The sequence below is a fragment of the Aurantiacibacter marinus genome, from assembly GCF_001021555.1.
Lineage (GTDB): Bacteria > Pseudomonadota > Alphaproteobacteria > Sphingomonadales > Sphingomonadaceae > Alteraurantiacibacter > Alteraurantiacibacter marinus.
The window spans coordinates 226,028-282,585 of the sequence record NZ_LDCP01000003.1 but is presented as its reverse complement, the minus strand read 5'-3'; the positions used below and the strand labels follow the sequence as shown (position 1 = coordinate 282,585).

The window sequence follows — 56,558 nt, the reverse complement described above, 5'->3', positions numbered from 1 at the left end:
GTTTCCATTGCCGCTATCGTCGAGATAAAGAACGGCCTGTTCTCCAGGGCAGACCTTGCCTTCGGCGGTCTGGCTCACAAACCCTGGCATGACCCGCGCATCGCCGACGTTCTGATCGGCCAGGTACCATCCGAGAAACTCTTTGACGAAGCGGCTGATATTCTTCTGAGCGGAGCGCAGGGCTTTGGAGAGAACGATTTCAAAATCCCGCTCACGCGCCGGACCCTCCACGCCGTCCTGGCACAAGCAGTGGAGCAAGCGGCATGAGCGCACATCTCAAGCAGGACGAGCCTGATACCAGCAACCGGCTCGATAATATGAGGCAGGGCGTGCTCGGCAAGCCACTATCGCGCATCGACGGCTTGGCCAAGGTGACAGGCACTGCCACCTATTCCGCTGAATATTCTCCGGAAAACTGCGCGGAAGGCGTGCTTGTCACCGCCACGATTACGCGCGGGGTGGTGACCCGGATCGACAAGGACAGCGTGCTGTCCATGCCCGGCGTTATCTCAGTAATCGATGACGCGCGGCTAACGACGCGGGCCGCCCAAGGCACGGCAGACGAAGCTCCGCAGCAATCCCCCCGAACGGTGTGCTACTGGGGTCAGCCGATCGCATTGGTTGTGGCCGAGACTTTCGAACAGGCGCGCGACGCTGCAAAGCATTTGAAGGTCATATACCGCGAGAACGAAGCAGCACCGGTTTCGCCCGATTTAGTCGAACCCAAAGAGCATGAAGACGAGACCGTTCGGCAGGGCGACCTCGCAAGGGCGATGTCTGATGCTGCCCATAGCGTCGATATCGCTTACACGACAAAGGGCCATGCTTCTGCTGCAATGGAACCGCATGCTGCGGTTGCCGAATGGGATGGCAAGAAACTGACCGTGCATGCGTCGCTTCAGATGCTCAACTTCAATATTACGGAACTTGCCGATGCGCTTGATATGGATGAAGACAAGCTCCGGCTTGTCTCGCGGTTCGTAGGCGGCGGGTTCGGGTCAAAGCTTGGCGTAAGCGAAGAAACTGTGGCCGCATCGCTTGCGGCAATGGAGCTTGAACGGCCGGTCCGCGTAGTGATGTCACGGCAGCAGGTTTTTCAATGCGTCATGCGCCGCTCGGAAACGACCCAGCGCTTGCGCCTTGCTGCAGACAAGGACGGCAAGCTGACCGGTTTTGGCCACCAAGCACTGGTGTCCAACCTGCCTGGTGAAACCTTCGCCGAGCCAGTCTTGCAGTCGTCACATTTCTTGTATGCTGCAGAAAGCCGCGAGCTGAAACTTAACGTCGCCCGCATTCACCAGATGACAGCAGGTTCGGTTCGTGCGCCTGGAGAGGCAGTAGGTATGCCAGCGCTGGAAGGAGCGATGGATGTTCTTGCGGAAAAGATCGGGATTGACCCGGTGGAGCTGCGGCTCATCAACATTCCCGAGGAAGATCCAGAACAGGGACTGCCATTTTCTTCCCACAAGCTTGCGGAGTGCCTCAAACAAGGTGCTGAAGCATTTGGCTGGGATAGCGGCCACCGTGAGCCCCGCGTGAAGCGTGAGGGAGAATGGTGGGTAGGCACCGGCATGGCTAGCGCTGCACGGGTGCATAATGTCTCCGAAGCGAAAGCCCGCGTCACCTTGAAGCCCGACGGAACATGTCTGGTGGAAACCGACATGACCGATATCGGAACCGGGACCTACACGATCCTGGCGCAGATCGCCGGAGAAATGCTCGGACTCGAAATCGACAAAGTGCTGGTCGATTTGGGCGATTCGCAGCACCCCAGAGGCCCCGGTTCAGGGGGAAGCTGGGGCGCCGCTTCCATCGGCTCTGCAGTTTATGTGGGGTGCAAGGCTATACGAGAGGAGCTGGCCACCCGCGCCGGCACTTCCGAAGCCGAGCTTGAACTGGCCGAGGGCCGCGTAGTCGGAGGGCAAACCTTGACCGCATTGCTGGACGGAGACGAAATTTCGGAAGAAGGCCATTACGAACCCGGCGACATCAAAGACGACTACACCGCTTCCGGCTTCGGAGCCTTCTTTGCACAGGTCCGCGTGAATCATTTCACTGGTGAAACCCGGATCGACCGCATGCTTGGCGCGTTCGGCTTTGGCCGCGTTTTGAACCCCAAGACTGCACGTTCGCAATGTTTGGGCGGCATTACCTGGAGCATCGGGGTTGCCTTGACCGAGGCGCTGGAATTTGATCCTCGCGACGGACACCTAGTGAATTGTGACCTCGCCGAATATCACGTCCCTGTTCACCGGGACTTACCAGAACTGGAGGTTGTACTGGTGGACGAACGTGATCCTGCTGCAAGTCCGATTCAGGCCAAAGGTATTGGCGAACTGGGCATGTGCGGCGGTGCAGCCGCGATTGCCAATGCGATTTACAATGCATGCGGCGCGCGCCTGTTTGAATATCCCATGACACCGGACAGGGTGCTGGCGGCCATGCCTGAATGACACTGGTCGAAGGCCTGTTCCGAATTTGCGGGGATGAAGATCACGCGGCCCTGTATGCCGCGTGTGACGCTGGCGTGGGACTTTGCACGATCGTTGGTATCGATGGCAGTTTCTCACGGCGCCTGGGCGCACAGCTTGCCATATTGCCGGATGGCTCGGTGGTCGGAAGCCTTGCGGACGGCTGCCTGGAAGCACAGTTAGCTTCCGACATCCGCGAAGCTGCGGCGCCGAAAGTGGTTCGTTACGGACAGGGTTCAACAAATATCGATTTCCGCCTTCCGTGCGGCGGCGGCCTGGACATTCTTCTCGACCCGCAGCCGGATCGTGAAGCTTGCCGGCAGGTTTTCAATTCACTGGAGGATCGCCGTCCCGTATCGCTCGTGCTGCCCGCGCCATCGCTTCTTGCTGAACGAAAATATCTTCCGCAATTGAAAATAGCTGCGCTGGGCGAAGGGCCGGAGCTGGAAGCTTTCGAAAGGCTGGGTGAAGCCGCTGGCGCAAGCATCGAAATCCATTCCACAGATACAATGTCATTGAGCGAGTGCCCGAAAACGGGCGTGCTTGACCAATGGACAGCTGTGTTACTCCTGTTTCACGATCACGAGTGGGAGCGAGCCATACTTGAAGATGCCCTGAAAAGTGACGCATTTTACGTAGGGGCGCAGGGAGGCGAAAACGCGCGCATCGCCCGCTTCGCGTCGCTCACTTCAAGCGGTATTTCCGAGACGGATATTGCGCGAGTTCGAAGCCCCGTCGGACTGATCCCCGGCTGTAAGACGCCTTCGGCGCTGGCACTTTCGGCGCTGGCTGAAATTGTAGGCGAATATGAGCGTATGCGTGCCAGAAATTGATTCAAATACCGGTATCATCCTACTCGCGGCCGGCCGGGGAAGACGTTTTGGCCGTGATAAATTGCAGGAGGTCTATGGCGATCAACCGCTGTGGATCTGGGCCGCCAAAGCAGCCGAAGACGCAGGCTTTACCAGGAGATATATCGTACGCGCGGCTCATTCTCCGGCGCAATTGCGCGACGGATGGCAGGAAGTCATCAATCCCGACGCGCACCAAGGCATGGGCACCTCCATCGCTGCCGGGGTCAAAGCAGCACGAACGTGTTCGCGCCTTGTGCTGGCGCTTGCGGATATGCCGCTTGTAGAACCCTCACACCTCGCCAGGCTCGCGCTTGGAAGCGGAACGATATTCACCAGTTACGGCGACGCAAAAACGGGTAGCCCTGCCGCTTTCCCGGCGAGTGTCTTTAGCGAGCTACGCAGCCTTGCAGGAGAGGCCGGGGCCAAAACCCTGGCCCTTGCGAATGTCACTGTAATTGAACCCCGCTATCATGCATCCTTGGGTGACGTCGATACGGCAGAAGATCTGGCAAAACTCTGTCCCTGACGACTCGTATTCAATGCGGCACGAGGTTTCTGCCAGATTGAACGCGTCAACCCTCCAACGCCTGCCCTGGCGCGCCCGGGAACGCCATCCCGGCGCCCTTACGCCGGAGGGCCAAGGCCAAATGCCAGTAGAAAGCGATATGAGGCATTCCCTTGCGCCAGTATCTGAGCACCGCGATCTTCCGATTGCGAAGCTGGCGAGCGGTTTCGGGGATGTCCTGCCTTATCACGTGAGGACCGTGCCGATGGCGGCAGCGATAATACCGTTCGCTCCCTGGGATTTTCAGGGCATCTCGGGGAATGATGCGAGCAACGGCGGTGGTGGACAGGGCTGGATTCGAACCAGCGTACGCTTGCGCGGGCAGATTTACAGTCTGCTGCCTTTAACCACTCGGCCACCTGTCCACACCGGTGCCGCAATGTGGGCTTTTGGGCCCACGATACGAGGTGTCTAAAAAAGCCACCTTCCAGCCGAGAGGCGCCGCTTTGGCGAAGCACTGCTTGCCTGTCAATGGGGCTGCTGGCAGTAGCGCGCCAGAGAAAGGCACAAACTATGGCCAAGGTTGGCAAAAAGAACCTGCGCGGACGCGCCGGACGTATGCAGGGCGGACGCGGTTCAGGCCGTGCAACCAAGGGAACTGTACGCCTGTGGGGCCGTCACGCGGTGGAAGCTGCGCTGATGAATCCGCGCCGTCAGCACCGCAAATTGTGGGCAACTTTGGATGGAATCGATTCGCTTTCAGGTGAATTGCCACCAGGTTTCCCGTTGGAACGCGCTGAAGTGGCAGACCTTGCCCGGCTTGTGGCAAAGGATGCACCGCATCAGGGCCTGGTACTGGAATGTGAGGCCCTGCCTGATTTGCACCTGGCCGATGTGCTGGACGCCGAAGCAACGCGCCCGATCGTCGTACTGGATCAGGTGACCGATCCCCACAATGTTGGTGCCCTGCTGCGCTCTGCCGCTGCATTCAATGCTGCGGCGATTGTAACGCAGGATCGCCATGCCCCGCCCGAAAGCGGTGTGATTGCAAAATCTGCCTCTGGCGCATTGGAAATCGTGCCGTGGGTCCGCGTGGTCAATCTGGCGCGCGCGCTGGAGGAAATGGCGGAGGCTGGATATTGGCGAATCGGACTTGCCGGAGAAGCAGATGCAACCTTTGCAGAGGCCCTGCCTGCCGGACCGGTGGCGCTGGTGCTCGGCGCCGAAGGCGAAGGCATGCGCCACAATGTCGCGCAGCACTGCGATGCCCTTGCGAAACTGCCGATCAGTTCGGAAATGGAAAGCCTGAACGTCTCCAACGCCGGTGCGATCGCGCTCTACGCCATCGCGACACGGGCGTAACGCTGCAACAAGAAAGGGCCGCTCCAGTGGAACGGCCCTTCTCTATGTCCGAGGGCGATCCAGCCGCCGGACATCCCCCCGTACGCAAGTGAATTAGTTGACTGCGTCCTTCAGGCCTTTGCCCGCCTTGAACTTTGGCTGGGTCGAAGCCTTGATAGCCATCGGCTCACCGGTACGCGGATTGCGGCCAGTAGAAGCCTTGCGCTTGGCGCAGGAGAATGTGCCGAAACCGACCAGGCGCACTTCATCGCCCTTCGAAAGCGTGCCGGTAATTGTTTCGAACACAGCTTCCACAGCTTTTGTCGCGTCGTTGCGCGAAAGGCCGCTTGAGTCGGCGACCGCTCCGATCAGTTCGTTCTTATTCATATTAAGGAAGACCCCCTCACGTGAAGTGATTGGCCGCGAATTTGAATCACAGCGCGATTGGTGGGAATTGAGCGAGTTTTCCCGGCGCTGTCAAAGGCATTCCCGCACAGCACGACGTTTTTTCCGTTGAAGCGCCAAAAACATGCGTCCGTCATACCAGTTGCAGCCCCTGACGGGGGAATTTCCGAAAGATCGCTGCTGGACGGCGAATCACTCGCCAAGTCCGGCAACCCGATTCAATGTGCAGTCGTAGCAGCCGAAGCGCCTGACGCCTGATTGTGCGGCTGGCTGGCGAGATCATCCGCTTCGGTCCATTCGATAGGGGCAGGTATGGCGGTAAGCGCCTTTTCCAGCACCTGATCGACATGGCTGACAGGAATGATCGTCAGCCCTTCCTTCACATTGTCAGGAATTTCCGCGAGATCCTTCTCGTTCTCCTCCGGAATCAGCACCGTCTTGATGCCACCACGCAGAGCCGCGAGCAGTTTTTCTTTCAGGCCGCCGATAGGCAGCACGCGGCCACGCAATGTGACTTCGCCTGTCATCGCCACGTCGGGACGCACGGCAATTCCTGTCAGGGTGGACACGATCGACGTAACCATGCCGATGCCCGCACTCGGTCCGTCCTTGGGCACAGCGCCTTCGGGCAAGTGGATGTGGACATTCTTGCGCTGGAAGATGCTCGGCTTGATACCGTAGGCAGGAGCACGCGCCTTCACGAAGCTGAAGGCAGCGGCGATAGATTCGTTCATCACTTCGCCCAGCTTGCCTGTGGTTTTCACTTCACCCTTGCCCGGTGTCGTCACGCTTTCAATGGTGAGCAATTCGCCGCCAACAGATGTCCATGCGAGGCCGGTGACTGCGCCGACCTGCGGCTCTTCTTCGGACATGCCGTGCTTGAACTTGCGCACCCCGGCAAAGTCACCAAGGTTATCGGGAGTGATGGTGACGCTCGCGGTTTTCTTTTCGAGAATTTGGCGCAAGGATTTGCGCGCAAGATTGGCAATCTCACGTTCCAGCGTCCGCACGCCGGCCTCACGCGTGTAGTACCGGATAAGATCGCGCAGGCCATCTTCGGTCAGCTCGAACTCACCGTCCTTCAGGCCGTGGTCGCTCACAACCTTGGAGATCAAGTGACGCTTGGCGATCTCGACCTTTTCGTCCTCGGTATAGCCTTCCAGACGGATGATCTCCATCCGGTCCAGCAGCGGCTGAGGCAGGTTCAGGCTGTTGGCTGTGGTGACGAACATGATGTCCGACAGATCGATATCCAGCTCCAGATAATGGTCCTGGAACTTGCTGTTCTGTTCCGGGTCCAGCACTTCGAGCAGCGCCGACGCCGGATCACCGCGGAAATCCTGACCAAGCTTGTCGATCTCATCGAGCAGGAACAACGGATTGCTGGTGCCTGCCTTCTTCAGATTGGACACGATCTTGCCCGGCAGAGAGCCAATGTAGGTACGGCGGTGGCCGCGAATTTCGGCCTCATCCCGCACGCCGCCAAGGCTCTGGCGAATAAATTCCCGGCCGGTGGCGCGGGCGATAGATTTGCCAAGGCTGGTCTTGCCGACACCTGGAGGACCGACGAGGCACAGGATCGGCCCCTTCAGCTTGTTCGTGCGCGCCTGCACGGCAAGATATTCGATGATCCGGTCCTTGACCTTCTCGAGCGCATAATGATCCGCGTCGAGCACTTCCTGCGCCTTAGCGATATCTTTCTTGATCTTGCTTTTCTTGCCCCACGGCAGGCCCAGCAGCACATCAAGATAATTGCGCACAACTGTCGCCTCGGCGCTCATGGGCTGCATGCCCTTCAGTTTTTTCAGCTCGCTTTCAGCCTTGGCCCTGGCTTCCTTGGACAGCTTGGTTTCGGCGATCTGCTTGGCCAGTTCCACCAGCTCGTCAACATCGCCATCTTCGCCGCCCAGCTCGCTCTGGATCGCCTTCATCTGTTCGTTGAGGTAATATTCGCGCTGGGTCTTTTCCATCTGCCGCTTCACGCGGCCGCGGATCTTGCGTTCGACCTGCTGCACGGAAAGCTCGCTCTCCATAGCGGAAAATACCATTTCCAACCGCTTCATTGCATCAGTTTCAGCAAGCAAAAGCTGCTTTGAATCGACCTTTGCGGTCAAGCTGGCGGCGATTGCATCGGCCAGCTGGCCTGCATCCTCGATATCGGCCAGTTCGCTTTCGATATCCTCTGGCAGCTTCTTGTTCGTGCGCGCATAATCCGCAAACTGGTCAAGCGCGCTGCGCATCATGGCGGCAACTTCCGTGCCGCTGGCGGTCGTTTCAACAAGCGCGGCGGTCTGGGCGAGATAGAAATCACCATCAAGCCGCATTTCGCTCATCTTCGCACGCGACTTCCCCTCAACCAGCACGCGCACGGTGCCATCGGGCAATTTCAGCATTTGCTGCACCTGGGCAATCGTGCCGATGTCGTAAAGATCCTCGCGCTCAGGATCGTCCGTTGCCGGATCAGTCTGCGCGACGAGGAAGATATCGCGATCCGCCTCCATCGCGGCCTCCAGCGCCGCAACCGACTTGTCGCGCCCGACAAACAGCGGGACGACCATGCCGGGAAAGACGACAATGTCGCGAAGGGGGAGAAGGGGGTAGGCGTTCATATCAATTTCCGTTGCTGTGCGGCGCTCCAAACAGGGCCGCTATGGCTTTAACGGGAATATGGGGGCGCACCCGCAAAGCTGCAACGGGTGCGAACGGTTAGGTGTGGATTGGGAGCACCTGCCTGTCAGATGATCGACCTGACGAGACCTTGTGCAAGGAAATGTCCTTGAGCCTTCCTTCAGCCTTGCCAGTCTTCACGGACGGATCAGTTAAGAGCGTAAAGAATGCTGGTGGTCCAATAACTTTTGATTGGGTTTCCTTCGGCATCAAGCGCCGGATCGAACCGGGCGTTACGCGTCAAGCTACGGCATGCTGTTTCTACAAACACAGGATCGCCAACCTCTGACTGGGCGACGCATTCTTCAACCCTGCCCTCTAGGTTCACTATAAGTCGGACTTGCAAAGCAGCCTGCTCACTGCGCTGCAGCGCTGCGGAAGGATAATCTTCCACAATTCGCTGGACCCATCGCCGATAGCCGCGCGGCTGTACCGGACGGGACAGAGTGCGATGAGCTTCCAAATCGATTCCCCAAGACGCCACGAGATCGTCCAGACACCCCCTCATCACCTGCATAGGTGCACCAAGCGAGCCGCTTTGCAGGCTAACGGGCTGCTCAAATGCACCTGTGATACTGATCGCATTGATTAGCGCCTCGCGATCGGACATTTCTTCTGGGGTGAGAGGTGCCGGGGAATCATCACTGCCGAAGCCATCGTAATTACCCTCTCCCGAAGTGTTTGCTTCGGTCTGGTAAATACTCCCTCCGAAGGATGCACCCTGCCCGCCATCGGCTGTTGTCAAAGTGTAGGGGGACGTCGAATACAGGACATCCGTGTCCGGGTGGAGCGTGTAGCGCATTTCCTCGCTGCCGCTCCGCAGCTCATTGCTATAAACCGTGAAGCGGACGTAGCCGCCTGGAGCAAACTGGCGCATCTCAAGAAACACGCTTTGCTCTTCGGTGCCGAAAATACGGCGCAGGCCGCAGCTCTCTGCTGCCATATCCACATTCCAAGGGCTGGCAGCAGGCAAGACAAGCGCGTCTTCCTGCGCGGAGACTGGATTGGATAAAGCGAGCACGAGAAATATGTGAGAAGGAAGCACCGCCCAGAGACTATTCTTCATTACGAGGTTTCCGTGATGGTAGATACAAGGCCATCAAGTTACCGCGCCTTAAGTCTTTAATCCAGAGGGATTTTTCTCACCCCATGCCGGGCAGGTTGAACCCCGGTGGCAGGCCAAGGCCCTGCTGCATTTCCGCCATATGTTCACCCGCCTTGCGGTCGGCCTTGTCGCGCGCGTCGTTGAATGCGGCGGTCACCAGGTCTTCCAGGATCTGCTTTTCTTCGGTCTTGATCAGGCTTTCGTCAATATCCACGCGGATAATGCGGCCACGTGCGCTGGCCCGCACTTTCACCAATCCGCCGCCAGCGGTGCCTTCGACTTCAATGTTGTCGAGCTGGACCTGCGCATCCTGCATCTGCTGCTGGATCTTACTCGCCGCTTCCTGCGCGGCTTTCATCATTTCTTCCATGTTCTGCATAGTGGTGATCCTTTTGTGATTGTCCGCTCGTTCGATCTGAACTTGCCACCAAGCTCAGGACGAATGGCAAGATTTCAAGCCCTTCGGCTCCAGTCTTCGGTCCCGCGCGCGGGTTCGGTGCTTTCAACCATTTGCGCATCGGGAAATGCATCGAATGTTGCGGCAACCAGCGGGTGATTGCGGATACGCTCTGCCTCCGCCTTCTTTACTGCTTCTGCCGCCTCGTAGAATGTCGGCGCTCCTTCGCCATTGCTGCGCACGACTTCCCAGCGCCCACCGATGATTTCCTGCAATCCCTGGCGAACTTGCTTGGCGATATCATCGTCATAGCCATGCGGCTGCGTATATTCGAGCCGGCCGGGCACCAGCGAGATAACCCGAATTTGCGCTTTCAGCAGGCCGGCGAAAGACAGCGAGCCGGGCGCACCGGAATTTTCTATCCGGTCGACCAGATCGCCCCACGCCAGCGCTGCACTGGGCGCACCGCCGCCCGTTGCGCCGCCTGTAGTGCCAGTGGCAGCGGCGCCGCTCATCGCGGCATCTTTCAGCTGTTTTGCCAGCTTGCCAGGATCGGGCATGTCGGCCGCATGCAGCACGCGCAGCAGTGCCATTTGCGCCGAAACCAGCGGATCAGGCGCGGTCTTCACCTCGTCATGGCCCTTAAGCAGCAATTGCCACAGGCGGTGGACTTGCCCGGCGGACAAACGTTCTGCCCATTCACCAATCGCCGTTCGCTCTTCTTCCGACGGCGCATCGACTTCACCGATCTGCCCGACGGCTACCCGGTGCGTGAATTCCATCAGCGACCGAATCAACGCGAGTGGCTCCACCCCAAGCGCATATTGATCGGCAATCGCATCGAGCAGCTTTTGCGGTTCGCCTTCCAGCAAATATTGGAACAGTCGGCGCTGCGCCCCGCGATCAGCCAGGCCAAGCATGTCGCGCACCTTGGCGGCGCGGACCATGGTTTCGGCATCGTTGCCATCCATGTCGGCATGGGCAATCGCCTGATCGAGGATGGACAGACCATCACGTACAGAGCCTTCGGCCGCCGCCGCGATCATCGCCAGCGCTTCATCCTCTGCGCCAACGCCTTCTTCTGCGCAGATATAGGCGAAGTGCTTGTGCAGCAAATCAGCCGGAATACGCCGCAGATCAAATCGCTGTGTACGGCTGAGGACGGTGACGGGCAGCTTTTCGACTTCGGTGGTGGCGAACAGGAATTTCACATGCTCCGGCGGTTCTTCCAGCGTCTTCAGCAAGCCATTGAAAGCTGCCTTGGACAGCATGTGAACTTCATCAATGATGTAGATTTTAAAGCGCGCGCTGACTGTGGCGTAGCGGACCGCCTCGATAATTTCGCGGATGTCATCGATGCCGGTGTGGCTGGCGGCGTCCATTTCGATCACGTCGATATGGCGGCCCTCTGCGATGGCCGTACATGGCTCGCACTGGCCGCAGGGATCGATAGTCGGCCCACCCTGCCCATCTGGACCGATGCAATTGAGTGCCTTGGCGATCAACCGCGCGGTAGAGGTTTTGCCAACTCCGCGAACGCCGGTCATCAGGAAGGCATGGGCCAGCCGGTCGCGCTCGATCGCATTGCCGAGTGTGCGCACCATCGGTTCCTGCCCGATCAGCTGGCTGAAGGTTTGCGGGCGGTATTTGCGCGCGAGAACGCGGTATGGCTGCGCCGGATCAGCGGCTTTTGGCGCAGCCGTCGGCGGCGTGGTTGGCGCAGCTGGATTGGATTCTAAAACAGTTTCAGCAACTGGTTCAGGCTCCGGCATTGGCGCGGCATCGCCAAACATGGAATTCTGGCCAGCGGCCTCCAACTCGGCAGCGGAGGGCTTTGCCTCTTCCTGCTGGCGCTCAGGCCCATCATCCGCCCATGGCGGTGTATCCGGGTTGTCCGGGGAATCACTCATGAAAATGAGACTAGGCTCTCACCCGGCGAATGTCATGGCCGCATTGCCACCAAGAATGTATATTTTGTGAAAAAGGAGCCGAGCGACCCGCTGCCATTTACCTGGGCTGCTTCCTTCCGGATCTGACCCGGTGAGCAAACGCGAACGTCCACCCGACTCCCGCGCCGCATATGGCGAGGAGTGAAAGGAATTTCAACTGCAAAGCGGCGCGGCAACATTGTACCGCCCAAAGCTTATCGGAAATTGTCGGCGTAGGCCTGCAGCTTCAGCCGTTTGGCCGGAACAGTGTGCACCCGCGCGGAGATGCCGTATTTTGCGGCATAAGCCTGCGCCGCCTCAGAGCTTTCGAAGGATAGCTTCACCTGCTGGCGCGTGTCTCCACTGCCGCTCCAACCCATGAGCGGATCAGCTTTCTTCGCCTCTGCAGGCACGAAATCGAGCACCCACTCGTCCGTGTGTGCCTGACCGGATTGCATCGCGCTTTGCGGGCGTTTGTAGATACGAGCTTCTGCCATGCATGGCCTCTAATTCACCCGCCCCCGTTTTTGAAGGCATTTTTGAAGGCGTTTTTGGTCTTCAGGCTCGGTTTCTCTGTCCACGGCTCTTCCGGCCAGCGGTGCCTCGGGTATCGGCCCTTCATATCCTTGCACACATCCGCCCAACTGCCGCGCCAAAATCCGGACAAATCGCGGGTTGCCTGAATGGGCCTGCCAGCCGGGCTGGTCAGATGGATGAGGAGGGGCGTGCTGCCAATCATGGGATGCTGGTCGAGCCCGAACAGAGCCTGCACGCGGACCTCCACGCTGGGCGCATGTTCGCCCGCGTAATCGATGGCATGGCTGGTGCCTGCCGGGCTGGTGAAGTTCCGCGGAGCGCGCGTATCGATTTGTTGCCGTTCATCCCATGACAGCAGGTTCAATGCCGCCTCGCCGTAGCGCGAAGGGGCCAAGGCGAGATCACGGCGTCCGGTAAGCAGCGGCTCCAGCCAGTCCTGCGCTTTCGCAGCCAAAGTCTCTGGGCCGAGCGCATCAACTCCGGCAAAGCGCGCCCGCGCCAGCAGACCGGATGGCAGCAATTCCCCCAGCTTTTCCACCGCCTTCTCCACAAGGATATCCAGAAGCGCTTGCGGGTCAGGATCGGGATCAGGCCCGCTTGTCAGGGTGATCGCGCCCAGCCTGCGTTCGCGGCGCGCTTCGACGCGGGCGTCCGCCTCGTTCCAGCGGGCGACAGTGCGCGTTTCTATCAAGTGGCCAAGATGCCGCTCGATATCCTGCGGGGACAGTTCCGCCGCCGCCACGATCCTTGCGCCCTTCAACTGACCCTGCGCATCGGCGATCACCAACCACTCCGCGCGCGCCAGCGGCGATGCTGGATCCAGCTGATAGCCCCTGCCACCCGCCGACAACCAGTGTTCGCCGGACCCGCCGCGGGCTCTCGCAATATTGTCCGGCTGCGCGAAGGCGAGGAACAGTGCGGGGTTTCGGTCCCCTGCATCCGCGCCTGTTACCAGCCGCTGCGCTGCATGTGCCCATCGCTGCGCCAGTTTGCGCGATGCCTCTGCCTTGCCGCCGCGATCGCCATTCCAGCGGTGCAGTCGCTGGAGCAAATCTTCGGACCGGCCACCAAGGCCGCGCTCCTGCTGCAACAGCACCAGTTTTGCAGCATCAAGAGCTTGCCCCGCTTCCGCCCCGAACAGCACGGCGGCCCCGGCCACAGGGTCCATCGGCAGGCTGGCGATCTGATGGCCCTGCGGCGTGATCGCGCCCTTTGCATCCAGAGCGCCGAGCTTTGCCAGCCGGTGCCGCGCGCTCGCTATGGAGGCTTCTGGCGGCGTGTCGAGAAATTGCAGGTTTGCGGGATCAGTGACGCCCCATTTTGCGAGGTTCAGCACCAGCGGAGCCAGATCGGCACTGAGCATTTCGGGCGTGTCGAATTCAGGCCGGCCGGCGTGCGCGGCCTCTTCCCAAAGACGAAAGGCGACACCCGGACCAAGCCTCGCCGCGCGCCCTGCCCGCTGCGCCGATGCGGCCCTGCTGGCGCGGTGCGTTACCAGATGTGTGGTGCCAGCCGCCCGGTCGAACTCGGCCCGGCGGCTCATCCCTCCATCGACCACGATCGAAACACCCTCCAGCGTCAGCGATGTTTCGGCAATGCTGGTGGCCAGCACGATCCGCCTGCGACCATCCGGATCGCTGCGAATGGCGGCGCGCTGGTCTTGCGGTTGCACCTGCCCGTGAAGAGGCAGGATCGGCGTATCACTCAGGCGCGCCTGAAGCGTTTCCCGAGTCCGCTCGATCTCGCGAACGCCGGGCAGAAAAGCGAGTATATCGCCCTCCTCTTCCCGCCACGCCTGCAAGACGGCGGAAGCGACCGCATCCTCCAGCCGCCTTTCCGGCGACGCGCCAAGCCACCGTATTTGCAGCGGATAGGCCTTGCCCTCGCTTTCGATAACCGGGGTGCTCTCCCCCATCAGCCGACCAAAGCGCGCGCCGTCGATGGTTGCGGACATGACGCAAATGCGAAGATCTTCGCGCAGCACGCCTTGCGTTTCCAGCGCCAGTGCAAGTCCCAGATCGCTGTCCAGATGCCGCTCATGCGCCTCATCGAACAGCAGCGCGGAAACGCCTTCCAGTTCCTGATCTTCCAGCAAGCGGTTTACGAGAATGGCCTCTGTCACGACCAGAATGCGGGTCGCTTTGGAGGTTTTGCTGTCCATCCGCGTCAAATAGCCGACCCGCTCTCCGACACGCTCGCCCAGCATTTGCGCCATTCGCTCTGCTGCGGCACGCGCCGCAACGCGGCGCGGCGAGGTGATGATGATTTGGCCGCTGCACCATTCCTCGCCCAGCAATGCGGGCGCGACAGCCGTGGTCTTGCCCGCGCCCGGAGGAGCGACCAGCACGGCCGAACTGCCCTCTCGCAATGCGGAAAGCAGATCCGGCAGGACGGCATTGATGGGGAGTTCTGCGGTCACGCGACCGCCTCAGTAACCCCGTGCCACCGCAAATTGCGCGGCTTCCACCATCGCACGGCGAGCGGCGGAGTCGGGGAAAATGCTCAGGGCATCACAGGCGCGCTGGGCATAATGACGGGCGCGTTCACGGGTAGCAGACACGCAATCATGCTTGCGGATCAGCTCTACCGCATGGGCAAGATCTGTATCCTCTACCGTGAAACCGGCGATCGCATCTTCCCAGAAGCGGCGTTCTTCCTGATTGCCGCGGGCATAGGCGAGGATCACAGGCAGTGTCATCTTACCCTCGCGGAAATCATCCCCGCGATCCTTGCCCATTTCGGCAGCATCGGAATCATAGTCGATCGCATCGTCGACGAGCTGAAATGCGATGCCGAGGTTGCGGCCATAGTCGTCCAGCGCCATTTCCTCTGCGTCAGGTCGCTCGGCCACGACAGCGGCAATGCGGCTGGCGGCGGCGAACAGGGCCGCCGTTTTCGCGCCGATAATGTGGAGGTAACGTTCCTCGCTCGTTTCGATCTTGCGCTGGGCTGTCAGCTGGTCAACTTCCCCCTGCGCGATGATCGCACTGGCACCGGAGAGAATCTTCAGCACTTTCAGGCTGCCGTCCTCCACCATCAGTTCAAACGCGCGACTGAACAGGAAATCACCCACCAGAACGGTGGCCGGATTGCCGTAAACAATGTTGGCAGCGGATTTACCGCGGCGCATTTCACTGCCGTCGACAACATCATCATGCAGCAAGGTGGCCGTATGGATGAATTCTACAGCGGCAGCGAGCTTGTGATGGCGCGTGCCCTGGTATCCCACAACATCTGCCCCGGCGAGCGTCAGCATCGGGCGCATGCGTTTCCCGCCGCCGGAAATCAGGTGGCCGGCCAGCGCTGGAATCAGCGGAATTTCGCTCTGCATACGGTCAAGGATGATCGCATTCACCGAGTTCATAGGCGTAGCGGTCAGCGACAATATGGGCGTGAGCGTTGGACGCTCTTCGCTGTTGGCGCGCTTCAGGGGGACGACGTTGTCGCTCATGCGGGTTTCAATGGGGATGTCAGAGGGTGTTGGCAAGCGTGCATTTCTGCCGCATTGAATAGTAAATCCTAGCAACCGCCAGACAAAGCTGATTGATGACCGATCCCGCCACAGATGCCCAACTTGCCTCCTTCCGCCGCAGTATCGATAACATCGATGCCGCGCTGATTCACATTCTGGCAGAGCGATTTCGCATAACCCAGGCTGTTGGCCAGTATAAGGCGAAGACTTCGCTTCCTCCGGCCGATCCCGAGCGTGAAGCGAGGCAGATCGAGAGACTTCGCGCCTTGGCATCGGAAGCTGACTTGGACCCCGAATTCAGCGAAAAATTCCTGCGCTTCATTATCGATGAAGTGATCCGGCACCATCAGCGCGCTCGCGGCGAATAAGCTGCGTGAGGCTCATACTGTCACTGCGCCGCCTGCCCTGGGCAGCATAAGTTTCACAAGCAAGCCGCCCAGATCTTCGCTTTCGTGAAGCGACACATTGCCCCCGTAGATTTGCGCGACATCACGAACAATGGCGAGACCCAGGCCCGTTCCCGGTTTGCCAGTATCCAGCCGCGCTCCGCGGCCGAAGATTTCGTCGCGCGCCTTTTCAGGGATGCCAGCGCCATCATCTTCTATCCAGATAATATATTGCTCTGCTTCGGGCTCCGCATCCATCGTCACGAACACGCTGCCGCCACCGTATTTGGCTGCATTTTCAATAAGGTTGCCGAGCAGTTCATCAAGATCCTGCCGCTCCATCGCCACGTCGCCATCCTTGCCGTCGATATCAAAGCGCACATGGCTGTACAGGCGCGATACAGCGCGCTCCACACCGAGCGCACTTTCCATTGCGCTTGCCCTTGAAAGGCCCGTGGCCCGCCGCCCCACCGCTCGTGCACGGGCGAGATGGTGATCGACATGCCGCTGCATAGTATCGGCTTCGCGCAGCACGGTTTTATCCAGATCGGGTGACTGCGCATGGGCCGCGTTGTTGAGCACGGTAAGCGGAGTTTTCAGCGCGTGGGCCAGATTGCCCGCGTGGGTACGCGCCTCCTCCGCCTGCTTTTCGGAATGCGCCAGCAGCGCGTTGAGTTCTTGCACCATCGGCTGCACCTCCAGCGGCAATGGCTCTGTCACGCGGTTGAGCCCGGTGGACCGGATGCGGGCAATCGCTTGCCGAACACGGCGCAGAGGCCCCAAACCGTACCACGTCTGCGCCATCGCCATCAGAAAAAGCCCGATACCCAGGACAGCAAAAGACCAGGCAAGAGTAGCCCGTACCGTGGCAATCTGGTTGTCGATATCTTCCCGCTTTTGCGCGACCACAAATTGCCAGCGCACGTCACTGCCAGGAAGCTGGATAGTTCGCTGGGCAATGCGCAGCGGTTCATTTTCAAACTGGTCGGAATCGAAGAAGATTGTCTCCGTCGCGTTGATATCGTCGCGCACAGACAATCGGTCATCCCACAGGCTGCGCGAAGGCAGGGGGTTTTGGCCTTCTCCGCTGATTTGCCAGTACGAACCGCTGCCGGGCTCCAGATAGTTCTGGTCGCCAAGGATCGAGTTGAAGCGCACCTCGCCAAAAGGGTCCAGCTCGGCCGAGCGCAGCATGGAATTGAGAGGGATGGTCAGACGGTTATCGAATTCCGCCTGCAACTGGCTGGTCAGAACCCGATCCAGCGCAAATCCCCCGACACTGAGCAGAATGACGATCCATCCCGCCGCGATCACCATCATACGCCGCGACAAACTGCCGGTATGCGTGACTTTCAGGACGCCGCCAGCATCGTCCGCCAGCGCGCCTTCATCCTCTATCGAGGAGACATCTCCGGATGCGCCGTCGCTATTCGCGGGGCTGATCGTCGGGGTCGTCGAGGCTGTAACCGAGGCCACGGATCGTTGTGATCACTTCTGCGCCAAGTTTCTTGCGGATGCGGGTGACAAACACTTCGATCGTGTTCGAATCGCGGTCGAAATCCTGATCGTAGATATGTTCGATCAATTCTGTGCGGCTGACCACCTTGCCCTTGTGATGCATAAGGTAGCTCAGCAGCTTGTATTCCTGCGCTGTCAGCTTGACCGGTTCCCCGGCCAGAGTGACACGGCCCGAACGGGTGTCGAGCCGCACCGGGCCAGCCGTCAGTTCGGATGAGGCATTGCCCGACGCGCGGCGGATCAGCGCGCGCAAACGGGCAATCAGCTCTTCCGTCTGGAATGGTTTGGCGAGATAATCATCTGCGCCTGCGTCCAGCCCGGCGACCTTGTCAGACCAGCTGTCCCGCGCCGTCAGCACCAGCACCGGGAATTTGCGGCCTTCCTTGCGCCACATGCCAAGCACGGTAAGTCCATCGATCTCGGGCAAGCCAAGATCGAGGATTACTGCATCATATTCTTCGGTGCTGCCCATGAAATGGCCGTCTTCACCATCGACGGAGAGGTCGACTGCATAGCCATTCTGCTCAAGCGTAGACTTAAGCTGCTGGCCGAGCGTCGGTTCATCCTCAACGATCAAAATTCGCATCAATTCTTCCCTGCATTCAGACACGCACAGTGTTGCGCGTGCAACATGAACGCGTCAAGCGAGCGGACAGTTTCCAATGGGGAGAGGATTTAGCGTGAAACGCGCAGGACGCGCGCCGTCTGCGCATCGACATCAACCCATATCATCCGGCCGTTACGGATGAATTTGAGCCGGTATGCCTGCGCTGTCGAATCATATTCGAAGCCGATATATTCATCGCCATCACGCATCTGCGGGATGATCCGGCGTTCGATATCACGGATCGGCATGTTGCGACCGGCCTGCATTTCAGCCCGCGCACTGTTCTGGTCCCCGCGCGAACGGTCTTGCGCGGACGCAGGAGCAGGCGCTGCTGCAAGCGTCGCAGCCAGTGCAATTGCGGCGAAAAAGGCGGTTGGGAATTTCATGATGGGGTTGTGCCTAAACCAGCCGCATTGAACAAGAAGTGAATTCGAAGCGCCGCAACCGTTCAGCTACGGCGCATCGAACCCCTTTAATTCACCAATTCATATGTGAAGTTGACTGAAACGCTCGCATTGATCTGGCCAGGCCGCACGGGAGTGAGTTCGCTGCGTGAAACTGGCGATGCTGTAACGATTATGTCTCCCTGATAAGGCATCGGCGCCGAGGTGACGACATTCTCGCTGATCTGGAGCAGGCGTATATCGGCATATCCGGACATTCTGGCATATTCCCTTGCCTGTTCGCGGCCCGTCTGGAAGGCGGCTTGCCGTGCCTGCTCGACTGCGGGAGAAGGGTCCTCAACCGACCATCCTATTCCTCCGAGATCCGTCGCTCCTACGGCCACCAGCGCATCCAGCACTTCTCCGGTCTTCTGGATATCACGCACCTTTACATTGACCCGGTTCATCACGCGGTATCCACGAAACACCTGCTCGCCCGTCGACTGGTTATATGCGTAATCCGGGTTGAGGCTGATCCCGCTCGTCTGAATGTCATCCTCGTCGATGCCGAGAGACTCGATCCGGTCGATCACCCGGGTCATCGCCTGCGCATTCTGACGAAGCGCTTCCACTGCCGTCGGCTCGACAGTGGTAACGCCCGCGCTGAGGTTGGCGATGTCTGGATCGAGGGAAACGTTCTCGGTCACACCGAGAGCGACAACAGGGCCGCTTGATTGAACTTGGACCTGGGCGATTGCGGTCGATGACATGAGCGGGACCGTCATTATCGCAGCGGCGATAGCGGGTATGAAAAGTTTCTTCATAATGCGACTCCATTTGAACAGCGCCACAGGTGCGCCATTGACGATAACGCGGCGATGAATGATCGCGTTCCTTGCCAGCAGGCCCGCCCATGACTACCTGCCCGCCATCATGGCTGAACCACCGATCCTATCGCTCGAAGGGCTTGGCCTGCAACAAGGCGGCCGCTGGCTGCTGGGCGATCCCGCTTTGGGGGATGGTAGTGGGCTGGATCTGCACATCGGCCCGCGTGACCGGATCGCGCTGATCGGTCGCAACGGCGTCGGCAAAACCACCTTGCTGCGGCTGATTACCGGCGAGATCGAGCCTGATCGCGGCGTGCGCAAGGTAAAGTCCCACGCAAATATCGTGTGGCTGGAGCAAGAACCGGATTTCGATGCCTGCGCCACCCTGATGGATTTTGCGCTTTCCGGTGATCGTGCTCCGCCCGAACACGCGGTTGACGCCATCGCCGGTCAGCTAGGCATCGACATGACGACCGATGCCAGCACCGCCAGCGGCGGGGAGCGGCGCCGCGCTGCTATCGCCCGCGCATTGGCGCAGGAGCCGGACGTGCTTCTGCTGGATGAACCGACCAACCATCTCGACCTTGCCGCGATCGACTGGCTGGAAAGCTGGCTGGACCGGTACAAGGGTGCATTCATTGTCATCAGCCATGACCGGACTTTCCTGAAACGCCTGACCCGCGCCACTTTGTGGCTCGACCGGGGCGCTCTGCTTCGGAAGGAAGTGGGCTTTGGCGGATATGAAGCTTGGGAAGCGCAGGTCTATGCAGAAGAAGCACGCGCGGCTCACAAGATGGACGCCAAGCTCAAAATAGAAGCGCACTGGCTGGAGCGCGGGGTCACTGCGCGCCGAAAGCGTAATCAAGGCCGTCTTGAAAAATTGTGGGAGATGCGCGCAGCCCGCGCTGCAATGATCACGCCAGGAGGCACGGCAAAACTCAAGCTGTCGAGCGATGCGGATTTCAAAAGCAAGTCCGTGATTGTGGCCGATGAAATCAGCAAGACGTATGACGGACGGCAAATAATAAAGCCGTTTTCCCTGCGCATCCAGCGCGGCGACCGAATCGGCATCGTCGGCTCCAACGGCGCAGGAAAGACCACGCTGCTCAAGATGCTGACGAAAGAAATCGAGCCTGACAGCGGCACGGTTACGCACGCCAATACCCTGAGCGGGGTGATGATCGACCAGCAGCGATCCTTACTCGATCCGCAGAAATCGGTGCGCGATGTGCTGGTGGAAGGCGGCGACTGGATCGATGTGCGCGGAGATCGCAAGCACGTGCAGGCCTATATGAAGGACTTCCTGTTCGACCCCGGTCTGGTCGATGCGAAGATCGGTACCTTCTCCGGCGGAGAACGTAGCCGTCTGCTGCTTGCCCGCGAATTTGCCCGCACTTCCAATTTGCTGGTTTTGGATGAGCCGACCAACGACCTCGATCTGGAAACGCTCGATCTGCTGCAGGAAGTGATCGCCGATTACGAAGGCACGGTCCTGATTGTCAGCCATGATCGCGATTTTCTCGACCGTACAGTAACCGTCACGCTGGGCCTGGATGGCACCGGCACTGTCGATATCGTCGCCGGCGGTTATGAGGACTGGCAGGCAAAGCGGGCGCAGAAGAACGGGAAGAAGTCTGGCGCTGAAAAACACCAGGATGGGTCTGAAACATCTGCAACGCCAACTCCGCCGCCTCCGCCGCCGCCAAAGTCGACCAAGCTTTCCTTCAAGGACCAGCGCGATCTCGATCTGCTTCCCGCCCGGATAGAAGAGCTGGAAGAGCTTATCGCAAAAGGCGAGGCGGCCTTGGCAGACCCTGATCTCTACACTGCCGATCCCGACCGTTTCGCCCGCATAAATGCGTCGCTGGAACTGGCGCGAGAGGAGAAGGACGCGGCGGAAGAACGCTGGCTGACCATTGCCGAACAGGCTGAAGGATAAGCGCTGCCGAGGTGTAAATCCGCAATTAACCAATTCTGCTCACAGCGTTTGCACCAAACTCCTGCAAAAGGCGCTTCATGGGCACTGCTGCATCTTCCGCACTTCGTACCGACATCGCTTCTGATGGACCCGCCTATGGCAGTCTCGAAGCGATGGCTGGCGGCATGCGCAAGCTTAAGAAGAAGCCTGTCCTGGTGCTTGATCCGGAAGAACTGGCGCAGGCCCATGCAATGTTTCATGAAGCCTCGGCAGAACTGCTGGGTGAAGATGTCGAACGTGCGCCCCGTCCTGTTGCGATCCTTGGCCTTGCGCCGATGGATGACGACGAAGATGCGGACGAAATGGATCAGGCAGATGAAGCCGAGGCTGAGGCAGACTTGCCCGCACCCGAAGCTGTGCTTTCGCTGACCCGCAAGAAAACCGCCCTGCCTCCTTTGGATGATTTCGCAGCAGAAGATCCTGCAGCCGATCAGGACGAGTCCTTGCCGGCGATGGATGATGTGCCGATCGCCGCCCCGATCGAAGATGGCCTCGACCTGGCCACCCGGATTTTTCCATCCCTCCCGCTCCGCCCTCTTGAACAGGACGAGGACGATATCGAGGACGATGTTGAGGTTGGCGACTCCGCAAGCGACAAGTTCGCTGGTCCGGAAAAGCCTGTCGCGATGCCCGAAAATGTTCCGGAATTGCCCCGCTCGCTCGCATCCGAGCCAGAACCGGAGCCAGAATCCTCCACCGAAGAACCGGATCTGACGGCAGAGAAGGCTATTGTGCCTGATCAATTCACGGAGATGCCCGCCGCACCTGCGGCACCGGTTTCAAAGCCGCCTCAAGGTACGGTACCAAGGGACGAGTTCACCTTCACGCCCGCCCCGTCATCACGGCCTGCGATCACACCGGCTCCGGCTCCGGTCCCTGCCGCAGGGCACCAGACCGAGGTAACTCAGCGCCCTGCACCAGCAGCATTGCACGCACCGGTCCACGCACAAGCGCCAGACGCTGCGCCCATCCCGTCCGGGTCGCCTGACAGCGAAAACGCGCTGCGTCCCGCACGTTTTGACGAGCTTAATCCCACAAAAGATTACGAGACACCGGAAGAGGTTTACGACCTCGACAACTGGCTTGCAGAACCGCAATCCAAAGCCGCAGCTGTCATTCCAGAAACTTCGCTCCAGCAGGAGCCTGAAGCCGAAGCGCAAGCAACGGCAAAATCACATGACATCGCCACCGTAGAAAGCGTCGCTGTCGAAGACACGTCCGAAGCCGAAGCAGCACCCGCTGCCGACGAAACGCTGACCGGCGACGACCAAATCGATGGTTACGCCTTCATGCGCGATCCGCGATCACGCCGCTCTGCCATCGCGTCGGCCCAGCAGGGCCGCCAGAGCGCCCTGCGCGCAAAATTGCTGCGTGACGCAGAAGAAGACGCTGCCAAAGCACAGCAAAAAGATGCGTCCGGTTCGGACCTGATGGCTTTTTGGTCATGGATCAAAGGTTTCTTCGCGCCGAAGAGCTAGTCCGGCTCAGTCTATCCGGTAGAAGTCAGCAACTCGGTCCAACGCCAACCGCAGAACCAGTTTTCCGCTGCGGGCAGGCCACTTCAGCGCTTTTTCTGCAATCGGCAAGCTCTCACCAGCACACACGACACGCCACAGGATATCCTCTAGACCCCTGCCAGCCTGCGCCAGCGCACCATCGAACCGCGACCGGGCAGCGATTTGCCGTTCCGTTTGCGTCAATCCTTCGTCTGCCGTTCCGCGAATCCGCACCGGGTCCCACCGCATCGTGATGTTTGGCCCCAGTTCAGCCCGCTCATAATCGGCGCGCAGCCGCTCGCCCGCATCGAACAGGCGATCTTTAAGATGCCCGTGGGCATGCAGCCAGCCTAGCGGGCTTTCCGCCACATTCACGGTAACGCTGCGCCGCTGGCGCCGGGTGCCGCCGCTGCGGCGCGGCCCTTCAGATGTAAGTTCGCGTTCGACAAGCTGGCGCTGCATTGATTTCTCCTGGTGGCCGATCAGGTAAGCCGGTCGCGCCCCTTGCAAAATCGAATCGGTTGTAGGAAAGGTATTTTTCAACCAATTCGGTTAATTCACACAGGCGGAGAAACAGCGCGTGATCAATCGCATCAGGGATATTCGCAAGAGCAAGGGCATGACATTGGCCAAGGTTGCCGCTGCGTGTGAACCGCCCACGACAGCCCAAACCATCGGCCGGCTGGAAACGGGCATGCGCAATCTCTCGCTCGATTGGATGAACAAGATCGGTGCGGCGCTCGGCGTAGATCCGGAAGCTCTGGTGAAAGCGGCAGATGGCATGCAGCCGCAGGTGATCGCGCGGCTGACCATGTCCGGGGCGGAAAGCCTTTCACATCCGCGCGATGCCATTTTGCCCACGGAACTGATCGAGGGCGGCACGCTGGTGTGTCTCGAAATCGAAACCGGCCAAGGGGAATATCGCCCGGGCGATCAATTATGGATGCGTAAAATCTCCCCCGATGCAGCCGGGCAGCTGATCAACCGCGATGTTCTTGCCCCGCGCTCTGGCGGACGTTTTGCGTTTGGACGGCTGATTGACCGTCAGGGGACCATGGTTGGTCTGCTGCCCCCGGGTATCGGCCAGCGCCAGATCGTGATCGACAGCCCCGCATGGCTGGCCGCCGCCGAAATGCTGGTGCGAAAGCTGTAGGGCCGGAACCGCACCGATGCCGCGCATCCTGTCCATCGCCACGCTATATCCCAATGCGCACGCGCCGCGCTTCGGAACCTTTGTCGCGCGGCAGCTGGAGGCGCTTGCCGCCCGCGATGGCTGGGATATGACCGTGATCAATCCCATCGGGGTGCCGCCTGTTGCTGCAGGCCGCTACAAATCACTTGCAGAGGCTGCTGTCGATGGCGTGGAAGGCGGAGTCGCGGTGCACCGCCCGCGCTTCACCTTGATCCCGAAATTTGGCGCGCGGTTAAATCCGGCCCTTATTGCGCGGTCCGTGCTGCCGATCGCGCGGAGACTTCATGCAGAAAGACCGTTCGATCTGGTTGATGCACAATTTTTCTATCCCGATGGCCCTGCGGCAGCGCGGATTGCCCGCCAGCTGGACCTGCCCCTGAGTATAAAGGCGCGCGGCGCGGATATCTCCCACTGGGGCGCACAGGAGTTCTCGGCTGATAAGATGCGGCAGGCGGCAGATCAGGCCGCCGGGCTGCTGTCGGTCAGCATGGCACTGGCCCGCGACATGGCCAAAATCGGCCTGCCGCAAGACAAGATTACCGTTCACTACACTGGTCTGGATCGAACACTTTTCAAACCGCTTGATAAGGCGGAGTGCCGCCAGAAACTGGCCGCTGGTTTTGGCATTGCAGAAGGCGGGAGACTGCTTGCGACTGTTGGCGCCCTGATCCCGCGCAAGGGGCAGCGTTTCGTGATAGAGGCGCTGGAACAATTGGCCGACACGCAGTTGATCCTGGTCGGCAAAGGCGAGGATGAGCGGGCGCTGCGGCAACTCGCCGGCGATGCGGGTGACCGCGTGCATTTCCTCGGCAGCCTCGACCACAAATTGCTGCCTGTTGTTCTTTCTGCTGCTGATGCGATGGTTCTGCCTTCTGCCAGCGAAGGGCTTGCCAACGCCTGGGTCGAAGCGCTCGCCTGCGGCACGCCGCTTGTCATCACCGATGCAGGCGGCGCGAAGGAGCTGGTGCAAAACGATACCGCGGGCCGGATCGTGGATCGCACTGCAGATGCCATTGCCGCAGGTGTAACGGAGGTGCTCACCGCCAACTATGCGGCAGAGTGCGTGGCCAGCAACGCGGCGCAGTTCAGTTGGGAAGCGAACGCGGCGGCGCTGGCGAATTATTACAGCAGCCTGATTGCGCAGGCTCAGGTTTCTCCGCGAGCCTTCCGGTCCTGAAGATCCGCTACGGTTTCCTGCGGCACGAAGCTGTCGCTGGTCACGCCCAGCCAGATCAGGATTGGCGCGGCCATGTAAACCGAGCTGTAAGTACCGATGAAAATACCCACTGTGATCGCGGCGACAAGGCCGAACAGGCTGGCCGGGCCAAACAACAGCAGCGGCAGAAGCGCGATAAGCAGCGTCAAACTGGTCATCACGGTACGTGCCAGAGTCTCGTTGACCGAAAGGTCGAGCAGTTCGGGAAGAGGCATCTTGCGATACTTCTTCAGGTTTTCCCGGATGCGGTCATAGACCACGATCGTATCATTCAATGAGTAACCGATAATTGCTAGGATGGCGGCGATAATCTGCAAGCTGAATTCCATCTGGAACAGCGCGAACATCCCCAATGTCAGAGAAACGTCATGGAACAGGGCAAACAGCGCCCCGACACCGAACTGCCATTCGAAGCGGACCCAGATGTATAGCGAAATAGCCAGCATCGCGCCGAGCAGCGCCCAGACGGAGCGTTCACGGAACTCGCCAGCGACCTTGCCCGAAACGGTCTCGTTCGCATCACGGCGGACGTTCTCGAATTCGGATTGAATCTGGCTGACAACTTGCTCACCAATGGCATTGGCAGCGCCCGGTTCCTCTTCCGCCCCTTCGGGCAGCTGGATCCGGATGGACACAGAATTCGCGTCGCCAAACCGCTGGATCGCCGGCTCACCAAAGCCCAGTGTGCCGAGCCTTTCGCGCAGTTCGGGGATCGGTGCCGTCTCGCGATCTTCAAAGGTAACGCGCACTTCCTGGCCACCGGCGAAATCGACGCCGAAGTTTAGCCCCTGCGTCAGCACGAGGCCCCAGCTCGCAATGATCAGCAGAATGCTGACCACGTAGAATGGCATGCGCCATTTCAGGAACTTGATGTTCGTGTCTTCGGGAACGAGTTTGAGCAGTCGCATAATAATCTCCTCCCCTAAACGGTGATTTCAGTGGGCCGCTTGGCACGCAGCCAACCGGCAACCCACATGCGTGTGATGAACACGGCTGTGAATACGGTAGTGATCAGGCCGATGATCAGAACGACGGCAAAGCCGCGAACCGGGCCAGATCCGAAGCCGAGCAGCAGAGCGCCGGCAATGAAGTTGGTGATGTTCGCGTCATAAATGGCGCGGCTGGCTTCTTTGTAACCGTTTTCCACCGCCGCAACGACACGCCTACCGCGTTTTCGTTCTTCCCGGATGCGTTCATTGATCAGCACGTTGGCGTCCACCGCCGCGCCGATGGTCAGCACGAAACCGGCGATGCCGGGCAAAGTCAGCGTGGAATTGATCAGCGCCATGATGCCCAGGATCATCAGCACGTTCAGCACCAGTGCGCCCGTGGCGTAAACGCCGAAGCGTCCGTAGGATGCGATCATGAGCGCGATAACCAGCAGGGAACCAACCGCCATTGCGATGCCGCCCTTGACGATGGAATCGCGGCCAAGATCAGGCCCGACAGTGCGTTCTTCAATTACGGTCAGATCGACAGGCAGCGCGCCAGAACGAAGCTGAATGGCGAGGTTGTTGGCGGTTTCTGTCGTGAAGCCGCCCGAAATCTGCGCCGCGCCGCCAAGGATAGGTTCGTTGAAATTGGGGGCGGAGATAACATGGTCATCCAAGATGATGGCAAATCGCCGCCCGACGTTTTCCGTGCTCAACTGGGCAAAGCGTGCCCCGCCCTGCGGATCGAACTGAATGTTTACGACAGTTTCATTGGTTTGCGGATTTACGCCCTGCTGGGCTCCGGTCAGCCGGTCTCCGCGAATGCCGCCAAGCCGACGCACTGCTTCGAACTGACCGGCAAAATCGGAATCTTCGGCATACGGCACTATCTCGCTGCCGGGATTCGCAATGCCCTGCGCGACATCGCTTGGCAAAGCATTGGCATCAACCAGCTTGAATTCCAGCTCTGCCGTTTCACCCAGCAAAGCCTTCAGTGCGTCTGGATCTTCCAGACCCGGAACCTGCACCACGATGCGCGAGTCGCCCTGGCGAATGATCGTCGGCTCCCGCGTGCCGAGCGCATCGATACGGCGGCGCACGACTTCGGTCGCACTTTCCATCGCGCCTTCAACGGCCTCGTCGAGGCCCTGTTCGGTTTGCGTCAGGACCATGCGGTTGCCATCAACAACGTCCAGACGCCATTCCGCCACCAGTCCCGTGCCATTGATCAAATCGCGCAATTCTTCGCGCGCACGATCAATATCGGATGGATTTTCCAGCATGAAAGACAGCTGGTTATCAAGTGTGGAGAGATCGCCGATAGCGATTCTTGGTTCGGCATTGGCGAGCAAATCGCGGACCGATTCTTCCGCCGATTCGAGCCGCTGTTCAGCGACCTGCGACGGATCAGCCTCCAGCAGGATGTGGCTGCCCCCGGCAAGGTCGAGCCCGAGATTGATCTCCGGCCCTTCCAGGCTGTCAGGCAGATCGAGGCCAGCAAGGCCAGCGATCGAAGGCAACGCGGCGAACGCGAAGCCCAAGGTAATCACCCACAGCGTGATGCGCTTCCAAAGCGGAAAATCGAGCATGGACTTCAGCCCCGCCTTTATCAGTCGTTAGCCGGCTTGCCGCCGGGCTGCAGGATGTCACCAATTGTGGATTTCACCACCTTGATACGGGTGCCCTGCGCAATTTCGACTTCTGCGTAGATGTCATCGACCTTCACAACCTTGCCGACAACGCCGCCGGCAGTAACGATCTGGTCGTTCTTCTTGATCGCGCTGATCTTCCGCTGATGTTCTTTTGCGCGCTTCATCTGCGGGCGGAACAGCAGGAACCAGAAAATCAGCACCATGCCGATGATCGGAAGGAATTGTACCCAGCCCGGAGGTGCCGCCTGGGCACCGGCGGCGGCGAGAATATCAAGCATGTAAGCGATCCATTCGGAGCGTGAGTGACTAACAAAAAATGCCGGGAAAGTTCGAGCCGGAGGCGGTGCAAACCGCTCTATCCATGCCCTCTCCCCGATGTGTGGGTGCCGCGACTAGCAGCATTGCAGGTAGGTGGCAATCGAGGTGCTTGCTATCAAGCCCCTCCCTTTCTATAGGCGCCCTTCCACTGGTTTCGGGAAGTAGCGCAGCCTGGTAGCGCATCACACTGGGGGTGTGGGGGTCGCAGGTTCGAATCCTGTCTTCCCGACCAGTGGTTTCACCCCATTTACGGTCAGGCATGTTACGGTTAGGCACGTTACGGTCAGGCACGCGGCGGAGCACATTGCCCTGCCGCGGCTTGCGTGTGAGCGTTTCCCGGCCAGCGCGCTTTCCTACAGCAACCGATTCGGTTCACCGCCCGATGCGAATTTAACCGCAACGGAGCTGCCCATGGCTATTCTCGAATCACTAATCGGACCCATCGCCTCGATTATCGACAAGATCATTCCGGACAAGGAAGCGCGCGAACGCGCCAAGATCGAATTGATCAAACTGGAAGGCACGCAGGACATGCTGCAGATCGAAGCGCGCCTTTCCGCAATCGTGGCGGAGGCGAACAGCCGCGATCCGTGGACCAGCCGCGCCCGGCCCAGCTTTCTGTATGTGATGTACACGATCATCCTGTTCGCAATCCCGATGGGCGTTCTCGCCGCCTTCAGCCCCGCGACGGCTCGGGATATTGCGGTTGGCATGAATTCCTACCTCGGCGGCTTGCCGGAACCGCTCTACGCGCTCTTCGGCACCGGCTATCTTGGTTACACTGCCGCACGTCAGTGGGGTAAGGTGAAAGGTGTCGACAAATAAGACGCTGAAATCCGGTCCATGCTGTGTGCCTTTTAAACGCAATTGTGTCTGAAGCGCGCTTTGCCCTTGGCCGCCTGCCCCCGCAGCGGCTAAGGGCAAATGCATGACAGACACGGTATTTATTCTTAATGGGCCCAACCTCAACTTGCTTGGCGTTCGCGAACCCGAAATTTACGGATCGGAAACGCTCGATGATCTGGCGACGCGGGTGGAAGACAAGGCCAAGGCGCTTGGCCTCGAAGTCGAGATGCGCCAGTCCAACCATGAAGGTCACCTGACGGATTGGCTGCACGAGGCGCAGGCTGACGGTGCAAAGGCCGTTATCCTCAATGCCGGCGCCCTCACCCACACCAGCCTGGCGCTGTATGATGCGATCAAGTCGATCCGCACGCCTGTGATAGAAGTGCATATCTCGAATCCAGCCGCACGCGAAGCCTATCGCCACAAGAGCTATGTCGGGATGGCCGCAATCGGTTCCATCGCAGGCTTCGGCACCTACGGGTACGAATTGGCTCTCGAAGCGGCAGCCCAGCTGTAGCGCGCGCCGAGACTTTCCGCGGACACTTGCCATCACGCGCATCTGGTTCTAGCCCGAGCGCCAACTTGATTTACACAGTATTGGGGATTGCATGGCCGAGAAGAAGGCTCCTGCGCCGCGTCGTAGCGGAATGAGCGTTGATCCTGGGCTCGTGCGCGAGCTGGCGGATATGCTGGGTGAAACCGGCTTGACCGAAATCGAAGTGGAAGAAGGTGACAGGCGCATTCGCGTCTCGCGTGCAGGCCTGGTGGCAGCACCTGCGCATGCCATGGCAGCTCCTGCTGCTGCGCCGGTGGCTCCCGCACCCGATATGTCGGCGCCAAACGCCAGCGATGCGCCAGGCAATTCCGTTCAATCCGCAGAGCTGGCCAATGCGGTGAAATCACCGATGGTCGGGACCGCCTTCCTTGCACCCGAACCCGATTCCGACAATTTCGTTGCTGTGGGTGACACGGTGAAGAAAGGTGACACGCTGCTGATCGTGGAAGCCATGAAGGTGATGAACCCGATCACCGCGCCCGCCGATGGCACTGTCCAGCAATTGCTGGTCGGCAATGGCGAACCCGTTGAATTCGACCAACCCCTTATCGTAATTGCCTGATCCGACCATGGGCATTTCTCGCATATTGATCGCCAATCGCGGTGAAATCGCTTTGCGTATTCACCGTGCCGCGCATGAAATGGGGATCGAAACGGTCGCTGTGCATTCCACTGCCGATGCAGAGGCAATGCATGTGCGCCTTGCGGACCATGCGGTTTGCATCGGCCCGCCGTCGGCAACCGAAAGCTATCTCAACACCGCCGCGATTATTTCGGCAGCCGAAATCACCGATGCCGATGCAATCCATCCAGGCTACGGTTTCATGTCCGAAAACGCGCAGTTTGCGGACATTGTGGAAGCGCACGGGATCAAATGGATCGGGCCCAAGCCTGAACATATCCGCACCATGGGCGACAAGGTGCAGGCGAAGAAAACCGCTGGCGCGCTTGGTTTGCCGCTCGTCCCCGGATCGGACGGCGCAGTTTCCGATTTTGATGAAATGCGCCGGATCGCCGAAGAAATCGGCTTCCCCGTCATCGCCAAGGCTGCGGCCGGCGGCGGCGGGCGCGGGATGAAAGTCATTCCCAGCGCCGACAAGCTGGAATCGCTTGTCCGTCAGGCCATGAACGAGGCGAAATCTGCCTTTGGCGATGACACGATGTATCTGGAAAAATACCTCGGCAATCCGCGTCACATCGAATTTCAGGTGTTTGGCGACGGCAATGGCAACGCGATCCACCTGGGCGAACGCGATTGCAGCCTGCAGCGCCGCCACCAGAAGGTCTTCGAAGAAGCACCCTCCCCTGTCATCACACCGGAAGAACGTGACCGGATGGGCAGCCTTGTGGCGAACGCCATGGCGGACATGGGCTATCGCGGGGCCGGCACTATCGAATTCCTGTGGGAAAACGGCGAGTTTTATTTCATCGAAATGAACACCCGTCTGCAGGTAGAACATCCGGTCACAGAAGCTATCACCGGCATGGATCTGGTGCGCGAACAGATTCGCATTGCCGATGGCAAGCCGCTGTCGGTCACGCAGGAAGATCTGCAATTCCACGGTCACGCCATCGAATGCCGGATTAACGCCGAAGATCCGTTCACCTTTGCCCCGTCACCCGGCAAGGTAACCTATTATCATCAGGCAGGCGGCATGCATGTGCGCGTCGATAGCGGGCTGTACGCCGGCTACACGATTCCGCCCTATTACGACTCCATGATCGCCAAGCTGATCGTTTATGGCCGCACACGCGAGGGATGCCTTATGCGCCTTCGCCGGGCGTTGGAAGAAATGGTGATCGAAGGCGTAAAGACCTCGATCCCGTTGCATCAGGAACTGATCCACCAGCCCGATATCATCAGCGGCGATTACACCATCAAATGGCTGGAAGAATGGCTGGAGAAGCGTGCTGCGGAGGCGGAGGGCTGAGGTCCTTGCGTTTGGGTAATTGACCAAGCGCGTGCTCTTGTTCGGCGCCAGCGGCACTATCGGCAAGGCTACGGCCCACGCCCTGATTGCAGATGGTTACTCGGTGACGTGCTTTCTTCGTCGCTCTGATACAGGTGAGGCGATTGCTGCCGAGCTGGAGACGCTCGGATCTACCTGCCGCTTTGGCGACATAACCGATCCCTCTTCCATAGAGCGAGACGCGTTTGCAGGCGGCGAATTCCACGCGGCCGTATCCTGCATCGCGTCGCGCAGCGGAGAGCCCGGTGATGCATGGGCCATCGACCACCAGGCCAATTCCGACATCCTCAAGGCGGCCCGACAGGCAGGCGTTCAACATTTCACTCTGCTGTCTGCCATTTGCGTGCAAAAGCCGCTGCTGGCGTTCCAGCAAGCGAAGCTCGCGTTTGAGCGCGAGTTGATGGATTCCGCCCTTACATGGTCGATCGTGCGCCCGACCGCTTTCTTCAAATCGCTGTCCGGACAAATCGAGCGGGTAAAAAACGGCAAACCTTTCCTGCTGTTCGGCGATGGCGAATTGACGCGGTGCAAACCCATTAGCGACCGTGATCTGGGCAGCTATCTCTGCGCCACGCTGACCGATCCGGCTTTGCGAAATCGCATCCTTCCCATCGGCGGGCCCGGGCCAGCTATTTCGCCCAAGGAGCAAGGTCAGGAATTGTTCAAGTTAGTCGGCAAAGAGCCGCTTTTCCGGCATGTGCCTGTCGCCATGATGGACGCAGTTGTTGGCTTGCTGAGCGTTGCTGGGAAAGTGTCAGGCCGCGCCGCCGCAAGGGCCGCATATGCGCGCATCGGCCGGTATTATGCGACCGAATCCATGCTCGTGCTCGATCCGAAGACCCATGAATATCGTGCTGATCTAACGCCGGAAACCGGCAGCGATACGCTGTTCGAACACTATGCGCAGATGATCAGGGACGATCCAGAACGGCTTTAATCCAAGGTGAAGCCAGCGGCTTTCGCCTCGGTAATTACCTCTTCGCCCGTGAGTTTGGGATGGTCACCCTCGCCCGCCTGCCATGCGACCTTTTCGTCCACGAATATTTCGCGCCTCACGGGGAGAGCATTGGCGCCATCGAACAAGCCAGCGGCGAAGCTGCGATTGCCGGTTGGCAGGAAGTGATAAAACAAACAGCTGCCGCATTGCTTGCAAAAGCCGCGCTCGGCCCAGTCGCTGGAACGGTATACGCCGACAAATTCATCGTTTGCAAAGGCGAAGCTCTCCGCCTCCAGCGCACCGTAAAACGCGCCGCCAGATCGGCGGCACATGTCGCAGTGACAAATTTCAATATGATCCCTGGGATCGGTGAGCGTCACCTCAACCGCGCCGCACAAACAATGGCCCGCGAGTGTCTCGCCGCTCACGTCAAACTTCCAGCGGAACGCCCGGCTCGTGCTTGGCAGTGCGGATCGTCAGGCTCGTCTTGACGCTGGCTACATTGGGCGCCGGCGTCAGGCTGCTGGTGAGAAATTCCTGAAAACTCTGCAAATCGCGGCTGACGATCTTGAGGATAAAATCGATTTCGCCGTTGAGCATATGGCATTCACGCACTTCGGGCAGCGTCTTGATGTGTTCTTCGAAGCCGCGCAAATCTTCCTCTGCCTGACTGCGCAGGCTCACCATTGCAAAAACGGTGATCGCAAATCCCAGTTTGGAGGCATCAAGATCAGCGTGATAGCCGCGGATGACGCCATCTTCTTCCAGCGCGCGAACACGGCGCAGGCACGGCGGAGCAGTCAGCCCGACACGGCGCGCAAGATCTACATTTGTCACCCTGCCTTCCGACTGCAATTCAGACAGAAGCTTTCGATCAATTGAATCGAGAGTAGCCATTGCGAAATTCCCCTATCGTGTCCGCAAGCGAATTTTCCGTGCGGGAAATATCCGGCATCAAATATACCACCGGACCGAACTATTATTCTGTATGGCGGCAATTGTCCCTTTTTGCAACGCACTGCGCAGCGCGCATGTGCAGGTGGCCGGGTCTGGCTATGGCGCAGGTAAGAATTCCTTAACCTGTTGCCTATCGGAGCCCAGATGCAATTTGATGACCGCCTCGCCACAGTGCTGCGCTCCCGCGCAGACAGCGACGCGGTATTGCGCACCAAATACCGGCAATTGCTGGACTTGCTCGGGACATCGAAAGAAGAAGGCGACAGCGAGCTGCGCGCGCAGGCTTATGCCCGGTTGAATGAGCTGGCAGAGGCATTGCCGCAGGAAGAACAGGCGCGAATCTTGCGGGAACCGGGCCTGCGCCTGCGTAATCCTGCCCTTGTCGCTTTCCTGGCCCGGGGCGAGGCGAAGCCAGGCGCATCGGCGATGGCGACCGCGCGTTTGACCGATGAGGAATGGCTGGAGCTGATCCCGAAGCTGCCCGTAACTGCGCGGGGATTTTTGCGGCACCGGCGCGACCTGTCACCTGCGATAAAGGCGCTGCTGGCACGGCTCGGCGTAGGCGATCTGGTTCTGCCGGAGCCGGAAGGCGATGCTGCGGCACGGTCTCTACGCCAATCATCGGGATGGCAGTCAGCATCCCCGCCAATATCGACGCCAATATCAACACCGGCTTCGACACCAATATCGGCACCGGCATCACCACCGGCACGGACGTCGCCCGCTCCTTCCGCATCAAAACTGACAAATCCGCTTACCAGCGAAGAGGCTGGCATCGGCGCACTTCTCAAACGGATAGAGGCATTCCGGGAAACCCGCCGCAGCCAGCCGAACGATCCGCGCCTGCCCATGGGCGAAGACCAGCACGTGCAGCCGCTCCAGACAATCGAGTTTTCCTGCGATACCGATGGCATGGCAGTCTGGGCAGACGAAAACATTGCTCCGATGATAGTGGGTATGCAGCTGACCTCCTCGCGGACGAGCACGCTGATCACGATGGATTTGGATACAAAGGCTGCGTTCGCAGCGCGCCAGCCGGTTTATGCAGCCAGGATCACCGTCAACGCCGCACCTGAAATTTCCGGCCAGTGGCACCTCGATGCGGCCCCGCTGTTCGATCCCGCAACAGGCAGCTTCATCGGATACAGGGGCTGCCTTCGTCATGCTGTGGAAATTGTCGCTGCCGAGGAGGAAAGCGAGGCGGACGCCATGCGGCAGGTGCTGCATGAATTGCGCACCCCGGTAAACGCCATTCAGGGCTTCGCCGAAATCATCCAGCAGCAATTGTTCGGCCAGGTCCCGCATCAATACCGCGCTCACGCTGCCTCTATCGGCGTCGATTCGGCTACCTTGCTCGCCGGCTTTGACGAGGTTGACCGGCTGGTCCAACTGGAAGCCGATACGATGGAGCTTGAACCGGGCACTGCCGATCTGCGCGCCGCCGTTTCCGAAACAGTGCAGCGGTTGCAGGCAGTTCTTCGCCCGCGCCACGCTGGTTTCAGCCTGAATGTCAGCGGTGGGCCCTTCGTGACCGCACTCAGCCGGTCAGAAGCACTCGCGCTGTGCTGGCGCTTGCTGGCAACCGCCGCCGGGGCACTTGCTCCGGGAGAGGAAGTGGATCTTGTGCTGACAAGCGATGGCAGTGAAATTCAGTTGGAGCTTGCTGCGCCGCGGTCTCTCACAGATGGCGGCATGGCCGATCCAGCCGAAAGCGGAAGGCAGCGGGCCGTTAACGCGGGCATGTTCGGGCCCGCTTTTGCATTCCGTCTGGCACAGGCAGAAGCAAAGTCGGCGGGCGGTTATTTAAATTGTAAAACAAATCGCGTAACGCTCGTCGTTCCAGCCTTGACCGTCCATGACGGTGAACCTAGCGCGGGAAAGGGACGCATAGGCGAGTAAAAGCTCGCAAACATTTTTGGAGAAGCCAATTGGCGATGCGTAGCCTGCTCGATACGCCAAAAGCCAGCAGCCGCGCCCGGTTTCGGGACCGGATTCCGCGATTCATGCTCACAGTCGATACCGAAGAGGAATTCGACTGGGACAAACCCCTTACCAGAGATACCCACGGCATCGAACATGTCGGCCGGCTGTCCAAATTTCAGGTATTTTGCGAACATCAGAAAGTGGTACCGGTCTATCTGGTCGATTGGCCCATCGCCAATGCCAAGCTGGCAGCAGACATTCTGAAAGAGCCGCTGGCACAGGGTATGGCAGAGATCGGGGTCCAGCTGCACCCCTGGGTCAATCCTCCACACGAAGAGGAGGTCACGCAGGCAAATTCCTTCGCTGGCAACCTTCCCGCCGACCTGGAGGCAAGCAAAATCGGCAGATTGCGCGACACGATAGAGGCCAATTTCGGCATCGCACCGCTGATTTATCGCGCCGGTCGTTATGGTGCTGGCCCCAATACCGCCGAAATTCTGGTCGAAAAAGGTATTGCGGTCGACACGTCCGTGCGCCCGAAATTCGATTACACCGCCGTCGGTGGCCCCGATTATCGCGAGCATCCGGTTTACCCCTATTGGGTGGATGACGAACACACGCTGCTGGAATTGCCGCTCACCACATCATTCTGGGGCATGTTGCGGCGGCAGGGAGATTACATCTACCCGCGGCTGTGGCGTGCGCCTGCCATGCGCGGCTTGCTGTCGAAAACCGGGATGCTTGAACGTGTTCCACTGACGCCGGAAGGCGTGAGCGTCGAAGAGGCGATTCGCGGCATCGATATTGCGCTCGATGATGGCGCACCGCTGCTGATGTTTTCTTTCCACAGCCCGTCGCTGCGCCCCGGCGATACGCCCTATGTCCGCACCGAACAGGATCTGGATAATCTGTATGATTGGTGGCGGCGGGTGTTTGCCTATCTCAATCAGCGCGGTGTGAAGCCATCGAGCGTCAAAGATGTGATGCTGTCGATCGAAAGATGAGTTTGCGGCAAGGTGGACTACCGCGAATCCGGCGCTAGGGTGGCGCGATTATGCCAACTGACGAGCCAGCCAAACACCGTGTTACCTCTTTTGAAGTGGCGGAGCGTGCCGGGGTCAACCAATCCACGGTTTCCCGCGCATTGTCCGGTGACCCGTCGATTACAGACCAGACCCGCGCCCGCGTGCAGGAAGCCGCCAATGCGCTGGGCTACCGCGTGGATGCGCGCGCGGCGCGGCTGCGTAGCGGCAAAACCCGCACCATCGCCATCATTGTGGTCGCAAGGCCAGGCATGGACGCGACGGAGATAAATCCGTTTCACTACAATTTGCTGGGCAGCACCTGCGCCGCCGCATCGGAAATGGGTTATCAGGCGCTCGTCAGCTTCCAGTCGGAACCTGAACATTTTGACCGGCATTTCATAGAAACGCGGCAGGCCGATGGCATGGTCTTGCTGGGCACCAGTACCAATGATGCCGCGTGGGATTATCATCATCCCATCTTGAGCCGCAGCGATGTAGCCAGCTGGGGATCGCCCTTCACCGATCATGACCGGGTGGATGCGGACAACTGCGCGGGCGCAAGGATTGCCGTCGAACGATTGCTCGCCAGCGGGCATCGCCAGATCGCCTTTATCGGCGACACGGCAGAAACGCAGAAGCAGTTTCGCGAACGGTATGAAAGCTATGTCGAGGTCATGCGCGAACACGGGCTGGAAGCAGGGCCGCCCGTTTGGAAACCCGCTGCGATGCGGGCAGAACAGGGCCGCAAGTCTGCCGCAGCCCTGATTACCAGTCGCCGCGACTTCGACGGCATTTTCTGTTCATGCGATGCAATGGCATTCGGGGTGCTGGAAACCTTGCAGGAACGCGGCATTGCAGTTCCCGGCGATGTCGGCGTCATCGGGTTCGATGGCTTGGGTAGCGGAGCGCACAGCAATCCGCCGCTGACCACGGTGGAGCCTGATTTCCGCAAGGCTGGCGTAATGCTGGCACGAAAGGCGCTGGGAAAGCAAAAGGCAGACGACGCGTGCAGGGTTCCGGTCCGTCTGGTGGAACGTGGCAGCGTGCGGAAGCCAACCGAGGGCTAGGCCCCGAAGGGGCGGATTAGACTTCCAAAAAAGAAAATGGTCGGGGAGACAGGATTCGAACCTGCGACCCTCTGTTCCCAAAACAGATGCGCTACCAGGCTGCGCCACTCCCCGGACCGAGAACGCCCTTAGGATTAGCGCCGTTCCGGTGCAAGCAAGAAACCTACACAATCGAAGAAAGTCTTAGAGAGCTTACGTATTTGTCCGTAATCTAAACCTCCGATGCGGAGGCTGAACCGCATGCATGTGCCAATACGGCAGGTTTACCCCGCGCTGCATGATAGCAGAAGCAATAGCACTCGCCCTCGCCTGTTCCGTCACCGATGGAGATACGATTCGCTGCGGCGATGAACGTATCCGAATCACCGGCATAGATGCGCCGGAGACGCGCGCATGCAGAAGCGGCAGGCAATGTGTGGAAGGTGATGGCAGGGCATCCACCCGCGCGCTGGAAAGCCTGATGGCCGATGCTGATCTTTCGATCATCAGGCTGGGCCGTGACCGATACGGGCGGACACTGGCAGTAGTGTATGCCGATGGCATCAACATCGCCTGTGCCCAGATGGCCGCGCATCAGGCCTATTATATCGAACGCTGGGACAATCAGCGGCTGGTCGCCGCAGACTGCCCGGAAATTGCCGCCGGAACGAGGCCGCGGCAAAGCTGAAGGGAAAGGTGCACGAAGGGCTGGTGGGCCCGGCAGGACTCGAACCCGCGACCTAGCCGTTATGAGCGGCCAGCTCTAACCAACTGAGCTACAGGCCCCCGTGAGCAATTTGCCAACAGGTTGCCAGCCATTCGTGCCGGCGTGCCAGTAAACGCTCCGTCCCAAAGGGGCAAGCGCGCTTGGCAGCCTCGCGCTATTCCCCCGCGATGATTCCCGGCCCGGCGATATCGCCCGGCTCGTTCGCCAGCACATTTGCAACTGCGGTCCACACGGCGACATTCTGCGCCAGTTCCGCCGGATCGACCTTGTCCAGAGTATCATTGGCGGTGTGGTGCAAATCGAAATAGCGGCTGCCATCCTGTTGCAGATCGATAATCGGTCCGCCCTGATCGCGCACGATATTGAGGTCCGCGCCGCCCGTTGCAAGGATCTGCGGGGCGGGCACGACGCCGTACGGCGTCACCGCATTTGCCAATTGCTGGAACAATCCGGGGTTGGAGCGTGCAAAATTGGCTTCCAGCCGCCAAATCAGACCTGCGCCGAAATCGCTTTCGAGGCCGACGCCGATTTTTTCGTCCGCATGGGCCGCAGAATAGGCGGCGCTGCCCCACAGGCCGGTTTCTTCGGCACCTGCAAACAGCACGCGTATCGTGCGCAGCGGCTGGCCTTCCTGCGCAACGCGCAACGCGGCCGCAGCAGCGATGGCGCAGCCCGAAGCATCATCGATCGCGCCCGTGCCGGTATCCCAGCTATCCAGATGGCAGGCGAGCAGCACTGGCGGCAAGGAAGGATCGCTGCCGATGATTTCACCGGTGACATTGCCGCTTGGCGTCATGCCGAGGAACTGCGGTGTGAGCACCAGGTCTATCGAAACGGTTTCACCGCGCTCCAGCATACGCTCGAGATTGTCAGCATCCGGATTGCTCAATGCGGCGGCCGGAATGGGCACCGTGCCATCCGGCCAACTGGTCGCGCCGGTGTGCGGCAGGCGGTCAGTGTCAGTGCCGATAGAGCGGATCAGGATGGCGGCAGCGCCCTTTTGCGCAGCGATGCCGGGTCCTTGCCGGCGGGGTGATCCGAAATAACCGTAATGAGAGCCATCCTGCGTCGCGCGCATCGCATGGCCGATATACGCGATCTTGCCAGCCAGGCTGCCATCAGGAACAGCGCGCAACGCGTCGATCGATGCAAGATGAACCACCTCGGCGGTGATCCCTTCAGCAGGTGTAGCACCGCTGTACCCCAGCGCTGTCAGCACCAATGGCTGCGCATACCGGCCAGTGACACGGGCGCGTTCTTCGCCGCGAACCCACGTGTTGTGCATGAAAGGTTCGTCCACAACGTTGGCAAAGCCGCGTTCCCGGAGCCATTCAATCGCCCATGCGCGCCCGCGTGCCTCGTCCTCGGTACCGGCAAGACGCGGGCCGACTTCTGTGGTGATGCCTTCAAGGAAATCCCACGCAATTTCATCATGTGCCCCCGGCTCAAGACCGTAACGGGCATCATAGCGCTGGGCGCTGGCAGTGGCGGGAACGGCGAGGAGGAGCGCAGAAAGCGCAAGAAGGTGTTTGTGCATGGGGCCGAGTGCTAACTGCACGCGCACGGCAAGTCCAGATGTCGTATCAGGCCGCTGCGGCGCACTTCATCACGGCAGGTGCTTGATTTGCCTGATCTTCGCTCTCCACCCGGTTCCGGCCACCGCCTTTCGCCCGGTAAAGCGCAGCATCGGCGCGGCCGAACAATTCGTGATAGTTTTCCCGGCCGCGCAGATGCGCAACACCGAAGCTGGCTGTCAGACGCATGTTTTCGCCAATCGCGGGATGGATCATCTGCGCAAAGGCCATGCGGATACGGTCTGCTAGCCGGATCGTATCAAGCGGAGAGCATTCACGAATAAGCAAACAGAATTCCTCGCCGCCAATGCGCCCGGCAATGTCATCATCGCGTATCATCTGCTGCAAAAGACCGGCAAAACTGGCGATGACTTCATCACCTGCCTGGTGCCCCCAAAGGTCATTCACCTGCTTGAAATGATCTATGTCCACGATGACAAGGCTCACCTGTTCGCGGGCTTGCGCGGCATTTGCGATGGGGCCGGCAATGGCCGTTTCAAAAGCGGTTCGGTTGCGAAGGCCGGTAAGGCCGTCTGTATCGGCACGGTCGCGGAAGGCCTGCATCAGATCGAAGATCGACGCCCCGATCAGCACGATCGCTGTATTGAGCGTTTTCACCATCAGCACGATATTGATGATCGAATAATAATTCGACTGCCGGTAGTCACCGACCGGGATGGCCCCTTCGGCCAGCACGGTGATCATCGGTCGAACCATGAAATCAATGGTATGCAGTGCCACGATCCATAGGATTGCCGTGTCGATAAACGACCGGCGTCTGGCCCCCAGCAATGACACCAGCGCCACAAGAAACATCGCGCCATATCCGGCATTGAGGATAATCAGGCGTGGTCCGGCGTCATTCGAAAGCAGAACAGCGGCTGTCAAAGCGCAAAAGGCAACACCATAGATCGCGGCATTTACGCCTAGAAAGGCGGGGCGGCCCGCGCGGCTGCACGTGCCCCAGATCAGCAGGATCGCCGAAGCGGAATAGAACGCCTGCGTTGCGTAGAACACATAGGCTGAGCCGGTTGGCAGTATGTGAGTGACAAGAAAGCCGGTGGCGAAGAGCGCGTATGCAGCGCCGAAGGCAAGCACGTGCTTGCCCAGCCTGCCGCGCCACCACAGCGCTACAAAAACTGCCGAGAAGACATACGCCATCAGCGGCGCTGTCAAACCCAGAATCTGCTCGTTCATATTCCCCCCATGGAACGGAACCACCGCTTTATGGGGAACAGGTTAACGGTTGTATAAGGGTTGTAAAAAAATGCAGCATAAATGCGTGATATCTGGAGTTTAGATCAAATTAACTACCAGAAGCGGCTGCCGGGAACGCCTTTGAACGGGCCTGCAACTTTGCTTGTGATCCACCCGCCGTAAAATTGCCCCGGCTGCGGGATAACTGTCTCTCCATCGACGATGCAGCGATCAAAGGGAGCAGCGTAGAAGGCAAGGTAATCGCGCAATATATGGAACGCTGGGGTGGGCGAGGGATATGACCAGCCGACCTTCTCCAGCACGGCATCTCCTGCAACAATATCCCAATATCTTGCCGCGCCCTTCCATTCACACATGGAAGACCCTGCCGCACGGCGCAATACGCCCGGTGCAATGTCATCGGGCGGAATGTAGTAATTCGGCGGGTGGCTTGTTTCCAGCACACGCACAGCATTGCGCGTATCGGCGATGGTCATGCCGGTATGTTCGATAACGATGTGGACCCCGGTCTGTTCAGCAACGGCGGGTCTTGGATAGCCCCAAACGCTTTCCTGACCGGGAGAAACAGGATCTGGATCGGGATGCATCATCCCCTGTTCGCCCATCGTTGGAGGCGTGGTCGGAAACGCAGGAATATTGAGTAAAGCTTTTCGAAAACGCGGTTCATCACGGGCAAGCGTGCCAGTTCACCCAACGGGCGAAGCAAGGGGATCGCGCGCCACATTGCGGCAAAGCCGGCAGCTCCTGATAGAATACGTCCATTGTCACGCACATGAAAGCGCGCAAGCAAGTCTTCCTGCGAGATCGGGCAGCTTTCCGGCTGCCCCTCGCTCACATCGACAAATCTGATCGCAGTGCGCCGATCGAGCCGCTGCATAAAAGCGATTTCGCGGCGGCATAGCGGACATGCACCATCATACCACACAGTGATCCGGTTTACAGTGACCTGGTTTCCCGGCACCTCAGCCATCGGCCAAAACCTTGTCGGCAAGTTCCAGACCGGAAATAAAAGCGTCTTCGATGCGCGGTCCGATCAGCCAGTCCCCGCACGCGCCGACGCGCACTTCCCTGTCCCAAACAGCACTCTGTCCTGCGGCTCCGCTACGAGCATAGCGCCAGCGGTGTGCGGCGACGTGGCGGATTACAGGAAGTTTGCCGCCAACACGGGCGCGCAATTCTTCAAGCAGCAAGGGGATGACCGCATCGGCCTCCTCTTCCAGATATTCCCGGCTCCAGTCAGGCGATGCCTGCACTACCCAGCACTCTTCGTGGCCGCGGCCCGGCTTGGCGGAGTTTCGCGCAGCCCAGCCAATCGCACCGGCATCTTGAATGGTATCCCCGTGATCCAGCGCACTTTCGAATGCCGCCATCACTGTCCAGCACGGGCCTGCCACCGTCCGATCTGCGATGCGCGCCATGTCGGGCGAATGCGCCGATAGCAGCGGACCTGCCTGTTCAGCCGGAACTGCCACCAGAATTGTATCGAACAGATGTTCCGGCAGGCCTTCGCCATCAAGCCGCCAACCAGCCCCAGATTGGCCGAAAGCTTCAACCCGGTTGCCAAAGTGCACATCCAGACCCGAAGCCATCGCCTTGATCGGCGCATTCATGCCGGGCACGCCGACGAACGCACCCTGTCCTGCAGCGGGCCAGCGCGCCACCACGCCGGAGGTTTCCCATTCGGCTACCTGCCGGGCAAAGCGATCATCGCGGGCAGTGAGATATTGCGCGCCGTGATCGAAAAGCAGTGTTTCGCCAGCAACCTCTGCTCGGCGCGTCGCCATGCGTCCTCCCGGCCCGCGGCCCTTGTCGAATACGGTGACGGTATGGCCCGCGGCTGCCAGCCGTGTGGCGCACGAAAGTCCGGCCATCCCGGCCCCGATGATAGCGATTGTGTTCATGCCGGATTATGTGAGGCTTTGCCGGCCTCGGGCAATACCGACTTGTGGAACCGCATGCTCACTTGGTTGCCACGTCTTGCAGCAGCCCGTCATTAAGCGTGTCGCCGTGCAGCACGGAAACATCGCCTGTAGTCTCCAGCACCACCGCACGCACTTTGCTGTAATCCAGCACGTTCGCTTCGCGCAGTTTCGCACGCAAATCGCTTTCCGCAACCCGTGAGCGTTTCAGCGCAGCATGGTCGATCTTGCCATCACGCATCAGCAGGATCGGATCATTGTGCAGCATATCCCGCACAGTCTCGCTGCTTTTGCGCAGCTTCGCCACGATCACCTGAAAGATAAACAGGCCGGCCATCGCCAGCATTGCCTGCACGAAACCGGTCCACTCACTCGCTTGGGCCGCGCCCGCGACAAGCGAACCGAGCGCCACGGTCATCACGAAATCGAAGCTCGTCATCTTGGACAGCGACCGCAGCCCGACAATCCGGATTTGGACCACCACGAACGCGAGGGCGATCATACCGAGAATGAGACCGCGCAGCAGCAGGTCGTACAGCGTATTATCCAGGAACATGCCTGACCAACCGGCAGCGCCGCCAAATCGTTCCGGCAATTCGTTCCGGCAATTCGTTTCTCCGGTCCGCAAACGCCACCTTGCCCGCCGCGCCCGCAGCCCCTATCTGGGAGGCAAATCAAACTCCACCAAATACCCGAGACGAAGGACCCGCCCGATGGCCGCTCAATACGCATATGTCATGAAGAACATGACCAAGACTTTCCCCGGCGCGCCAAAGCCGGTGTTGTCGGACATCAATCTGCAATTCTATCGCGGCGCGAAAATCGGCATCGTCGGCCCGAACGGCGTGGGTAAATCCACGCTGATCAAGATCATGGCCGGGATCGACACCGACATTTCGGGCGAAGCTTGGCCGGGCGAGAATATTACAGTCGGCTATCTGGCGCAGGAACCGCAGCTTGATGAAAGCAAGACGGTGCTGGAAAACGTCAAGGACGGCGCGCGCGAAACGGCGGACAAGGTGGATGCCTACAACGCGATTGCTGCGCAGATGGCAGAACCCGACGCAGATTTTGAAGCGCTGGGCGACCAGATGGCGGAACTTCAGGCGCAGATCGACGCGGTGGACGGGTGGACGCTCGACAACCAGCTCGAAATCGCGATGGAGGCGCTGCGCTGCCCGCCGTCCGACAGCGGAGTGGAAAGCCTGTCCGGCGGTGAAAAGCGCCGCGTTGCGCTGACCCGCTTGCTGATCGCAAAGCCCGATATCCTGTTGCTTGATGAACCGACCAACCACCTTGATGCCGAAAGCGTCCAGTGGCTTGAAAACCACCTGAAAGAATATGCCGGCGCTGTCCTGATGATCACCCACGATCGCTACTTCCTCGACAATGTGGTGGAGTGGATTCTGGAGCTCGATCGCGGCACCTATTATCCGTATGAAGGCAATTACAGCACCTATCTGGAAAAGAAGTCGAAGCGTCTGGACCAGGAAAACCGCGAAGAAAGCGGCCGCCAGAAGGCCCTGACCCGCGAACTGGAATGGATGCGGCAAACACCCGCCGCGCGCCAGACCAAGTCAAAGGCGCGTATCCGCAAGTTCGATCAGCTTCAGGATGAAATGGCCAACCGCAAGCCGGGCAAGGCGCAGATCGTCATCCAGGTGCCCGAACGGCTTGGTGGCAAGGTGATCGAGGCCAAGGGCATCACCAAGTCCTACGGCGACAAGCTTCTGTTTGAAGACCTGTCCTTCATGCTGCCCCCGGGCGGCATTGTCGGCGTGATCGGGCCAAACGGCGCGGGTAAATCTACGCTGTTCAAGATTCTGACCGGCAAGGAAACGCCCGACGAAGGCACTGTGGAAATCGGTGAGACAGTGCACATGGGCTATGTCGACCAGAGCCGCGACCAGTTGAACCCGAAGAACAACGTGTGGGAAGAAATCTCCGACGGGCTGGATTACATGACCGTCAACAAGCACGAGACTTCGACGCGGGCCTATGTCGGCGCGTTCAACTTCAAAGGCTCCGACCAGCAGAAAAACGTCGGCAAACTGTCCGGCGGTGAACGCAACCGCGTCCACATGGCGAAGATGCTGAAAGAAGGCGGTAACGTGCTCCTGCTAGATGAACCGACCAACGATCTGGACGTGGAAACACTGTCAGCCCTGGAAGAAGCCATCGAAAACTTCGCCGGCTGCGCCGTGGTGATCTCGCATGACCGCTTCTTCCTTGACCGTCTGGCGACGCATATTCTGGCGTTCGAAGGCAACAGCCATGTCGAATGGTTCGAAGGCAACTTTGAGAGTTACGAGGAAGATAAGCGCCGCCGTCTGGGCGATGCGGCTGACCGGCCAACGAAGCTGGCTTACAAGAAGCTGACTCGGTAATTACGGGCGGTGAAGAATTTCGTTATTGGCAATAACGATTTGTCTTTGCCGCCTACTCGTTTGACTTTGGAGATGCTCCCCTCATAGGTATCCCTTTCTGGGGGGAATTATCTATGAGTAGCAGCACAGCTAAGGCTGACACGGGCTGGCTTGGCCATCCAAAAGGGCTGTTGTTCCTTTCCTTCACAGAATTGTGGGAGCGGTTTTCGTTTTACGGAATGCGCGCCCTGCTGATCCTGTATCTGGTGCAGGACTTGCTGATTTCGGACCGTGTCGACACCGTCTTGGGGATGGATGGTTTCCGTAACGTGATGGAATCCATGTTTGGTCCGATGAGCACGCAGGCTTTCGCCAGCCAGCTGTTCGGCCTTTATGCCGGCTTCGTATACTTCACGCCGTTGTTCGGCGGGCTTATTGCCGATCGCTGGCTGGGCCCGAGAAAAACGGTGATGATTGGCATACTGCTGATGACGGCTGGCCATTTCGCCATGATTTTCGACGTCACTTTCCTGATCGCCCTTCTTTTGCTGGTGCTGGGCTCCGGCTGCCTGAAAGGCAATATCGCCGCGCAGGTAGGAGAGCTTTACCCGAAGGCGGATGAAGCGCTGCGATCGCGCGGCTACACCTTATTTTCGACGGGCATCAACATTGGCGCGGTAATTGGGCCACTCGTTTGCGGTCTGCTGGCGCAAATCTATGGCTGGCACACCGGCTTTGCTGCGGCGGGTGTGGTGATGGTTGCATCCGCCGCGGTCTACTTCGCCGGGATGCGGCACTATGCGGACGAACCGACAAAGGCGACGCGCAGCGAAGCAGCCGCTGTGACAAGTAAGGAATGGCGGATGATCGCCCTTGTCGCAGTCGTGATCTCGCTGACCATGTTTCAATGGGTCGCATGGGACCAGTTATTCAATGTCGGGCTGCTCTGGGTGGCTGACCATGCCGACCTTTCTTCACCCTTCGGCAATGTCCCGGTTGCCTGGTTCGCGTCTATCGATTCGCTTGCCTCGATCCTTATTGTGCCGTTCCTTGTCGGCCTTTGGCGATGGCAAGCAAAACGCGGCACGGAACCGACAGATCTCGGTAAGATGAGCATTGCGGCTGCGATCACGGCGCTCTCTTGTACGGTGCTAGCTGTGGGAGCGATGCAAATTGAAGCTGGCGGCAAGGTGTCGATCATTATCCCTGTGCTTTCGTTCAGCCTGTCGGGCATCGCATTTATGTGGGCGTGGCCACAGGTGCTGGCCATCGTGTCACGGCGATCGCCTGATAGTGCGAGAGGGATGATGATGGCAGCAGCATACCTCACGGCATTCGCCAGTGCGATTGGTGCGGGCTATATCGCGCGGTTCTATGAACCAATGGGTGCAGTGCAATTTTGGTGGCTCAATGCAGGAATATCGATGTTCGGCGCCGTAATAATCCTCGTCTGCTCAACGCCCCTAAGGCGAGCCATGGATCAGATAGAGGCATCGCAAGATGTCGGCATTGAGGATTTTGCGTCGGCAAAGCCCGTGTAAGAAATGTTCTCATCAGTGCAGGTATTAAGTTTGGCGCGCCCTTCCCTACAACGCCCGAAAGCCGCCATCCCCTTCGATGGCTCTTTCACATCGTCCAATCCCGCCCGCTCACGCTGACCCGCGTTTCAGCCGGCAAAGTGTCACCCTGTTGGAAACACATCTAAACCGCTGTAGTGAAATGTTTTTCCTGCCAAATTGCGGGGTGACGCAGTGTAACCTTTGTCACCCAAACCCATCAGCTACGGCGAAATCCACTGCCCCTCACCACTCGCCATATCGATGATCGCGCGGCGGTGGCCGTCGTTGGAGAGGTAGAACCAGTCCACTTGCGCCAGTTCCACCAGCAGCACAGCGAAATTGACGCGTGCCGGGGCGACTTGCTGTGCGGTTGGTTCCTTGCCTTCGATCCACTCCGGCAGTCCGGACGATGGTTCAAAGGTCAGCGCGCCCGGACCTTCGCCCAGATAACATCGTTTGGCGAAATTGGTGCTTTCGTCCCATGCTGCACCGGCTGCCGGTGTATCCCGCTCGATCCGGCCGGTGCCCTTGCAGCGCAATTGGATCTTCGCCTGCTTGTCATAGAACAATACGCCCACGGGTGAGCCATCCCCCACCACTGCACATTTGGGCGAGCGCGCATCGGTATGGAAGCGCAGCGTCATGGTGGCCGCGTCATACCCGCGCAGCACCATTACCCGCAATTCGGCATCGGTGGTGGCAACAACGGCGGTATGCATGGCAGAGCGGCGATTGCTTGCTCCGTCGGAGAGGCGGCTCGTGATGTCCGCGGCGATATCTGAAAAGCTTGTCATTACGCCTTCCCCTGCCGACCAAATGCCTTCAGGGCAAGGTCAGCCGCGTTCAGATAAAGCGTATCCAACATGAACGGGAGGCTAAACGAGTGGTTCAGTTGCCGGTCAGAACGAATCGCTACAAATGGATACATCGAATACAAATAGATACGCATCAGGGCCGCAGCACTCGGGCGGCATTGGTCAACATAGGAGATGTTGCAATGCAACTCGCAATCTTACTGAAATCCAGTGGTCTGGCCGCAATGGCAGCCGCGATGGCGGTCCCCGCTATCCCTGCAATGGCGGCTGCGACCGATACTGCGACCGATACTGCGGTCGATGATCAGCAGCAGGACCGGGAGACCCGCCAGGATCGGCGCGGCAACCGCGACGCCCGCCAGAACCGGCGTGGTGGCAGCGAAGATCGCCGTCCGAATAATGCTGACCGGCAGGAACGCCAGGCGCAACGCGAAACCCAGCGCCAAACCCAGCGCCAGCCGCAGCGTCAGGAACGCCAGACACAGCGCCAGGGCAACCGGCAGGAAAGCCAAGGCAACCGTCAGGAACGCCAGACGCAGCGACAGGATAACCGGCAGGAACGGACGAATAATCGTGGCGCGCAGCAACAGCAGGTCACCCGCGACCGCGTGAACCGTGAACGCAGCAATGCCGATAACCGCGGCAACCGTCAGGATAGCCAGCGGCAGGCGCGTGAGATCGCGCGCCAGGTCGAACGCCGCGCCGAAGGCCGGGCCAACCGGGTGGAGCGCCGCGGTGATCAGCGGTCGCAGCAGCAAGGACGGACCGAAAGCCGCGGCGATCGCAACCGGACCTACACCAGCCGTGATCGGAACCGCACCTATACCAACCGGGACCAGCGTGATTACCGTGACCGGGACAGGCGTGATTACCGTAACCGGGATCAGCGCAACTATCGTGACCGTGACAATCGCAACTACCGCGACCGCAATGGTTCGTACCGCGATGGCTACCGTCAGGGCCGTGAGCAGTCGCGCCGCGAACATCGCCGGTGGGATCGTCAACGGTGGCGCAGCAACAATCGGTACAATTGGAACAGCTACCGTTACAACAATCGCAGCACCTTCCGCCTGGGGCGTTATTATTCGCCTTATCGGAACTACAGCTACCGGCGTCTGAACATTGGCCTGTATCTCGACAGCCTGTTCTTCTCCTCGCGGTATTACATCAACGATCCGTGGCAGTATCGCCTGCCGGATGTGTACGGTCCCTACCGCTGGGTTCGCTATTACGACGACGTGATACTGGTGGATATTTACACCGGCGAAGTGGTCGACGTGATCTACGATTTCTTCTGGTGATGTGACGACACATACATTGCCGGAGCGAGTGGCCGGTGATGGCCCCCCGTCCTAACGGATGGGGGGTTTCGCCGTTACAGACTGCTTCGCGGGCCAACTTTGCCAAACGGCAACATCCGGAAAATGCCGCCATCCTTATCGAAGAATGTGTGCTTCAACCCGCCCAGAACGTGCAGTCCGACCAGATAGATCATGATTGTTCCGCCGGTCTTGTGGAGATCGAAGATTTCCTCTGACAGCCCTTCGTTACTGCCGACCGGCAAGGCTCCGATAGTGAACAGGCCGAACATCTCGATTTGCTGCCCGCCAAGGGAATTGGCCAGCCATCCGCCAATCGGCAAACCGATGAGCAATACGTAGAAAATCACATGGGTGGAGCGGGCGAGGATCCGTTCCCAATTGGCGTATCCTGACGGTAGCGGCGGAACAGGGTGGGAAAGCCGCCATGCCAACCGTCCGATTGTAAGCGCCAGAATCGTAATTCCGACAGCCTTGTGATCATTAAAGATGGCTATTTTCTCAGCTCGAGCGGCTGCATGTTCGGCATTTTCCGCAAGCCGCCAGTTAAGAATAACCAGCCCTGCGATCACCCAGTGGAATAGCATCGCGACACCGGAATAGCGTTGGTGCTTGGACATATATCCTCTCCCCATTGGCTGGCAGAAGCAAATCTGAACTTGCGCAGGCCGCAAAGCAATGAAAAAGCGTGAGCCATGACAACGGGTACGAACAGCGAAATTCCGGATAATGCCGACCAGAGCGGCCTGAAAAGAGTCGGGCGAAAGGTGCGCGAACGCCTCGCCGCCAATCCTGCCGCTTACAAAGTGCCGAGCGAAGAGGTGGAACTGTACGCCATCGGCGATTTCATGACGCCTGCTGAATGCGCCAAGATGATGGAGCTGATCGACGCGACAGCAAAGCCCAGCCGGGTGTTCGATCTGGAGTATTCAGACGGCTACCGCACATCCTATTCCGGCGATGTCGATCCGCACGATCCCTTCGTGAAAAAGATCAACCGCCGGATCGACGATCTGCTCGATATCAAGCCCGAATATGGCGAGACCATTCAGGGACAGCGATACATGCCGGGCCAGGAATTCCAGGCTCACCATGACTGGTTTCATCCCGATACCAGCTATTGGGAACTGGAAATGAAGCGCGGCGGCCAGCGCAGCTACACCGCAATGGTATTCCTGAATGAAGTTGCAGCAGGCGGAACAACGGATTTTACCGATATCGGCCTGTCAATCGATCCCAAACCAGGCGTTTTGCTGGCATGGAACAATGCGGACCCCGAAGGCATTACAAACCTCAAAACCATGCATGCCGGCCGCCCCGTTCTGCAAGGCAGCAAGTACATCATCACGAAATGGTATCGCACCAAAAAGTGGTTCTAGCCAAACCTAACGCGCCAGCGCCTCGGCAATCAGTCGCCGTGTGTTTTCAACACCGTAAAGCGCGATAAAGCTGCCCATACGCGGCCCCTGGGCTGAACCTAGCAGCGTTTCATATTGGGCACGGAACCAGTCGCGCAGGCTTTCAAACCCGTGCGCTTCATCCTTGCCGATTTCATACACGATAGTCTGCAAATCCTCTGCCGCCATGTCGGCAGGCACATCGGCCAAACGCGCATCGAGAGCGCGCAGCGCGGACGCCTCGTTCGCTTCGGGCGCGCGCTTTTGCAGCGTAGGTGCAACAAAATCGCGATTGTAGGCGAGCGCCTTGCCCACCAGTACATCCAGATCAGGATGCGCTTCAGGCCGGGCATCTTCGACATAATTGGCAAGGTAGGACCATACTTGCTCCCGGTCCGCCTCTGCCCCGAGCACACCAACCAGATTGAGCAACAGTCCATATGTCACGGGCAGAGTATCGCCCGCCCCCACCGGAGGCTGCGCGCCGCTGGCGTCCTTTACCCGCAGCAGATTCCACGCCGGATTGCCGAGCTGCTTTTCAACCGGTTGATCGGGAATGCTGGCGCGGAACTGCCAGTATTCATCAACCGCGCGCGGGATTACGCCAACATGCAATTGGCGCGCGCTTTTCGGGTTGGAGTAGATGTAATGGCCAAGGCTTTCCTCGCTGCCGTAGGTCAGCCATTCCTCTATCGACAGGCCATTGCCCTTCGACTTTGAAATCTTCTCGCCATTGGCATCGAGGAACAGCTCGTAAATTAAACCCTCTGGCTTGCGCCCGCCCAGCACCTTGGCAATGCGGCCGGACTGCACGCCGGTATCGGTCAGATCCTTGCCGTACATCTCATAATCAACGCCCTGCGCGACCCAGCGCATGGCGAAATCGACCTTCCACTGCAGCTTGGCCATACCGCCCAGAGCGCTTTGTTCGATCACGCTGCCGTCTTCATCAGTGAAGCGAACAATCCCGGCATCGGCATCCACCACTTCTACCGGCACCTGCAGAACCACACCCGTGACCGGGCTGATCGGCATGATCGGCGAGTAAGTCGCCGCGCGCTCCGCTCGCAGGGTTGGGACCATGATATCGAGGATCGCCTGATTGTGCCGCAGCACATTCTTCAGCGCATCATCGAAAGCGCCCGTGTTGTAACGGTCCGATGCCGCCACGAATTCATAATCAAATTCAAACCGGTCCAGAAAATCGCGCAACATGGCATTGTTATGCGCAGCGAAACTTTCAAACTTTTCGAATGGATCGGGAATGCGGCTGAGCGGCTTGCCAAGATGCTCGGTCAGCATGGCCTGGTTTGGCACGTTGTCCGGTACTTTGCGCAGTCCGTCCATATCATCGCTGAATGCCACCAACCGTGTGGGCGCAGGATTGCCCTCGCGATCTGCAGCGACAATCTCATAAGCCTTGCGCACCAGCGTGGTCCGCAGCACTTCCTGAAACGTACCGATGTGCGGCAGGCCGCTTGGCCCGTAGCCAGTTTCGAAAAGCACAGGTTCAATCGTGCCGTCCTGTGCCCTCTTCCCATCGCGGAAACGTTTGGCAAGCCGCTGCGCCTCCTGAAAAGGCCATGCCTTGGAGCTGCGGGCGGCTTCGATAAGATCTGTGCTGAACATGGAAACGGCTTTTGCCCAAGCGCATCCGTTTCGCAAGTGCGAAACATTTTGGAACTTTGCCAAGGGGCACCTCGTTACGTTCAAAACAAAACGGGGAAATTACGTGAATTACATCGATACGTTGCAAAATCAGGTTCAGGGCATGGCACAAGGCTTCGTCGCGGTCCTGCCAAACCTTGTGATCGCTTTAATCGTATTGATAATCACTTGGCTGGTCGCAAAGTTTGCAACCGGCATTGCAGATCGCCTGATCGGCAACACTTCGATGCGCCCCAGCCTGAAGAAGCTGGTGGAGACACTGGTGAAGCTGGCGATCTGGCTGATCGGCATCCTGATTGCAGCAGCAGTTGCGATCCCCGGCTTTACCCCCGCCGGCGCGATTGCAGGTCTGGGTATCGGCGCAGTTGCCATCGGCTTTGCCTTTCAGGACATCTTCGAAAACTTCCTTGCCGGCGTACTTATCATGCTGCGCGAGAAGATGCGCATCGGCGATGTCATCGAAGTGGAAGGCATCATCGGGCGGGTTGAGAACATAACCTTACGCGAAACGCATTTGCGCCAGATGTCCAACGAACTTACCATCATGCCCAACGCAATGATCTTCAAAAGCCCGGTCAAAATCCTCACCGATGATGAGCGTGCGCGTACCGAAATTATTGTGGGCGTCGACTACACCGCTGATCTGGACCAGTCGGAGCAAGTCCTGCGCAGCGCTGTCGAAGGACTGGACGGGATCGATATGGAAAAAGGCGTGGAAGTTTACGCGATCGAATTCGGCGGCAGCTCGATCAACTTCAAAATCCGCTTCTGGTCCGGCTCCAAGCCGCGCGATGGATGGCAGGCGCGCCATCTGGCGATCAAGTCGATCAAGAAGGCGCTCGACAATGCCGGGATCGGCATCCCCTTCCCCATCGTCACTAACATGTTCCCCGATGCACTGCGCGTGGAGCAAAAGACCGTCGGGAAATTCAGCAACGAAGGCTGATCAGCTCCAGTCGAAAGAGATATTGCGTTTGACGGCGACCGGGCGCGGCGCGGGAGGTTCTTCCTGCGTCCGTGCTAGTGCCTGCGTTTGTGCCCGAGCTTGAGCCTGCGTTTGAGCCTGCGTTTGAGCCTGCGTTTGAGCCTGCGTTTGAGCCTGCGTTTGAGCCTGCGTTTGAGCCTCTTGGTCGCGGCGTTTTTGCGCAAGGTTTGTAGTAACGAGCCCGCTGGCCAACCCGCTGTCTTTGCCTTGCACCTCGTTTGATCGGGCACCGGGCGCGCGGGTTGTGACCAACCCGTCCATCGTCCTTCGCGCGCCGGGCGAAGGGATCGTTACCAGGCCGCCGCGCTCTGCGCGCGCAGGTTGGTTCGCGCGGGAATGAACAAAGCCGCCATCTGACTGCGATACAGATTGCGGGGCTGTCTGTGGCGATAGCGAGGCAACTGGCGCGGATGGAACTATGGGGGCCGCTTGCGGCTTTGGATTCAAGGCCGGCAGGATTGGCCGCTCCGGTCCCGTAGCTCCCGCTTTGCCTACCGGCGTGACTTGCGCTGCGGTGCGTCTGCGCAGGAATATGAACAGCGCAAAACCGGCAAGCAGCGCGAACAGCAGTGCAATCATTATTGACCCGAAACGACCCGGATCGTCCGCGACAACGGGTTCGGTAACGCCATCAACCGGAGCGCTGGGCGCAGCCGCGTCGGCACCGGAATCCGGCAATGCCACGGTCGTATCGTCTGGCAGAATTTCGCCATCCGGCTCCGGGTCTGGCAGAGCTACTGCGTCAGGCCCGCTTTGCTGCCTCTCCTCCGGGCCGATATCACGCGGGGGGGACGATGGAGGCACAGGAGCAGGCCGCCTCACTTCAGGCTGACCTTGAGGCTGACGTATGGCCTGCTCATTCGGAGCAGTTGCCGGAATATCCTGCGGAACAACGGTCTGCCGCGGAGGAGCGTCAGCGGGCCGCGTAGGGCCAACGATTTGTGGCGCATCGTCACTAGCCGGTAGTGAAAAATCACTTGGAATTCGCGGATCAGTTAACACGGGCGCAGGTGTCGGACTTGGCTGCTGTTGTCCATCCTGCGCATGCCCCGCAACAGGCAGGTGCAGCAGCAGCGCCCCAAGCGCCCCAGCTGCAGCGAAACGGTTCAATCGAATTCCATTCATGACGGCGTCCCTATACAATAGCAGCCTGGCGTCTATCCTGAACGGATCGAGAGCCCCGGACGCTGTGTTGAAATTTCAGGACTTTGACGGTGCCGATCGGGGCAAGCCGAAAGCGAATTGCGGCGGGCCGAATTGCCGACTGTACCTTTGCAGATGCGGCCGAAGCTACGACCGGAGCGGTTCTGGTGTTCAGCGCCGCGTTGCAGTATGTTTCACAGGGAGAACGGCGCAGCAGATGTTTACATTCCGTTCTCTCGCAGGATAGTGGCGCCGATGCCCGCCCCGCCCCCTCAGCCGGTTCCTTTGCCTGCGATCCACGCCAGCCATGCCGGCAGCTGGATCCGCAGCCCCAATGGCGAAACGCGCGGTGTAGCGAAGGGCGAGGCCGTAATGGCCGCCGCCGATACGCCGCATTTGCTGATGAACGCGCCTTTGGTGGCAACGCGGCTTGGGTATCCCGATTTATCAGGCCTCGATCTGCTGGAGCTGTTTGCTTTTATCCACCCTGCGCGGTTCTGCGTGCCGACTGCCAAGGGCCTTGCCGACGCGCTGGATCTGGCAGAGCCGGAGGACGGCGCGGCAGTGCCGCAATTCCTGCAAATGGCAGCAGGTGTGCTGCTTGCCCGATGCGAAGCTGACGATTGGGCCGAACGCGAAGGCGCTTGGAGCGCGCTGCAATCGCTTGGGCGCATGCGCTGGCCATGGGCACAAATTATCGCTCCGCATGTGCGCCAGCCGGAAAAGGCAGAAAAATGGCTGTTTTCCCGCCTGCCAGAATGGGAAGAAAGCCCGGAGCGCCCGCAGCCTGCACATGTTTCATTGAGTGAAGATGCCATCCATAGCCAGCTTGACCGGCTGACAGGGTCCGGCGCGGAAAAACGTGTGGGCCAGCGCAGCTATGCCGGCGCAGTTGGTGCGATTTTCTCCCCGCGCGAAAAGCGCGCCAAACCGCATGTGCTGTTGGCGGAAGCGGGCACTGGAATCGGCAAGACGCTGGGCTATCTCGCCCCGGCGTCCCTTTGGGCTCAGGAAGCGCAAGGCACGGTCTGGGTCAGCACTTACACCAAGAACCTCCAACGCCAACTCCGCGATGAAAGCAAACGCGCCTGGCCGGAATTCCGCCCCGATGGCAGCCGACCTGTGGTGGTACGAAAGGGGCGGGAAAATTACCTCTGCCTGCTCAATCTGGAAGACGCGCTGCAAGGCGGGTTTGGCGGGCGCGCAGCAATTCTGGCGCAGATGGTAGCACGCTGGGCGGCATACAGCCGCGACGGCGATATGATCGGTGGCGACTTGCCCGGTTGGCTCGGAACGCTGTTCCGTGCGCGTGCCATCCGCAGCCTGACGGACCAGCGCGGCGAATGCATTTATGCCGGGTGCCCGCATTACCGCAAATGCTTCATCGAACGTGCCGCGCGGGCCAGCGCTCAGGCCGATCTGGTGATCGCCAATCATGCGTTGGTGATGGTCAATGCAGCGCGCGGGCGGGACCATGCGCAGCGTCCCACCCGCATCGTGTTCGACGAAGGGCACCACGTTTTCGATGCCGCTGATTCCACCTTTGCCGCCGCGCTGACAGGTCAGGAAGCAATTGAACTGCGCCGCTGGATTGTCGGTCCCGAACGCGGATCAAAAGGGCGGCGACGCGGGCTTTCGGCTAGGCTCGCCGATGTAGCCAGCTATGACGAGGCGGGCGGTGAAGCCATCGCCGCCGCCTGCGATGCAGCAGCAGCCTTGCCCACCGACGGATGGCTTGCCCGCTTGGCTGAAAACGCACCCTCCGGCGAAATCGAAGTGCTCCTCGCCGCTGTGCGCGCCGTAACCTATGCCCGCGATGAAAGCGGTGCTGCGACTGCGGGATATGGCATCGAGACAGAAGCCGCCGGGCTGGACGGGCGATTTATCGAACATGCACAATCTGCCGCGCAGGCGCTTTCGGCAATCCGCGTCCCGCTCATTAAACTGGGCCTGCGGCTGGAAGCGATGCTGGAAGACGCGCCCGATTGGCTGGATGCACAGGGCCGCGCCCGCATCGAAGGGGCGCGCTTTTCTCTATCGTGGCGGATCGACACATTGTCGGCATGGGAAGCATTGCTCGGCCGGCTTGGCGGACCGGCAGACGGCGAATTCGTCGATTGGCTCGCAGTTGATCGTAACGAAGCGCGCGAATTCGATATTGGCCTGCACCGGCGCTTCCTCGATCCGATGAAGCCATTCGCCCGCACTGTGCTGGAAGGCGCGCACGGCGTAATGCTGACCAGTGCCACGCTGACCGATCGCACTCCCGAAGGCCGCGATTGGGCAACCGCGATCGCCCGATCGGGCGCGGCGCATATCGAAGTGCAGCCACGCGTCGCGGAAGCCGAAAGCCCCTTCGATTACGCAAGCAACGCCGAAGTGCTCATCGTCACCGATGTGAAGAAAGGCGACCTTGCAGGC

53 protein-coding genes, 4 tRNA genes and 1 other RNA gene (2 of these 58 running past the window's edge) are annotated in these 56,558 nt (G+C 59.5%); 26 read left to right on the top strand and 32 right to left on the bottom strand.

Going from position 1 to position 56,558, the window contains the following annotated elements; all coding sequences use genetic code 11:
- The 4 genes in view from AB731_RS11425 to AB731_RS11410 are tightly spaced (each overlapping or abutting the next) and all read left to right on the top strand, a layout consistent with a single transcriptional unit that may run on beyond the window.
- Positions 1-267, top strand: partial view of an FAD binding domain-containing protein gene (locus AB731_RS11425; RefSeq protein WP_047094028.1) — the final stretch only. Its footprint begins 720 nt before the window's first position; the window shows 267 of its 987 coding nt (coding positions 721-987); its start codon lies off the left edge, out of view; it ends in the stop codon at positions 265-267.
- Complete coding sequence (locus AB731_RS11420) at positions 264-2,453, top strand: xanthine dehydrogenase family protein molybdopterin-binding subunit (RefSeq protein ID WP_047094029.1); 2,190 nt, start codon at positions 264-266, stop codon at positions 2,451-2,453. Before AB731_RS11425 ends, AB731_RS11420 begins: the two co-directional genes overlap by 4 nt.
- Positions 2,450-3,304, top strand: coding sequence for an XdhC family protein (locus AB731_RS11415; protein ID WP_047094030.1), 855 nt, complete (start codon positions 2,450-2,452; stop codon positions 3,302-3,304). The genes AB731_RS11420 and AB731_RS11415 overlap by 4 nt, the downstream gene beginning before the upstream one ends.
- A complete protein-coding gene (locus AB731_RS11410) occupies positions 3,291-3,851 on the top strand; it encodes a nucleotidyltransferase family protein (RefSeq protein WP_162199480.1) in 561 nt (186 codons plus the stop codon). Before AB731_RS11415 ends, AB731_RS11410 begins: the two co-directional genes overlap by 14 nt.
- Before the next feature lie 318 nt (positions 3,852-4,169).
- Here AB731_RS11410 and AB731_RS11400 read toward each other — a convergent pair.
- Positions 4,170-4,255, bottom strand: a tRNA-Tyr gene (locus AB731_RS11400).
- Positions 4,256-4,403: 148 nt separating this feature from the next.
- On the opposite strand from AB731_RS11400, the gene rlmB reads away from it, so the two are divergent.
- Positions 4,404-5,192 (top strand): 23S rRNA (guanosine(2251)-2'-O)-methyltransferase RlmB, encoded by a 789-nt coding sequence (gene rlmB, locus AB731_RS11395; RefSeq protein ID WP_047094258.1) that lies wholly within the window; start codon positions 4,404-4,406, stop codon positions 5,190-5,192.
- A gap of 93 nt (positions 5,193-5,285) precedes the next feature.
- Here the strand turns inward: rlmB and AB731_RS11390 are convergent, their stop codons facing one another.
- The 9 genes from AB731_RS11390 to AB731_RS11355 all read right to left on the bottom strand — a co-directional run bounded on the left by AB731_RS11390 (position 5,286) and on the right by AB731_RS11355 (position 15,661).
- Entirely contained in the window at positions 5,286-5,558 is a 273-nt protein-coding gene (locus AB731_RS11390; RefSeq protein ID WP_047094033.1) for an HU family DNA-binding protein, read from the bottom strand.
- A gap of 236 nt (positions 5,559-5,794) precedes the next feature.
- Complete coding sequence (gene lon, locus AB731_RS11385) at positions 5,795-8,185, bottom strand: endopeptidase La (protein WP_047094034.1); 2,391 nt, start codon at positions 8,183-8,185, stop codon at positions 5,795-5,797.
- A gap of 206 nt (positions 8,186-8,391) precedes the next feature.
- The gene (locus AB731_RS13710; protein WP_052769024.1) at positions 8,392-9,309 is read right to left on the bottom strand and encodes an energy transducer TonB; all 918 of its coding nucleotides are present in this window, start codon (positions 9,307-9,309) and stop codon (positions 8,392-8,394) included.
- A gap of 76 nt (positions 9,310-9,385) precedes the next feature.
- Complete coding sequence (locus AB731_RS11375; protein WP_047094035.1) at positions 9,386-9,727, bottom strand: YbaB/EbfC family nucleoid-associated protein; 342 nt, start codon at positions 9,725-9,727, stop codon at positions 9,386-9,388.
- Positions 9,728-9,801: 74 nt separating this feature from the next.
- On the bottom strand, positions 9,802-11,655 hold the full coding sequence (locus AB731_RS11370; RefSeq protein ID WP_047094036.1) for a DNA polymerase III subunit gamma/tau: 1,854 nt from the start codon (positions 11,653-11,655) through the stop codon (positions 9,802-9,804).
- 68 nt (positions 11,656-11,723) lie between these two features.
- An RNA gene (gene ffs, locus AB731_RS13855) (signal recognition particle sRNA small type) lies at positions 11,724-11,818 on the bottom strand.
- A gap of 70 nt (positions 11,819-11,888) precedes the next feature.
- Positions 11,889-12,170, bottom strand: coding sequence for an ETC complex I subunit (locus AB731_RS11365; RefSeq protein WP_047094037.1), 282 nt, complete (start codon positions 12,168-12,170; stop codon positions 11,889-11,891).
- A 14-nt stretch (positions 12,171-12,184) separates the two neighbouring features.
- The gene (gene hrpB, locus AB731_RS11360; protein ID WP_047094038.1) at positions 12,185-14,629 is read right to left on the bottom strand and encodes an ATP-dependent helicase HrpB; all 2,445 of its coding nucleotides are present in this window, start codon (positions 14,627-14,629) and stop codon (positions 12,185-12,187) included.
- Positions 14,630-14,638: 9 nt separating this feature from the next.
- Positions 14,639-15,661, bottom strand: a complete 1,023-nt coding sequence (locus tag AB731_RS11355; protein WP_047094039.1) for a polyprenyl synthetase family protein — start codon at positions 15,659-15,661, stop codon at positions 14,639-14,641.
- A 95-nt stretch (positions 15,662-15,756) separates the two neighbouring features.
- On the opposite strand from AB731_RS11355, the gene AB731_RS11350 reads away from it, so the two are divergent.
- Complete coding sequence (locus tag AB731_RS11350) at positions 15,757-16,050, top strand: chorismate mutase (protein WP_047094040.1); 294 nt, start codon at positions 15,757-15,759, stop codon at positions 16,048-16,050.
- A gap of 12 nt (positions 16,051-16,062) precedes the next feature.
- Here AB731_RS11350 and AB731_RS11345 read toward each other — a convergent pair whose 3' ends face one another.
- The 4 genes from AB731_RS11345 to AB731_RS11330 form a co-directional block, all read right to left on the bottom strand.
- Entirely contained in the window at positions 16,063-17,544 is a 1,482-nt protein-coding gene (locus AB731_RS11345) for a sensor histidine kinase (protein WP_407921645.1), read from the bottom strand.
- Complete coding sequence (locus tag AB731_RS11340; RefSeq protein WP_047094041.1) at positions 17,495-18,172, bottom strand: response regulator transcription factor; 678 nt, start codon at positions 18,170-18,172, stop codon at positions 17,495-17,497. Before AB731_RS11340 ends, AB731_RS11345 begins: the two co-directional genes overlap by 50 nt.
- Before the next feature lie 89 nt (positions 18,173-18,261).
- Positions 18,262-18,579, bottom strand: a complete 318-nt coding sequence (locus AB731_RS11335) for a hypothetical protein (RefSeq protein WP_047094042.1) — start codon at positions 18,577-18,579, stop codon at positions 18,262-18,264.
- An 86-nt stretch (positions 18,580-18,665) separates the two neighbouring features.
- Positions 18,666-19,400 carry an SIMPL domain-containing protein gene (locus AB731_RS11330; RefSeq protein WP_047094043.1) on the bottom strand — a complete coding sequence of 245 codons (735 nt, stop codon included), beginning with the start codon at positions 19,398-19,400 and terminating at the stop codon, positions 18,666-18,668.
- A gap of 109 nt (positions 19,401-19,509) precedes the next feature.
- Here AB731_RS11330 and AB731_RS11325 point away from each other — a divergent pair, with 109 nt between their 5' ends.
- Both AB731_RS11325 and AB731_RS11320 read left to right on the top strand, forming a co-directional pair.
- A complete protein-coding gene (locus tag AB731_RS11325) occupies positions 19,510-21,342 on the top strand; it encodes an ABC-F family ATP-binding cassette domain-containing protein (RefSeq protein WP_047094261.1) in 1,833 nt (610 codons plus the stop codon).
- Positions 21,343-21,419: 77 nt separating this feature from the next.
- Entirely contained in the window at positions 21,420-22,859 is a 1,440-nt protein-coding gene (locus AB731_RS11320) for a hypothetical protein (protein ID WP_047094044.1), read from the top strand.
- A 6-nt stretch (positions 22,860-22,865) separates the two neighbouring features.
- Here AB731_RS11320 and AB731_RS11315 read toward each other — a convergent pair whose 3' ends face one another.
- Positions 22,866-23,339 carry a DUF6456 domain-containing protein gene (locus AB731_RS11315; protein WP_047094262.1) on the bottom strand — a complete coding sequence of 158 codons (474 nt, stop codon included), beginning with the start codon at positions 23,337-23,339 and terminating at the stop codon, positions 22,866-22,868.
- 118 nt (positions 23,340-23,457) lie between these two features.
- Between AB731_RS11315 and AB731_RS11310 the strand changes: the two genes are divergently transcribed.
- Both AB731_RS11310 and AB731_RS11305 read left to right on the top strand, forming a co-directional pair.
- Entirely contained in the window at positions 23,458-24,030 is a 573-nt protein-coding gene (locus AB731_RS11310) for a helix-turn-helix domain-containing protein (protein WP_047094045.1), read from the top strand.
- 16 nt (positions 24,031-24,046) lie between these two features.
- A complete protein-coding gene (locus AB731_RS11305) occupies positions 24,047-25,246 on the top strand; it encodes a glycosyltransferase (protein ID WP_047094046.1) in 1,200 nt (399 codons plus the stop codon).
- Here AB731_RS11305 and secF read toward each other — a convergent pair.
- The 3 genes from secF to yajC are packed head-to-tail and all read right to left on the bottom strand — an operon-like array spanning position 25,216 to position 28,147.
- Complete coding sequence (gene secF / locus AB731_RS11300) at positions 25,216-26,193, bottom strand: protein translocase subunit SecF (RefSeq protein WP_047094047.1); 978 nt, start codon at positions 26,191-26,193, stop codon at positions 25,216-25,218. The two genes, AB731_RS11305 and secF, sit on opposite strands and share 31 nt — an antisense overlap.
- Positions 26,194-26,207: 14 nt before the next feature.
- On the bottom strand, positions 26,208-27,806 hold the full coding sequence (gene secD, locus AB731_RS11295; protein WP_047094048.1) for a protein translocase subunit SecD: 1,599 nt from the start codon (positions 27,804-27,806) through the stop codon (positions 26,208-26,210).
- A gap of 20 nt (positions 27,807-27,826) precedes the next feature.
- Complete coding sequence (yajC, locus tag AB731_RS11290; RefSeq protein WP_047094049.1) at positions 27,827-28,147, bottom strand: preprotein translocase subunit YajC; 321 nt, start codon at positions 28,145-28,147, stop codon at positions 27,827-27,829.
- A 195-nt stretch (positions 28,148-28,342) separates the two neighbouring features.
- Between yajC and AB731_RS11285 the strand changes: the two genes are divergently transcribed.
- The 6 genes from AB731_RS11285 (at position 28,343) to AB731_RS11260 (ending at position 32,496) form a co-directional block, all read left to right on the top strand.
- Positions 28,343-28,419: transfer RNA gene (locus AB731_RS11285), tRNA-Pro, on the top strand.
- Between the two features lie 179 nt (positions 28,420-28,598).
- Positions 28,599-29,012, top strand: coding sequence for a holin family protein (locus tag AB731_RS11280; protein WP_047094050.1), 414 nt, complete (start codon positions 28,599-28,601; stop codon positions 29,010-29,012).
- Between the two features lie 103 nt (positions 29,013-29,115).
- On the top strand, positions 29,116-29,550 hold the full coding sequence (gene aroQ / locus AB731_RS11275) for a type II 3-dehydroquinate dehydratase (RefSeq protein WP_047094051.1): 435 nt from the start codon (positions 29,116-29,118) through the stop codon (positions 29,548-29,550).
- Positions 29,551-29,641: 91 nt separating this feature from the next.
- Positions 29,642-30,151, top strand: a complete 510-nt coding sequence (gene accB, locus AB731_RS11270) for an acetyl-CoA carboxylase biotin carboxyl carrier protein (protein WP_047094052.1) — start codon at positions 29,642-29,644, stop codon at positions 30,149-30,151.
- A gap of 7 nt (positions 30,152-30,158) precedes the next feature.
- Entirely contained in the window at positions 30,159-31,520 is a 1,362-nt protein-coding gene (gene accC, locus AB731_RS11265; RefSeq protein ID WP_047094263.1) for an acetyl-CoA carboxylase biotin carboxylase subunit, read from the top strand.
- A 31-nt stretch (positions 31,521-31,551) separates the two neighbouring features.
- On the top strand, positions 31,552-32,496 hold the full coding sequence (locus AB731_RS11260) for an SDR family NAD(P)-dependent oxidoreductase (protein WP_231638929.1): 945 nt from the start codon (positions 31,552-31,554) through the stop codon (positions 32,494-32,496).
- Here AB731_RS11260 and AB731_RS11255 read toward each other — a convergent pair.
- Entirely contained in the window at positions 32,493-32,924 is a 432-nt protein-coding gene (locus AB731_RS11255; RefSeq protein ID WP_047094053.1) for a GFA family protein, read from the bottom strand. The genes AB731_RS11260 and AB731_RS11255 overlap by 4 nt on opposite strands.
- A gap of 1 nt (position 32,925) precedes the next feature.
- Entirely contained in the window at positions 32,926-33,393 is a 468-nt protein-coding gene (locus tag AB731_RS11250; RefSeq protein WP_047094054.1) for an Lrp/AsnC family transcriptional regulator, read from the bottom strand.
- A 204-nt stretch (positions 33,394-33,597) separates the two neighbouring features.
- Between AB731_RS11250 and AB731_RS11245 the strand changes: the two genes are divergently transcribed.
- The 3 genes from AB731_RS11245 to AB731_RS11235 are packed head-to-tail and all read left to right on the top strand — an operon-like array spanning position 33,598 to position 37,468.
- The gene (locus AB731_RS11245; protein WP_047094055.1) at positions 33,598-35,352 is read left to right on the top strand and encodes a sensor histidine kinase; all 1,755 of its coding nucleotides are present in this window, start codon (positions 33,598-33,600) and stop codon (positions 35,350-35,352) included.
- A 35-nt stretch (positions 35,353-35,387) separates the two neighbouring features.
- Positions 35,388-36,380, top strand: coding sequence for a polysaccharide deacetylase family protein (locus AB731_RS11240; RefSeq protein ID WP_047094056.1), 993 nt, complete (start codon positions 35,388-35,390; stop codon positions 36,378-36,380).
- 50 nt (positions 36,381-36,430) lie between these two features.
- Positions 36,431-37,468 carry a LacI family DNA-binding transcriptional regulator gene (locus AB731_RS11235; RefSeq protein ID WP_173425756.1) on the top strand — a complete coding sequence of 346 codons (1,038 nt, stop codon included), beginning with the start codon at positions 36,431-36,433 and terminating at the stop codon, positions 37,466-37,468.
- A 37-nt stretch (positions 37,469-37,505) separates the two neighbouring features.
- Here AB731_RS11235 and AB731_RS11230 read toward each other — a convergent pair.
- Positions 37,506-37,582, bottom strand: a tRNA-Pro gene (locus AB731_RS11230).
- Positions 37,583-37,745: 163 nt separating this feature from the next.
- Between AB731_RS11230 and AB731_RS11225 the strand changes: the two genes are divergently transcribed.
- A complete protein-coding gene (locus tag AB731_RS11225) occupies positions 37,746-38,135 on the top strand; it encodes a thermonuclease family protein (protein ID WP_047094057.1) in 390 nt (129 codons plus the stop codon).
- Between the two features lie 21 nt (positions 38,136-38,156).
- Here the strand turns inward: AB731_RS11225 and AB731_RS11220 are convergent.
- The 7 genes from AB731_RS11220 to AB731_RS11190 all read right to left on the bottom strand — a co-directional run bounded on the left by AB731_RS11220 (position 38,157) and on the right by AB731_RS11190 (position 43,441).
- Positions 38,157-38,233: transfer RNA gene (locus AB731_RS11220), tRNA-Ile, on the bottom strand.
- A 95-nt stretch (positions 38,234-38,328) separates the two neighbouring features.
- Entirely contained in the window at positions 38,329-39,711 is a 1,383-nt protein-coding gene (locus tag AB731_RS11215; protein WP_047094058.1) for a M20/M25/M40 family metallo-hydrolase, read from the bottom strand.
- A 46-nt stretch (positions 39,712-39,757) separates the two neighbouring features.
- Positions 39,758-40,945 (bottom strand): GGDEF domain-containing protein, encoded by a 1,188-nt coding sequence (locus AB731_RS11210; RefSeq protein WP_047094059.1) that lies wholly within the window; start codon positions 40,943-40,945, stop codon positions 39,758-39,760.
- Between the two features lie 113 nt (positions 40,946-41,058).
- Positions 41,059-41,553, bottom strand: coding sequence for a DUF427 domain-containing protein (locus AB731_RS11205; RefSeq protein WP_047094266.1), 495 nt, complete (start codon positions 41,551-41,553; stop codon positions 41,059-41,061).
- Complete coding sequence (locus AB731_RS11200; RefSeq protein ID WP_047094060.1) at positions 41,553-41,936, bottom strand: thiol-disulfide oxidoreductase DCC family protein; 384 nt, start codon at positions 41,934-41,936, stop codon at positions 41,553-41,555. The genes AB731_RS11205 and AB731_RS11200 overlap by 1 nt, the downstream gene beginning before the upstream one ends.
- Positions 41,929-42,867: an NAD(P)/FAD-dependent oxidoreductase gene (locus AB731_RS11195; RefSeq protein WP_047094061.1), complete on the bottom strand. Its 939-nt coding sequence runs from the start codon at positions 42,865-42,867 to the stop codon at positions 41,929-41,931. The genes AB731_RS11200 and AB731_RS11195 overlap by 8 nt, the downstream gene beginning before the upstream one ends.
- A 58-nt stretch (positions 42,868-42,925) precedes the next feature.
- Positions 42,926-43,441, bottom strand: a complete 516-nt coding sequence (locus tag AB731_RS11190) for a DUF421 domain-containing protein (protein WP_047094267.1) — start codon at positions 43,439-43,441, stop codon at positions 42,926-42,928.
- Positions 43,442-43,598: 157 nt separating this feature from the next.
- Between AB731_RS11190 and ettA the strand changes: the two genes are divergently transcribed.
- The gene (gene ettA / locus AB731_RS11185; protein ID WP_047094062.1) at positions 43,599-45,272 is read left to right on the top strand and encodes an energy-dependent translational throttle protein EttA; all 1,674 of its coding nucleotides are present in this window, start codon (positions 43,599-43,601) and stop codon (positions 45,270-45,272) included.
- A 113-nt stretch (positions 45,273-45,385) separates the two neighbouring features.
- A complete protein-coding gene (locus AB731_RS11180) occupies positions 45,386-46,792 on the top strand; it encodes a peptide MFS transporter (protein ID WP_047094063.1) in 1,407 nt (468 codons plus the stop codon).
- A 239-nt stretch (positions 46,793-47,031) separates the two neighbouring features.
- On the opposite strand, the gene AB731_RS11175 is transcribed toward AB731_RS11180, so the two are convergent.
- On the bottom strand, positions 47,032-47,604 hold the full coding sequence (locus tag AB731_RS11175) for a PNPOx family protein (protein ID WP_047094064.1): 573 nt from the start codon (positions 47,602-47,604) through the stop codon (positions 47,032-47,034).
- Positions 47,605-47,807: 203 nt separating this feature from the next.
- Here AB731_RS11175 and AB731_RS14140 point away from each other — a divergent pair, with 203 nt between their 5' ends.
- On the top strand, positions 47,808-48,926 hold the full coding sequence (locus AB731_RS14140) for an RcnB family protein (RefSeq protein ID WP_047094065.1): 1,119 nt from the start codon (positions 47,808-47,810) through the stop codon (positions 48,924-48,926).
- A 74-nt stretch (positions 48,927-49,000) separates the two neighbouring features.
- Here AB731_RS14140 and AB731_RS11165 read toward each other — a convergent pair whose 3' ends face one another.
- Positions 49,001-49,564, bottom strand: coding sequence for a cytochrome b (locus tag AB731_RS11165; RefSeq protein WP_047094066.1), 564 nt, complete (start codon positions 49,562-49,564; stop codon positions 49,001-49,003).
- A gap of 75 nt (positions 49,565-49,639) precedes the next feature.
- On the opposite strand from AB731_RS11165, the gene AB731_RS11160 reads away from it, so the two are divergent.
- Positions 49,640-50,323 (top strand): prolyl hydroxylase family protein, encoded by a 684-nt coding sequence (locus tag AB731_RS11160; protein ID WP_047094067.1) that lies wholly within the window; start codon positions 49,640-49,642, stop codon positions 50,321-50,323.
- A gap of 6 nt (positions 50,324-50,329) precedes the next feature.
- Here the strand turns inward: AB731_RS11160 and AB731_RS11155 are convergent, their stop codons facing one another.
- Positions 50,330-51,970, bottom strand: coding sequence for a lysine--tRNA ligase (locus AB731_RS11155; RefSeq protein ID WP_047094068.1), 1,641 nt, complete (start codon positions 51,968-51,970; stop codon positions 50,330-50,332).
- A gap of 103 nt (positions 51,971-52,073) precedes the next feature.
- On the opposite strand from AB731_RS11155, the gene AB731_RS11150 reads away from it, so the two are divergent.
- The gene (locus tag AB731_RS11150) at positions 52,074-52,955 is read left to right on the top strand and encodes a mechanosensitive ion channel family protein (RefSeq protein WP_047094268.1); all 882 of its coding nucleotides are present in this window, start codon (positions 52,074-52,076) and stop codon (positions 52,953-52,955) included.
- Here the strand turns inward: AB731_RS11150 and AB731_RS14010 are convergent, their stop codons facing one another.
- Complete coding sequence (locus AB731_RS14010) at positions 52,956-54,119, bottom strand: hypothetical protein (protein ID WP_156167448.1); 1,164 nt, start codon at positions 54,117-54,119, stop codon at positions 52,956-52,958. It abuts the gene before it with no gap.
- Positions 54,120-54,392: 273 nt separating this feature from the next.
- Here AB731_RS14010 and AB731_RS11140 point away from each other — a divergent pair, with 273 nt between their 5' ends.
- A protein-coding gene (locus tag AB731_RS11140) for an ATP-dependent DNA helicase (RefSeq protein ID WP_047094070.1) crosses the window boundary here: on the top strand, positions 54,393-56,558 show its 5' portion. The gene runs 576 nt beyond the window's last position; the window shows 2,166 of its 2,742 coding nt (coding positions 1-2,166); its start codon is at positions 54,393-54,395; the stop codon falls past the right edge of the window.

Bases quoted from the DNA above. Each gene is read 5' to 3' on its own strand.
- AB731_RS11420 (WP_047094029.1), top strand. From the start codon at position 264: ATGAGCGCACATCTCAAGCAGGACGAGCCTGATACCAGCAACCGGCTC.
- AB731_RS11415 (WP_047094030.1), top strand. From the start codon at position 2,450: ATGACACTGGTCGAAGGCCTGTTCCGAATTTGCGGGGATGAAGATCAC.
- rlmB (WP_047094258.1), top strand. From the start codon at position 4,404: ATGGCCAAGGTTGGCAAAAAGAACCTGCGCGGACGCGCCGGACGTATG.
- AB731_RS11390 (WP_047094033.1), bottom strand. From the start codon at position 5,558: ATGAATAAGAACGAACTGATCGGAGCGGTCGCCGACTCAAGCGGCCTT.
- lon (WP_047094034.1), bottom strand. From the start codon at position 8,185: ATGAACGCCTACCCCCTTCTCCCCCTTCGCGACATTGTCGTCTTTCCC.
- AB731_RS13710 (WP_052769024.1), bottom strand. From the start codon at position 9,309: ATGAAGAATAGTCTCTGGGCGGTGCTTCCTTCTCACATATTTCTCGTG.
- AB731_RS11375 (WP_047094035.1), bottom strand. From the start codon at position 9,727: ATGCAGAACATGGAAGAAATGATGAAAGCCGCGCAGGAAGCGGCGAGT.
- AB731_RS11370 (WP_047094036.1), bottom strand. From the start codon at position 11,655: ATGAGTGATTCCCCGGACAACCCGGATACACCGCCATGGGCGGATGAT.
- AB731_RS11365 (WP_047094037.1), bottom strand. From the start codon at position 12,170: ATGGCAGAAGCTCGTATCTACAAACGCCCGCAAAGCGCGATGCAATCC.
- AB731_RS11355 (WP_047094039.1), bottom strand. From the start codon at position 15,661: ATGAGCGACAACGTCGTCCCCCTGAAGCGCGCCAACAGCGAAGAGCGT.
- AB731_RS11350 (WP_047094040.1), top strand. From the start codon at position 15,757: ATGACCGATCCCGCCACAGATGCCCAACTTGCCTCCTTCCGCCGCAGT.
- AB731_RS11340 (WP_047094041.1), bottom strand. From the start codon at position 18,172: ATGCGAATTTTGATCGTTGAGGATGAACCGACGCTCGGCCAGCAGCTT.
- AB731_RS11335 (WP_047094042.1), bottom strand. From the start codon at position 18,579: ATGAAATTCCCAACCGCCTTTTTCGCCGCAATTGCACTGGCTGCGACG.
- AB731_RS11330 (WP_047094043.1), bottom strand. From the start codon at position 19,400: ATGAAGAAACTTTTCATACCCGCTATCGCCGCTGCGATAATGACGGTC.
- AB731_RS11325 (WP_047094261.1), top strand. From the start codon at position 19,510: ATGGCTGAACCACCGATCCTATCGCTCGAAGGGCTTGGCCTGCAACAA.
- AB731_RS11320 (WP_047094044.1), top strand. From the start codon at position 21,420: ATGGGCACTGCTGCATCTTCCGCACTTCGTACCGACATCGCTTCTGAT.
- AB731_RS11315 (WP_047094262.1), bottom strand. From the start codon at position 23,339: ATGCAGCGCCAGCTTGTCGAACGCGAACTTACATCTGAAGGGCCGCGC.
- AB731_RS11305 (WP_047094046.1), top strand. From the start codon at position 24,047: ATGCCGCGCATCCTGTCCATCGCCACGCTATATCCCAATGCGCACGCG.
- secF (WP_047094047.1), bottom strand. From the start codon at position 26,193: ATGCGACTGCTCAAACTCGTTCCCGAAGACACGAACATCAAGTTCCTG.
- secD (WP_047094048.1), bottom strand. From the start codon at position 27,806: ATGCTCGATTTTCCGCTTTGGAAGCGCATCACGCTGTGGGTGATTACC.
- yajC (WP_047094049.1), bottom strand. From the start codon at position 28,147: ATGCTTGATATTCTCGCCGCCGCCGGTGCCCAGGCGGCACCTCCGGGC.
- AB731_RS11280 (WP_047094050.1), top strand. From the start codon at position 28,599: ATGGCTATTCTCGAATCACTAATCGGACCCATCGCCTCGATTATCGAC.
- aroQ (WP_047094051.1), top strand. From the start codon at position 29,116: ATGACAGACACGGTATTTATTCTTAATGGGCCCAACCTCAACTTGCTT.
- accB (WP_047094052.1), top strand. From the start codon at position 29,642: ATGGCCGAGAAGAAGGCTCCTGCGCCGCGTCGTAGCGGAATGAGCGTT.
- accC (WP_047094263.1), top strand. From the start codon at position 30,159: ATGGGCATTTCTCGCATATTGATCGCCAATCGCGGTGAAATCGCTTTG.
- AB731_RS11250 (WP_047094054.1), bottom strand. From the start codon at position 33,393: ATGGCTACTCTCGATTCAATTGATCGAAAGCTTCTGTCTGAATTGCAG.
- AB731_RS11245 (WP_047094055.1), top strand. From the start codon at position 33,598: ATGCAATTTGATGACCGCCTCGCCACAGTGCTGCGCTCCCGCGCAGAC.
- AB731_RS11240 (WP_047094056.1), top strand. From the start codon at position 35,388: ATGCGTAGCCTGCTCGATACGCCAAAAGCCAGCAGCCGCGCCCGGTTT.
- AB731_RS11235 (WP_173425756.1), top strand. From the start codon at position 36,431: ATGCCAACTGACGAGCCAGCCAAACACCGTGTTACCTCTTTTGAAGTG.
- AB731_RS11225 (WP_047094057.1), top strand. From the start codon at position 37,746: ATGATAGCAGAAGCAATAGCACTCGCCCTCGCCTGTTCCGTCACCGAT.
- AB731_RS11215 (WP_047094058.1), bottom strand. From the start codon at position 39,711: ATGCACAAACACCTTCTTGCGCTTTCTGCGCTCCTCCTCGCCGTTCCC.
- AB731_RS11210 (WP_047094059.1), bottom strand. From the start codon at position 40,945: ATGAACGAGCAGATTCTGGGTTTGACAGCGCCGCTGATGGCGTATGTC.
- AB731_RS11205 (WP_047094266.1), bottom strand. From the start codon at position 41,553: ATGCATCCCGATCCAGATCCTGTTTCTCCCGGTCAGGAAAGCGTTTGG.
- AB731_RS11200 (WP_047094060.1), bottom strand. From the start codon at position 41,936: ATGGCTGAGGTGCCGGGAAACCAGGTCACTGTAAACCGGATCACTGTG.
- AB731_RS11195 (WP_047094061.1), bottom strand. From the start codon at position 42,867: ATGAACACAATCGCTATCATCGGGGCCGGGATGGCCGGACTTTCGTGC.
- AB731_RS11190 (WP_047094267.1), bottom strand. From the start codon at position 43,441: ATGTTCCTGGATAATACGCTGTACGACCTGCTGCTGCGCGGTCTCATT.
- ettA (WP_047094062.1), top strand. From the start codon at position 43,599: ATGGCCGCTCAATACGCATATGTCATGAAGAACATGACCAAGACTTTC.
- AB731_RS11180 (WP_047094063.1), top strand. From the start codon at position 45,386: ATGAGTAGCAGCACAGCTAAGGCTGACACGGGCTGGCTTGGCCATCCA.
- AB731_RS11175 (WP_047094064.1), bottom strand. From the start codon at position 47,604: ATGACAAGCTTTTCAGATATCGCCGCGGACATCACGAGCCGCCTCTCC.
- AB731_RS14140 (WP_047094065.1), top strand. From the start codon at position 47,808: ATGCAACTCGCAATCTTACTGAAATCCAGTGGTCTGGCCGCAATGGCA.
- AB731_RS11165 (WP_047094066.1), bottom strand. From the start codon at position 49,564: ATGTCCAAGCACCAACGCTATTCCGGTGTCGCGATGCTATTCCACTGG.
- AB731_RS11160 (WP_047094067.1), top strand. From the start codon at position 49,640: ATGACAACGGGTACGAACAGCGAAATTCCGGATAATGCCGACCAGAGC.
- AB731_RS11155 (WP_047094068.1), bottom strand. From the start codon at position 51,970: ATGTTCAGCACAGATCTTATCGAAGCCGCCCGCAGCTCCAAGGCATGG.
- AB731_RS14010 (WP_156167448.1), bottom strand. From the start codon at position 54,119: ATGAATGGAATTCGATTGAACCGTTTCGCTGCAGCTGGGGCGCTTGGG.